Origin of the sequence: Enterobacter cloacae complex sp. P6RS (assembly GCF_014982245.1) — a bacterium.
GTDB lineage: Bacteria > Pseudomonadota > Gammaproteobacteria > Enterobacterales > Enterobacteriaceae > Enterobacter > Enterobacter bugandensis.
The window spans coordinates 1-56,140 of the sequence record NZ_JADCLB010000022.1 but is presented as its reverse complement, the minus strand read 5'-3'; the positions used below and the strand labels follow the sequence as shown (position 1 = coordinate 56,140).

Annotated in this window: 55 protein-coding genes and 3 pseudogenes (1 of these 58 cut by a window edge); 23 read left to right on the top strand and 35 right to left on the bottom strand. The window is 55.7% G+C overall.

The features are described from left to right. On the bottom strand, positions 1–128 hold the 5' portion of the coding sequence (gene nhoA, locus INF73_RS16480; RefSeq protein WP_193542378.1) for an N-hydroxyarylamine O-acetyltransferase. The gene continues 718 nt to the left of window position 1, outside the view; only the first 128 of its 846 coding nucleotides appear in the window; it begins with the start codon at positions 126–128; the stop codon falls past the left edge of the window. A 108-nt stretch (positions 129–236) separates the two neighbouring features. Between nhoA and INF73_RS16475 the strand changes: the two genes are divergently transcribed. The 3 genes from INF73_RS16475 (at position 237) to INF73_RS16465 (ending at position 2,327) form a co-directional block, all read left to right on the top strand. Further along, complete coding sequence (locus tag INF73_RS16475; protein ID WP_193542380.1) at positions 237–809, top strand: flavin reductase family protein; 573 nt, start codon at positions 237–239, stop codon at positions 807–809. Between the two features lie 138 nt (positions 810–947). Continuing rightward, positions 948–1,661 (top strand): hypothetical protein, encoded by a 714-nt coding sequence (locus INF73_RS16470; protein ID WP_193542382.1) that lies wholly within the window; start codon positions 948–950, stop codon positions 1,659–1,661. A 186-nt stretch (positions 1,662–1,847) separates the two neighbouring features. Next, positions 1,848–2,327, top strand: a complete 480-nt coding sequence (locus tag INF73_RS16465; RefSeq protein WP_193542431.1) for a type VI secretion system tube protein TssD — start codon at positions 1,848–1,850, stop codon at positions 2,325–2,327. Positions 2,328–2,422: 95 nt separating this feature from the next. Here INF73_RS16465 and fusA read toward each other — a convergent pair whose 3' ends face one another. Beyond that, complete coding sequence (fusA, locus tag INF73_RS16460; protein ID WP_193542384.1) at positions 2,423–4,522, bottom strand: elongation factor G; 2,100 nt, start codon at positions 4,520–4,522, stop codon at positions 2,423–2,425. 160 nt (positions 4,523–4,682) lie between these two features. Here fusA and INF73_RS16455 point away from each other — a divergent pair, with 160 nt between their 5' ends. Next, on the top strand, positions 4,683–4,997 hold the full coding sequence (locus INF73_RS16455; protein ID WP_041909805.1) for a helix-turn-helix transcriptional regulator: 315 nt from the start codon (positions 4,683–4,685) through the stop codon (positions 4,995–4,997). Positions 4,998–5,022: 25 nt separating this feature from the next. On the opposite strand, the gene INF73_RS16450 is transcribed toward INF73_RS16455, so the two are convergent. From INF73_RS16450 to INF73_RS16395, 11 genes and pseudogenes are all read right to left on the bottom strand, one after another. Continuing rightward, positions 5,023–6,024, bottom strand: a complete 1,002-nt coding sequence (locus INF73_RS16450; RefSeq protein WP_193542385.1) for a Kdo(2)-lipid IV(A) acyltransferase — start codon at positions 6,022–6,024, stop codon at positions 5,023–5,025. Between the two features lie 192 nt (positions 6,025–6,216). Then, the gene (gene pptA / locus INF73_RS16445; RefSeq protein WP_028013275.1) at positions 6,217–6,447 is read right to left on the bottom strand and encodes a tautomerase PptA; all 231 of its coding nucleotides are present in this window, start codon (positions 6,445–6,447) and stop codon (positions 6,217–6,219) included. A 37-nt stretch (positions 6,448–6,484) separates the two neighbouring features. Then, on the bottom strand, positions 6,485–7,102 hold the full coding sequence (locus INF73_RS16440) for a glutathione S-transferase family protein (RefSeq protein ID WP_041909801.1): 618 nt from the start codon (positions 7,100–7,102) through the stop codon (positions 6,485–6,487). Positions 7,103–7,143: 41 nt separating this feature from the next. Continuing rightward, positions 7,144–8,031 (bottom strand): transporter substrate-binding domain-containing protein, encoded by an 888-nt coding sequence (locus INF73_RS16435; protein ID WP_193542387.1) that lies wholly within the window; start codon positions 8,029–8,031, stop codon positions 7,144–7,146. Between the two features lie 9 nt (positions 8,032–8,040). After that, positions 8,041–8,814, bottom strand: coding sequence for an amino acid ABC transporter ATP-binding protein (locus INF73_RS16430; RefSeq protein ID WP_045260613.1), 774 nt, complete (start codon positions 8,812–8,814; stop codon positions 8,041–8,043). After that, positions 8,798–9,724 (bottom strand): amino acid ABC transporter permease, encoded by a 927-nt coding sequence (locus INF73_RS16425; protein ID WP_063437940.1) that lies wholly within the window; start codon positions 9,722–9,724, stop codon positions 8,798–8,800. The genes INF73_RS16430 and INF73_RS16425 overlap by 17 nt, the downstream gene beginning before the upstream one ends. 9 nt (positions 9,725–9,733) lie before the next feature. Further along, positions 9,734–10,243, bottom strand: coding sequence for a GNAT family N-acetyltransferase (locus tag INF73_RS16420; protein ID WP_028013279.1), 510 nt, complete (start codon positions 10,241–10,243; stop codon positions 9,734–9,736). A gap of 9 nt (positions 10,244–10,252) precedes the next feature. Then, positions 10,253–12,516: pseudogene (locus INF73_RS22130) on the bottom strand (NtaA/DmoA family FMN-dependent monooxygenase). A 16-nt stretch (positions 12,517–12,532) separates the two neighbouring features. Next, positions 12,533–13,654 carry an amidohydrolase gene (locus INF73_RS16405; RefSeq protein WP_193542393.1) on the bottom strand — a complete coding sequence of 374 codons (1,122 nt, stop codon included), beginning with the start codon at positions 13,652–13,654 and terminating at the stop codon, positions 12,533–12,535. Further along, positions 13,651–14,652, bottom strand: coding sequence for an LLM class flavin-dependent oxidoreductase (locus tag INF73_RS16400; RefSeq protein WP_193542396.1), 1,002 nt, complete (start codon positions 14,650–14,652; stop codon positions 13,651–13,653). The genes INF73_RS16405 and INF73_RS16400 overlap by 4 nt, the downstream gene beginning before the upstream one ends. A 110-nt stretch (positions 14,653–14,762) precedes the next feature. Continuing rightward, positions 14,763–15,302, bottom strand: a complete 540-nt coding sequence (locus INF73_RS16395) for an AAA family ATPase (RefSeq protein WP_193542398.1) — start codon at positions 15,300–15,302, stop codon at positions 14,763–14,765. 417 nt (positions 15,303–15,719) lie between these two features. Here INF73_RS16395 and ansP point away from each other — a divergent pair, with 417 nt between their 5' ends. Next, on the top strand, positions 15,720–17,216 hold the full coding sequence (ansP, locus tag INF73_RS16390; RefSeq protein WP_028013287.1) for an L-asparagine permease: 1,497 nt from the start codon (positions 15,720–15,722) through the stop codon (positions 17,214–17,216). Between the two features lie 50 nt (positions 17,217–17,266). Here the strand turns inward: ansP and INF73_RS16385 are convergent, their stop codons facing one another. Next, positions 17,267–18,328 (bottom strand): YncE family protein, encoded by a 1,062-nt coding sequence (locus INF73_RS16385; RefSeq protein ID WP_193542400.1) that lies wholly within the window; start codon positions 18,326–18,328, stop codon positions 17,267–17,269. Positions 18,329–18,571: 243 nt separating this feature from the next. On the opposite strand from INF73_RS16385, the gene pqqU reads away from it, so the two are divergent. Beyond that, entirely contained in the window at positions 18,572–20,686 is a 2,115-nt protein-coding gene (gene pqqU / locus INF73_RS16380) for a TonB-dependent receptor PqqU (protein WP_193542402.1), read from the top strand. A gap of 119 nt (positions 20,687–20,805) precedes the next feature. Here the strand turns inward: pqqU and INF73_RS16375 are convergent, their stop codons facing one another. The 3 genes from INF73_RS16375 to INF73_RS16365 all read right to left on the bottom strand — a co-directional run bounded on the left by INF73_RS16375 (position 20,806) and on the right by INF73_RS16365 (position 23,412). Then, on the bottom strand, positions 20,806–21,474 hold the full coding sequence (locus INF73_RS16375; protein ID WP_193542404.1) for a GntR family transcriptional regulator: 669 nt from the start codon (positions 21,472–21,474) through the stop codon (positions 20,806–20,808). 256 nt (positions 21,475–21,730) lie between these two features. Next, positions 21,731–22,771 carry an NADP-dependent oxidoreductase gene (locus tag INF73_RS16370; protein ID WP_193542406.1) on the bottom strand — a complete coding sequence of 347 codons (1,041 nt, stop codon included), beginning with the start codon at positions 22,769–22,771 and terminating at the stop codon, positions 21,731–21,733. A 65-nt stretch (positions 22,772–22,836) separates the two neighbouring features. After that, complete coding sequence (locus tag INF73_RS16365) at positions 22,837–23,412, bottom strand: XRE family transcriptional regulator (RefSeq protein WP_028013292.1); 576 nt, start codon at positions 23,410–23,412, stop codon at positions 22,837–22,839. A gap of 135 nt (positions 23,413–23,547) precedes the next feature. On the opposite strand from INF73_RS16365, the gene INF73_RS16360 reads away from it, so the two are divergent. Then, entirely contained in the window at positions 23,548–24,066 is a 519-nt protein-coding gene (locus INF73_RS16360; protein WP_193542408.1) for a GNAT family N-acetyltransferase, read from the top strand. Beyond that, positions 24,063–24,512 carry a DMT family transporter gene (locus INF73_RS16355; RefSeq protein WP_028013294.1) on the top strand — a complete coding sequence of 150 codons (450 nt, stop codon included), beginning with the start codon at positions 24,063–24,065 and terminating at the stop codon, positions 24,510–24,512. Before INF73_RS16360 ends, INF73_RS16355 begins: the two co-directional genes overlap by 4 nt. Here the strand turns inward: INF73_RS16355 and INF73_RS16350 are convergent, their stop codons facing one another. Together INF73_RS16350 and INF73_RS16345 are read right to left on the bottom strand one after the other, a co-directional pair. Further along, the gene (locus INF73_RS16350) at positions 24,513–24,746 is read right to left on the bottom strand and encodes a YdcY family protein (protein WP_049136473.1); all 234 of its coding nucleotides are present in this window, start codon (positions 24,744–24,746) and stop codon (positions 24,513–24,515) included. It abuts the gene before it with no gap. 55 nt (positions 24,747–24,801) lie between these two features. Next, complete coding sequence (locus tag INF73_RS16345) at positions 24,802–26,400, bottom strand: ABC transporter substrate-binding protein (RefSeq protein ID WP_028013296.1); 1,599 nt, start codon at positions 26,398–26,400, stop codon at positions 24,802–24,804. Positions 26,401–26,683: 283 nt separating this feature from the next. Between INF73_RS16345 and INF73_RS16340 the strand changes: the two genes are divergently transcribed. Genes INF73_RS16340 through INF73_RS16330 form a run of 3 tightly spaced genes read left to right on the top strand, consistent with a single transcriptional unit; the run spans position 26,684 to position 33,181 of the window. Further along, the gene (locus INF73_RS16340) at positions 26,684–28,024 is read left to right on the top strand and encodes an SrfA family protein (protein WP_193542409.1); all 1,341 of its coding nucleotides are present in this window, start codon (positions 26,684–26,686) and stop codon (positions 28,022–28,024) included. 4 nt (positions 28,025–28,028) lie between these two features. Beyond that, positions 28,029–31,010: a virulence factor SrfB gene (locus tag INF73_RS16335; RefSeq protein WP_193542411.1), complete on the top strand. Its 2,982-nt coding sequence runs from the start codon at positions 28,029–28,031 to the stop codon at positions 31,008–31,010. After that, the gene (locus INF73_RS16330; protein ID WP_049136479.1) at positions 31,007–33,181 is read left to right on the top strand and encodes a virulence factor SrfC family protein; all 2,175 of its coding nucleotides are present in this window, start codon (positions 31,007–31,009) and stop codon (positions 33,179–33,181) included. The genes INF73_RS16335 and INF73_RS16330 overlap by 4 nt, the downstream gene beginning before the upstream one ends. Before the next feature lie 56 nt (positions 33,182–33,237). On the opposite strand, the gene INF73_RS16325 is transcribed toward INF73_RS16330, so the two are convergent. Together INF73_RS16325 and INF73_RS16320 are read right to left on the bottom strand one after the other, a co-directional pair. Next, positions 33,238–33,993 (bottom strand): alpha/beta fold hydrolase, encoded by a 756-nt coding sequence (locus INF73_RS16325; RefSeq protein WP_193542413.1) that lies wholly within the window; start codon positions 33,991–33,993, stop codon positions 33,238–33,240. 85 nt (positions 33,994–34,078) lie between these two features. Then, positions 34,079–34,252, bottom strand: coding sequence for a GhoT/OrtT family toxin (locus INF73_RS16320; RefSeq protein WP_014883956.1), 174 nt, complete (start codon positions 34,250–34,252; stop codon positions 34,079–34,081). Positions 34,253–34,496: 244 nt separating this feature from the next. Here INF73_RS16320 and INF73_RS16315 point away from each other — a divergent pair, with 244 nt between their 5' ends. The 3 genes from INF73_RS16315 to INF73_RS16305 are packed head-to-tail and all read left to right on the top strand — an operon-like array spanning position 34,497 to position 35,391. Then, on the top strand, positions 34,497–34,823 hold the full coding sequence (locus INF73_RS16315) for a DUF1971 domain-containing protein (protein WP_193542415.1): 327 nt from the start codon (positions 34,497–34,499) through the stop codon (positions 34,821–34,823). A gap of 27 nt (positions 34,824–34,850) precedes the next feature. Continuing rightward, entirely contained in the window at positions 34,851–35,204 is a 354-nt protein-coding gene (locus tag INF73_RS16310) for a DUF1971 domain-containing protein (RefSeq protein WP_059354363.1), read from the top strand. Between the two features lie 4 nt (positions 35,205–35,208). After that, positions 35,209–35,391 carry a DUF1869 domain-containing protein gene (locus tag INF73_RS16305; protein WP_003856955.1) on the top strand — a complete coding sequence of 61 codons (183 nt, stop codon included), beginning with the start codon at positions 35,209–35,211 and terminating at the stop codon, positions 35,389–35,391. Between the two features lie 39 nt (positions 35,392–35,430). Here INF73_RS16305 and patD read toward each other — a convergent pair whose 3' ends face one another. The 7 genes from patD to INF73_RS16270 all read right to left on the bottom strand — a co-directional run bounded on the left by patD (position 35,431) and on the right by INF73_RS16270 (position 42,748). After that, entirely contained in the window at positions 35,431–36,855 is a 1,425-nt protein-coding gene (gene patD / locus INF73_RS16300) for an aminobutyraldehyde dehydrogenase (RefSeq protein WP_193542417.1), read from the bottom strand. Between the two features lie 24 nt (positions 36,856–36,879). Next, positions 36,880–37,686 (bottom strand): ABC transporter permease, encoded by an 807-nt coding sequence (locus tag INF73_RS16295; protein WP_028013304.1) that lies wholly within the window; start codon positions 37,684–37,686, stop codon positions 36,880–36,882. Further along, entirely contained in the window at positions 37,676–38,620 is a 945-nt protein-coding gene (locus tag INF73_RS16290; protein ID WP_041909766.1) for an ABC transporter permease, read from the bottom strand. The genes INF73_RS16295 and INF73_RS16290 overlap by 11 nt, the downstream gene beginning before the upstream one ends. A 1-nt stretch (position 38,621) precedes the next feature. Beyond that, positions 38,622–39,635 carry an ABC transporter ATP-binding protein gene (locus INF73_RS16285; RefSeq protein ID WP_193542420.1) on the bottom strand — a complete coding sequence of 338 codons (1,014 nt, stop codon included), beginning with the start codon at positions 39,633–39,635 and terminating at the stop codon, positions 38,622–38,624. A 17-nt stretch (positions 39,636–39,652) separates the two neighbouring features. After that, positions 39,653–40,798, bottom strand: coding sequence for a putative ABC transporter substrate-binding protein YdcS (ydcS, locus tag INF73_RS16280; protein WP_193542422.1), 1,146 nt, complete (start codon positions 40,796–40,798; stop codon positions 39,653–39,655). 270 nt (positions 40,799–41,068) lie between these two features. Further along, positions 41,069–42,478: a PLP-dependent aminotransferase family protein gene (locus tag INF73_RS16275; protein ID WP_193542424.1), complete on the bottom strand. Its 1,410-nt coding sequence runs from the start codon at positions 42,476–42,478 to the stop codon at positions 41,069–41,071. A gap of 81 nt (positions 42,479–42,559) precedes the next feature. Then, complete coding sequence (locus INF73_RS16270) at positions 42,560–42,748, bottom strand: cold-shock protein (protein ID WP_193542426.1); 189 nt, start codon at positions 42,746–42,748, stop codon at positions 42,560–42,562. 393 nt (positions 42,749–43,141) lie between these two features. Here INF73_RS16270 and INF73_RS16265 point away from each other — a divergent pair, with 393 nt between their 5' ends. From INF73_RS16265 to hslJ, 4 genes are all read left to right on the top strand, one after another. Next, entirely contained in the window at positions 43,142–44,542 is a 1,401-nt protein-coding gene (locus tag INF73_RS16265) for a cytochrome ubiquinol oxidase subunit I (RefSeq protein ID WP_047365011.1), read from the top strand. Continuing rightward, the gene (gene cydB, locus INF73_RS16260) at positions 44,542–45,552 is read left to right on the top strand and encodes a cytochrome d ubiquinol oxidase subunit II (RefSeq protein ID WP_193542427.1); all 1,011 of its coding nucleotides are present in this window, start codon (positions 44,542–44,544) and stop codon (positions 45,550–45,552) included. The genes INF73_RS16265 and cydB overlap by 1 nt, the downstream gene beginning before the upstream one ends. Then, entirely contained in the window at positions 45,552–45,680 is a 129-nt protein-coding gene (locus INF73_RS16255; RefSeq protein WP_008501283.1) for a DUF2474 domain-containing protein, read from the top strand. Before cydB ends, INF73_RS16255 begins: the two co-directional genes overlap by 1 nt. Before the next feature lie 125 nt (positions 45,681–45,805). Next, positions 45,806–46,243, top strand: coding sequence for a heat shock protein HslJ (gene hslJ, locus INF73_RS16250; protein WP_193051539.1), 438 nt, complete (start codon positions 45,806–45,808; stop codon positions 46,241–46,243). Here the strand turns inward: hslJ and INF73_RS16245 are convergent, their stop codons facing one another. Then, positions 46,244–46,510, bottom strand: coding sequence for a DUF333 domain-containing protein (locus tag INF73_RS16245; RefSeq protein WP_028013313.1), 267 nt, complete (start codon positions 46,508–46,510; stop codon positions 46,244–46,246). Between the two features lie 271 nt (positions 46,511–46,781). Here INF73_RS16245 and nifJ point away from each other — a divergent pair, with 271 nt between their 5' ends. Both nifJ and ompC read left to right on the top strand, forming a co-directional pair. Next, entirely contained in the window at positions 46,782–50,306 is a 3,525-nt protein-coding gene (gene nifJ, locus INF73_RS16240) for a pyruvate:ferredoxin (flavodoxin) oxidoreductase (protein ID WP_193542429.1), read from the top strand. A gap of 389 nt (positions 50,307–50,695) precedes the next feature. Next, on the top strand, positions 50,696–51,835 hold the full coding sequence (gene ompC / locus INF73_RS16235) for a porin OmpC (protein WP_028013315.1): 1,140 nt from the start codon (positions 50,696–50,698) through the stop codon (positions 51,833–51,835). 332 nt (positions 51,836–52,167) lie between these two features. Here ompC and INF73_RS22125 read toward each other — a convergent pair whose 3' ends face one another. The 6 genes and pseudogenes from INF73_RS22125 to INF73_RS22120 all read right to left on the bottom strand — a co-directional run. Continuing rightward, positions 52,168–52,245, bottom strand: a complete 78-nt coding sequence (locus INF73_RS22125; RefSeq protein ID WP_223239581.1) for a hypothetical protein — start codon at positions 52,243–52,245, stop codon at positions 52,168–52,170. Between the two features lie 68 nt (positions 52,246–52,313). Further along, positions 52,314–52,736: a GFA family protein gene (locus INF73_RS16230; protein ID WP_041909734.1), complete on the bottom strand. Its 423-nt coding sequence runs from the start codon at positions 52,734–52,736 to the stop codon at positions 52,314–52,316. Between the two features lie 3 nt (positions 52,737–52,739). Then, positions 52,740–52,937, bottom strand: coding sequence for a hypothetical protein (locus INF73_RS16225; protein WP_028013317.1), 198 nt, complete (start codon positions 52,935–52,937; stop codon positions 52,740–52,742). A 61-nt stretch (positions 52,938–52,998) separates the two neighbouring features. Beyond that, positions 52,999–53,430, bottom strand: a complete 432-nt coding sequence (locus INF73_RS16220) for a VOC family protein (RefSeq protein WP_193542930.1) — start codon at positions 53,428–53,430, stop codon at positions 52,999–53,001. 95 nt (positions 53,431–53,525) lie between these two features. After that, a complete protein-coding gene (locus tag INF73_RS16215; RefSeq protein ID WP_028013319.1) occupies positions 53,526–53,870 on the bottom strand; it encodes a DUF1294 domain-containing protein in 345 nt (114 codons plus the stop codon). A gap of 128 nt (positions 53,871–53,998) precedes the next feature. Beyond that, a pseudogene (locus tag INF73_RS22120) lies at positions 53,999–54,088 on the bottom strand (ABC transporter); the annotation flags it as partial. On the opposite strand from INF73_RS22120, the pseudogene INF73_RS22115 reads away from it, so the two are divergent. The 3 genes and pseudogenes from INF73_RS22115 to INF73_RS16205 form a co-directional block, all read left to right on the top strand. Beyond that, a pseudogene (locus INF73_RS22115) lies at positions 54,085–54,258 on the top strand (site-specific integrase); the annotation flags it as partial. The pseudogenes INF73_RS22120 and INF73_RS22115 overlap by 4 nt on opposite strands. Positions 54,259–54,556: 298 nt before the next feature. Beyond that, positions 54,557–55,228: an SOS response-associated peptidase gene (locus tag INF73_RS16210; protein WP_063944166.1), complete on the top strand. Its 672-nt coding sequence runs from the start codon at positions 54,557–54,559 to the stop codon at positions 55,226–55,228. A 154-nt stretch (positions 55,229–55,382) separates the two neighbouring features. Next, the coding region (locus INF73_RS16205) for a hypothetical protein (protein WP_193547307.1) at positions 55,383–56,140 on the top strand (758 nt) is incomplete at its 3' end.

Here is a 56,140-nt window from a genome sequence, read left to right as displayed (position 1 = left end):
ACATCAATATTTTCGAACGGGATCGCACAGTTGTGGTGTAAATGCAGCGCGCGCAGGGTATCGATATCCACCCGCGTCGGTTGCGCCCAGCCGATGCGGGCATAATAGTCAGTCAGAAAGGGGGACATACATCATTTTCCTTTGATTGTGATGTTCTGTTTATAAACTAATTTTACGCGCTCACTTTGATTTACGTGCTTTTTCGTCATACTCATCGTTACAGATGAGGAGATCCTATGAGCCACTTTCGCCCTGTTGAATTACGTCATGCCAGCCGCCTGTTGAACCACGGCCCTACCGTGCTTATTACCAGTCGGGATGAAACCCTGGACAGACGTAACGTGATGGCCGCCGCATGGTCAATGCCCGTTGAGTTTGAACCGCCGCGCATCGCGATTGTGGTGGATAAAAGCGCCTGGTCACGCGAGCTTATCGAGCGCAGCGGAAAGTTTGGCATCGTCATCCCCGGCGTGGCGGCAGCTAACTGGACATTCGCTGTCGGAAGCGTCAGCGGGCGCGACGAGGACAAATTCAACTGCTACGGGATCCCGGTGGTGAACGGCCCTGAGCTCGGGCTGCCGGTCATTGAAGAAAAATGTCTGGCGTGGATGGAGTGCCGATTACTTCCCGTCACACCCGCGGCAGAGAAATACGACACGCTGTTTGGAGAAGTGGTTTCTGCGGCAGCCGATGAGCGCGCGTTTGTCGCCGGGCGCTGGCAGTTTGACGGGGATAAACTTAATACACTGCATCATCTCGGCGCGGGGACATTTGTGGCGAGCGGGAAAATGGTGAAGGCGCTGGATTGACAAGATCAATCATATATTATTGAAATATTATGATTTTATATAACATTTAATGCTTACCCGCTGTCAGAAAAAAAGAGGAAACTCGCTATGTTTTAGAACTAATGACGTAAATATAAAGCTTACAAAGGGCCTTACATCATGACAGCATCTGATTATTTAAGGATAAAATTTCAGAGTGACCACCATTTGGCCCTCACTATGGAGAACGCAATTGGCGGCATTTTGCAGTCAGCAAAAGGAGTTGCATCCGACATATATTCCGGTATTGAGCGAGTCAGTTGGTATTCTTCATGTTTTATTCCCAGGTACAATGATATCTGTCAGGAGTTACAAGCTGAAGAAATCAGAACGCTTTACTCAATAGAGTCGATATTCAAACACGCCGATGTTATTGCTCACGTATTTTATCTGTACCTGAAAACCGTATGTGATGACGTAAAGGATGGCAACCCAGAAGGTTCAGCCCGTAAACTCACAAAAAGAATTGCAGAATTCAGCTCTCACATAAACGTAGCGGGAGCTACACGCTATGCGTTTGCTACTGCCGCCTCGATCATGCTTTCTCACTCCAGCCTTATGTCCAAACTTGTTGTTGAACGCCTGTCTGCCAAATTGCCACAAGGGATCTTCGTCCTTCAATTTTATGGCATTCAACAAAAATGCGCACTCGCTGCCCGCCATTTGAAAGCGATTAACTCCGATTATTACTGGATTCTGTACCAGGCGAAACTGGAGATGCTCTATTATTTTTGCGAACCCATTCTTTCAAAATTATTTGAAAGAATAAAATTGAATTCCTTTTCAAATCTGGATGAATTAGCCGATTTTATAGAAAGGGATTTAAATGTTTAAGAACCTAATCAGACTGTTATTAGAAAGCGTAGTCTTCCCTGCGCTTGTCATTGGTTTTGGCTTGCTATGGCTTCATCTTTTTCCGGAGCATTGCTTGTTATTGACATTGCTTACAATCTTCATTCTGGTTTGGTTATTCCCTCGATTAACTTCACGCATAACGAAAATGAAATAAAAGGATCTACTATGTCTAATCCAGCTTATATGTGGTTAACGGATGAAAATGGTTCACCCATGACGGGATCATCGCTGGTCTCCAGACGTTTTGGGGCTATTGAGCTAAAATCACTCACTCATAATGTCAATATTCCAGCCGATAGCAATACAGGTCGCCTGACGGGTACACGAATTCACGCACCGATTATGTTTCAGAAAGAGTTCGATCGGGTAACGCCTCTTTTATACAAAGCTTTAACAACCGGGGTCACGCTCAAATCAGCAATGATAAAAATGTACATGATTAACGAAGCAGGAGTAGAAATCGAGTATTTTAACATTCTACTTGAGAATGTTAAAATCACGTCAATAACACCTGATTTATACCCTGGCGTAGGCTCCGGCACCCACCTGGAAACAGTTCTTCTTCGATATGAAAGTATTACCTGGAAGCACTGTGAAGGTAATATCGTTTACAAAGATAGCTGGAACCATAGAGTGGTAGCATAAGCTATTGGCACTGCCTCAATGACAGCGTCCTATTTCTTCCGCCTGGTATTAAAAAGCACATGGTAGCCCACCGACTACCATGTGCAATTAATTAACTACTTCGCACGCTTCGCAATAATCTCATCCGCCACATTTCGCGGTGCCTCTGCAAAATGGTGGAACTCCATCGTATACGTCGCGCGTCCCTGGGACATCGAACGCAGCGTCGTGGCGTAGCCAAACATCTCGGCCAGCGGCACATCGGCGCGGATAATCTGGCTTCCGTACTGCTCCGCCATTCCCTGCACCATGCCGCGTCGGGAAGAGAGATCGCCCATGATGTTACCGGCGTACTCTTCCGGCGTTTCCACCTCCACGTGCATGATCGGCTCAAGGATCACCGGATCCGCCCTGCGAGCGCCCTCCTTGAAGCCGAGGATCGCCGCCATGCGGAACGCCATCTCCGAGGAGTCGACGTCGTGGTAGGAGCCAAACGTCAGCGTCGCTTTGACGTCGACCACCGGATAGCCCGCCAGCACGCCGCTGTTCATCGCTTCCCGCAGCCCTTTCTCCACGGACGGGATATACTCGCGCGGTACCACGCCGCCCTTGGTGGCATCTTCAAATACAAAGCCACTTCCGGGCTCCAGCGGCTCCAGGCTAAGGACCACATGACCGTACTGCCCTTTCCCGCCGGACTGTCGGACAAATTTCCCTTCAATATCCTTCACCGCCTTGCGCAGGGTTTCCCGGTAGGTTACCTGCGGACGACCAATGTTCGCCTCGACGCCAAACTCACGCTTCATGCGGTCGACGATAATCTCGAGGTGTAGCTCACCCATCCCGGAGATAATCGTCTGACCGGACTCCTCGTCAGTGTGCAGGCGGAAAGACGGGTCTTCCGCCGCCAGACGCTGCAGCGCAATGCCCATTTTCTCCTGATCGCCTTTGGTTTTCGGCTCAATCGCCAGCGAGATCACCGGATCCGGGAACTCCATGCGCTCAAGCGTAATGACGGCGTTCGGATCGGTGAGCGTGTCACCGGTGGTCACGTCTTTTAACCCGACACAGGCCGCGATATCCCCGGCGCGCAGTTCATCCACCTCATGGCGATCGTTGGCATGCATCAGCACGATGCGCCCGATGCGCTCTTTCTTCTCTTTCACCGGGTTATAGACCGCGTCGCCTTTGCGCAGCACGCCAGAGTAGACGCGGATAAAGGTCAGCTGCCCGACGTACGGATCGCTCATCAGCTTGAACGCCAGCGCCGAGAACGGCTCATCATCACTCGGATGACGCTCCGCGTGCTGTCCTTTTTCATCCACGCCATCAATGGCCGGCACGTCCAGCGGCGATGGCATGAGCTCGATGACCGCATCGAGCATGCGCTGTACGCCTTTATTTTTAAAGGCGCTGCCGCACAGCATCGGCTGGATTTCGCCCGAGATGGTGCGAATGCGCAGCCCCTGGATAATTTCCGCCTCCGTCAGGTCGCCCGTTTCCAGGTATTTGTCCATCAGTGCATCGCTGGCTTCCGCTGCCGCGGAGACCATTTTTTCCCGCCACTCCTGGGCGGTACTGACTAAATCGTCCGGCACGGGGGCATAGGTAAACACCATACCCTGCGTCGCATCGTCCCACAGAATGGTGCGCATCTTGATGAGATCCACCACGCCGGTGAAATGATCTTCGGCACCCACCGGGATGACAATCGGCACCGGATTGGCCTTCAGGCGCTCCTGCATCATCCGCACGACGCGGAAGAAATCGGCACCCGGACGGTCCATTTTGTTGACGAAGGCCAGACGCGGTACGTGATATTTATTGGCCTGACGCCAGACGGTTTCCGACTGCGGCTGCACGCCACCCACGGAGTCATACACCATCACCGCGCCGTCGAGCACGCGCATGGAACGCTCCACCTCAATGGTGAAGTCCACGTGCCCCGGGGTGTCGATGATGTTGATCCGGTGCGGCTCAAAGCCTCTGTCCATGCCTGGCCAGAAGCAGCTGACCGCCGCGGACGTAATGGTGATCCCGCGCTCTTGCTCCTGCGCCATCCAGTCGGTGGTTGCCGCGCCATCGTGTACTTCACCCAGCTTGTGGCTCATCCCGGTATAAAACAGGATGCGCTCAGTGGTGGTGGTTTTACCGGCATCGATATGCGCGGAGATACCGATGTTGCGATAACGTTCGAGAGGAATGGGTCGGGGCATGATATTTCCTTAGTCACTATGACGTGTTTGTGACGACCGGGATGGTCGTGCATTGGTTCGTTTGCTATAATAGTCCTATTGTACGAGTATTATCGAACTATTTTTTAAGGGTTGACCTATTGTTGATATAGCTCAATCTGACTTCACGCGCAGGAAAACGATGATCCCTAACCACCCTGAAACTGAACAAATACTGCTGGAAAATGTGCTGTTTGCCCTCGGCAACCCGCTCCGGCTATCGATTATTCGCCGGCTCGCCGACGGCAGCGAACTCAGCTGTAACGCGCTGCGCCCGGAGGACGTGGTGAAGTCCACGATGACCCACCACTGGCGCGTGTTGCGCGACAGTGGGGTCATCTGGCAGCGTCCGCAGGGACGAGAAAATATGATTTCACTGCGTCGGGAGGATCTGGATGCCCGTTTTCCCGGGCTGATGGAAATACTGCTAAAGGCCAAAAGCGCTGCCGGAAACTAGCTCCAGCAGCCTTTTGCGTGGCGTTTTAGTGCTGCATGCCCGACTGCTGCGAGAATTCATCGTCGGTTAAGCCAGCCCGAGGGGGCGCGGAGATTTTTTTACGGGCATATCTGTCCGGCACGCCATCTGGACGCGTCTTGAATCGACGGTGCAGCCACATATACTGCTCCGGCGCCATCAGCACCGCGCGCTCGATCGCCCGGTTCATCTGGGTTGCGACAGACTCTTTATCCGCACCCTGCAATGACGCGCTGATATCTTCAAGAATAATCAGCTCGTACCCTGTACCGTCCTCTCTGCGGCGCGGCACAAACGGAATAACGGCAGGCTTAGCGCTTTTGACCAGCATATAGCTGCCCGCCGTCGTGGCGGCATCCGGGACGGCGAAGAATGGCGCAAACACGCTGTTGGCTTTGCCATAGTCATGATCCGGCGCGTACCAGAGAATTTCATTCTGCTTCAGGGCGCGGATCATGCCTTTTAAATCATGACGATCCAGCATGGTTTTATTCGAACGCAGACGACCGCGCGTTTGTAGCCAGTCCAGGAGCGCATTATTGTTGGGACGATAAACCCCAATACCGGGGTTAAGCATGCCAAATATCCGCGCGCCCAGCTCAAGCGTCAGAAAATGCATGCCAACCAGCACCACGCCCTTTCCCTGCGCCCTGGCCTGCTCCATATGTTCGTAACCGCGCACGGTAAAGCATTTACGCACCCGCCATTCAGGCCAGAACCACGCCATGCCGGTTTCGATTACCCCCATTCCCACGGATTCAAAATTTCGCTGCAGCAAAGATTCACGCGCTTCTGCTTCCATCTGCGGGAAGCACAGTTCCAGATTACGGCGGGCAATCTCGACACGGCGCGGTAGAAGGCGCATGGCTAACCGGCCCAGAACGTGTCCGAGTCTGAACAACAGCGGGTAAGGCAGCAGCATGATGAGCCACAGGGCGACGATGCCTGTCCAGCTTAGCCAGTATCGCGGGTGGAAAAAAGCAGGTGAAAACCGGGGTAATTTTGTCATGAGAAAATTATCCTTTAATGTGACTGTCCTTAATTGATTCTGTTGTCGATCTTTCCTAAGGATTGATTAAATGTCGGTCGTGAACGTTAAGTGTAACGGATCAGATAAAACTTATTTTTATCGTTTTTTGCGAAAAGAAGGCGTAAGCGGCAGGAGAAACCGGGTAAGACGATGACCTCACCCGGCGAAAGATTACATTGAATACCCCGGCTTTTTAATCAACTCGTCCAGCTTCGGCCCGATTTCGGTATCCCAGACCTGTGCTTTCCAGTCTTCCGGGTTTACCTGGTTCAGCGCCACCGATACTGAACCGTCTTTGCTGTTGAAATGGCGAATTATCACCTCGGCGATATCTGCCGCCAGCGCGGTTTTTTGCTCGTCGTTAAGATCGCGGGGAAAACATTTGATATCTACGTGTGGCATATGCAGGCTTCCTGTTATGTGTGAGCAATCCACGTTATCAGATAATGTTGTTTGCCTTTAACACCTTGTGCAGTTCCGGCAGCTGACACACGGTATCCGCAATCGCCGTAAGCTTCGGCGTATTTGTCGCAAACCACTCATGGCGAGGCCCCCAGGTGCGCGCCACCGCAATATACACATCCAGCAGCGTCAGCCGTTCACCCAGCGCAAACGGCGCGGCCTTAAGCTGATTTTCAAACCACAGATAGAGGGATTTCCGGTACTCAATGCAGTTTTTCTGCAGCTGTTCCGGCGCATCAGGCACCCAGCGTTCGGGATAATCGGCATAGGTAAAGGTGGGATAGACGTTCGCCACGAACCAGATAAGCAGACGCTGAAACTGCTGACGCTCGGCCTGCCCCACGGGCGGGGCGAGATCGGGACAACGGTCGAGCACCATCAGAGCAATCGCCGCCGTTTCGGTCATGATGGCGCCATTTTCCAGCTCCAGCGTGGGCACCTGGCACAGCGGGTTGAGTTTTTGCAGCAGTTCACGCTGCGGGCCGGGCTGGTCAAACCCGTCAACGTTCACAAATTGATAAGGGATATCGGCCAGGGTCAGCATCACTTCACTGATTGCCGAGCCCCAGCCGGGTACGCCATAGAGTTTCATCATGTTGCCCCCTCAGGAGTGAAAATCCTAAGTGTAGAGCACCATTAGTAGGTTATCCCAGGCGGGTTGACCTCCGCTTGCGCCACCGCTTCGCCCTGTTCGCCCCAGCGCGCCAGCACCTTCTGGTAATCGCCGCGCTTGATCGCCCCGTCCAGTGCCGCCTGCAACGCGTACACCAGCCCATTGCCTTTTTTGGTCGTGGTGGCGACATAAGCTTTTTTCGGACCTAAACCGACCACGCGGGTTTTGCCGGTGAGCGCCGCTTTGTAAGCTGAAACCGACTGAGGGCCAAAGAACACGTCCGCCCTGCCGGACTGGATATAGAGATTGCCCGAGGCATCGTCGTGGAGATAGACCGGCAGCGCAGGCGCTCGCCCCGCCTTTTTATTCTCTTCGTTCCAGCCCAGCAGGATACGCTCCTGATTGGTGCCCGAGCCGACAATCACCTTTTTTCCGGCCAGTTCTTCCGCGCTTTTGATTGATTGAATCTCGCTGGTGGACTTCACCGAAAACGCCAACGAATCGACGCGGTAGGTCGCAAAATCAAACTTCTCTTTACGCTGTTCGGTCACCGCAATGTTCACCAGCGCCACGTCGTAGCGCCCGGAGGCGATGCCCAGCGGCCAGTCTTCCCACGCCGTTGGCACCAGCTTTAGCTTCAGCCCCAGGCTGCCCGCCAGCAGGCGGGCGATATCCGGGTCGCTGCCAATTCGCGTGCGGTTATCGCTGGCCAGCAGCGCCAGCGGCGGGGAGTTCAGCATCGAGACAGCGACCGTCAGCGTACCCGGCTCAACGAATTTATAACCGGCGGGGATCTTCGCCACGGCCTGCCGATCCACCGTCACCGGCAGCGGCTGCTCGTTGGCTTTCAGATCGATGCTGGCGTGGCTTGCCGTTGTGAAGACCAGCCCCGCCAGAAGTCCGTATTTCATCTGCGCTCCTTACAGCACTTTTGACAGGAACTGGCGCGTTCGCGCGTGCGACGGACGGTTCAATACCGCGTCGCTGCTGCCCTGCTCCACGATTTTCCCGTCGACCATAAACACCACCTGATCCGCCACCTCGCGGGCAAAGCCGATCTCGTGGGTGACCACCACCAGCGTGGTGCCGGACCGGGCGAGCTTTTTGATCACGTCCAGCACTTCGCCGACCAGCTCCGGATCCAGCGCCGAGGTAGGTTCATCAAACAGCATCACGCGGGGACGTAACGCCAGCGCGCGGGCAATCGCAATGCGCTGCTGCTGCCCGCCGGAGAGATGGCGAGACCAGGCATCGGCCTTATCCCGCAGCCCAACCACGTCCAGCAGGCTGTACGCTCGTTCCACCGCCTCTTTTTTGCTGAGCTTCTTATGCGCGATGGGCGCCTCAATCAGGTTTTCCAGCACCGTGAGGTGAGGAAAGAGATTGAAGTTCTGAAACACATAGCCCACGTTGACGCGCTGCCTGAGGATCTCTTTCTCCTTCAGCTCATAGAGCTTGTCGCCCTGACGACGGTAGCCAATGTAGTCCCCGTCGATCTGAATAAAGCCTTCGTCGACGCGCTCCAGGTGGTTAATGGTGCGCAGCAGCGTCGATTTGCCCGAGCCCGAGGGCCCGAGAATGACCGTCACGGAACCGGGCGGGATCTCAAGCGAAACGTTGTCGAGCGCCTTATGGCGACCAAAATACTTGCTGACGCCGGTAATCGAGATATGTCCTTCAGGAGAGGCTTGCATGGATAGGCTCCTGTGCTGGCGTGGTGGTGACGGAACGGGTGCGACGGGCGGCACGGTTCTGATTAACCGCAGAGCGGCGTTCGCTGCGGGCGAGTGCGCGTTCAACACCGTACTGAATGGCCGACAAAACGGTGGTAATCACCAGATACCAGGCGGCACCGACCATCAGCAACGGGATCACCTCCTGGGTACGGTTGTAGATCATCTGGATGGTATAGAACAGCTCCGGCATTGCCAGGACGTAGACCATCGCCGTTCCCTTGGCGAGGCTGATAATTTCATTGAACCCGGACGGCAGAATGGTGCGCAACGCCTGAGGCAGGATTATCCGCACCGTACGTCGCCAGGCCGGCAGGCCAAGCGCGGCGGCCGCTTCATACTGGCCGTGATCGACGCCGAGGAATCCACCGCGAATGATCTCGGCGGTATAGGCGCTCTGCACCAGCGTTAGCCCCACCACGGCGGTGGAGAACTGCCCGAGCACGTTAATGGTCTCAAAGCTGCCCCAGCTAATGCTGGTGAACGGCACGCCGAGGGAGAGCGTGTCGTAGAGATAGGAAAAGTTGTAGAGAATGATCAGCACCACGATCAGCGGCAGCGAGCGAAACAGCCAGATATAGCCCCACGCCAGGCTGCTCAGCAGCCATGACGAGGAGAGTCTCGCCAGCGCCAGCATGCCGCCCAACACCACGCTCAGCGCGGTACCGATCAGGGTAAGCAGCAGAGTCTGCCCTACGCCTTCGAGAATAACCGGGTCGAAGAACCAGCGGGCAAACACCGCCCACTCCCAGCGCGGGTTGAAAGCGACGGACTGGATCACGACCGCCAGCACAAACAGCGCCACCGCGGCGCCGACGGTCCGCAGCGGATAACGCGCCGGGACCACCTTAATGGTTTCAACGTTGCTCATCGTCGTTCCTCATGCGGTTTTACTGAACGCTTCGCGTACCAGCGTTTTAGTGAAGCGCAGCCGACCATCAAACGGCGGCTGGCTATACTCTTCCGGGTCGCGGTTCAGATCAAACTGTGGCTGGTAGCCCTGGCTGAGATAGAGCCTGACCGCCTCCGGCTGACGGAAACCGGTTGTCAGGTAGATCTGGCTGTACCCTGCCAGCACCGCCCTGCGCTCCAGCTCCTGCACCACGCGCCCGGCAAGCCCCTGCTGACGCAGGGTTTTGTCCGTCCAGATGCGCTTGATTTCCGCGGTGCGTTCGTCGAAGGGTTTGTACGCACCGGTGGCGATGATTTTTCCGTCACGCTCCAGAACGATAAACAGCCCCTGCGGCGCTAAATACCACTCGGTGAGTTCCACTTCCGCGTCTTTAGAGAAGTAGTCACCGTAGCGGGCGGCATATTCACCGAACAGCCCCTCGATAATGGGCTGAAGTTCGGCATCTTCCGGTGAAACGTCACGAAATTGTTCACGCATAGCGCCTCCTTAATCACCCAGGCCATCAGGATTCACTTCTGACTGCGGAATACGCTCAACGCCTTCCCCCCAGCGGTTCAGCACTTTGTCGTAATCGCCGTTTTTGATGACGCCGTTCAGCGCGGTCTGCACCGGCTCAACCAGCCCGCTGCCTTTCTTCAGCGTCACCGCAATGTGCGCCGCCTTCGGCCAGCCGCCGTCGACGCTGCCGACCAGTTTAGTTTTCCCGTTCAGCGCCGCTTTCCATGCGCCAATTACGTTCGGGCCAAAGTAGGCATCCGCGCGCCCGGACTGGAGCGCCAGCGTTTGCGCCGCATCGTCTTTGGTATAGATCGGGGTAAACGGTTTCAGCCCCTTCTTCAGGTTTTCAGCATTCCACGCCAGCAGGATGGCCTCCTGATTGGTCCCGGAACCAACGATAATCCGCAGCCCGGCGATGTCCTCAGCCTTCTGAAGCGATTCGATCGGGCTGGTCGATTTCACGTAGAAGCCGAGGGAGTCCTTGCGGTAGGTGGCAAAATCAAACTTCTGTTTGCGCTCTTTGGTGACGGTGATGTTGCTGATAGCGGCATCGTATTTCCCGGAGGCGACGCCCAGCGGCCAGTCTTCCCAGGAGGTGGGCACCACGTTCAGCTCCAGCCCGAGGCTGTCGGCCACCAGACGAGCTACATCCACTTCACTTCCCAGCAGCGTTTTGTTGTCATCGGAGAAGACCGTCAGCGGCGGCGAGTTAAGCGCGGCCACCGCCACGGTAAATTTCCCCGGCACGGCAAAGCGATAGTCTTTCGGCAGCTGCGCCACCGCCTCGCTATTTTTCGCGGTGTTAATCGGCGTTTTATTGGCCTCGATGCTTACGCCGGTGCCGTTAATATTCACATTCTCTGCCCAGACGGCAGGGGTAAAGGCCAGCGCGAGCGCCAGAACAAGCGATGATTTCTGCATAGCGGAGTTCTCTTTTATTGTTGTGTGAACTGGTTTTTCGGTTGGTCTAAGCCAAGGCTTTCGCGCAGCGTGGTTCCCGGGTAGTCGGTGCGGAACAGGCCGCGAGCCTGTAAAACGGGCACCACCTGGTCAACAAAGCGCGGAAAGGTATCCGGCGTACCGCCCTGGATGATGAAGCCGTCTGCGGCATAGCCTTCAAACCAGGCCTTCAGACCGTCGGCGACCTCCTCCGGCGTGCCGGAAAAGCGCGGGCGCGGCGATGCGGCCTCAAGCGCCACCTGGCGCAGGGTTAAGCTGCGCTCGCGGGCATTTCGCTTAATTTCATCGGTGGTGCTGCGGAAGCTGTTTTTGCCTAAGTCACCGATATCCGGGAACGGCTCGTCGAGCGGATACTGGCTGAAATCGTGATGTTCAAAATAACGCCCGAGGTAATTGAGGGCATCGGTAACCGACACCAGCGCCGCCGTGGTTTGATACTGGTTTTCCACGTCATCGGCGTCTTTACCCACAATCACGCTGACGCCCTGGAAGATATGTAAATCTGACGCGCGGCGGCCGTTTGTTTCCAGCTGCTGCTTCACGTCGCGGTAAAACGCTTTTGCCTCGTCGAGCGTTTCGTGATGAGTGAAAATGGCGTCGGCATGTTTTGCCGCCAGCTTTTTCCCGTCGTCCGACGCGCCCGCCTGAAAAACAATCGGACGCCCTTGCGGGGTGCGACCAATATTCAGCGGACCGGCGACCTGGAAGAAGTCACCGTGGTGATCGAGCGTATGCAGCCTGGCTGGGTCAAAAAACTGACCGCTCTCTTTGTTGCGGATAAACGCGTCGCCTTCCCAGGAGTCCCACAGCCCTTTCACCACGTCGAGATACTCATCCGCAATGCGATAGCGCAGCGCATGCTCGGGGTGTTTTTCGCGAGAGAAGTTCTTTGCCGACCCTTCCAGCGGCGAAGTCACCACGTTCCAGCCCGCACGTCCGTTGCTCAGATGATCGAGGCTGGCGAACTGGCGCGCCGTGGTAAAAGGTTCGCTGTAGGAGGTGGATAACGTTCCCACCAGCCCCAGACGCGTGGTGATGCTTGCCAGCGCGGATAATACCGTTAACGGCTCAAAGCGGTTTAAAAAATGCGGAATGGATTTCTCATTTATATAAAGACCGTCGGCAACGAATAAAAAATCGAGTTTGCCCTCCTCCGCTTTTAACGCCGTCTCTTTTACAAATTCAAAATTAATGCTGGCATCCGCGACCGCCGCCGGATGACGCCAGGCGGACATATTGCCCGATGCACCATGCAAGATGGTCCCAAGCCGCAGTTGACGATGTGCAGACATATTTACCTCTCCAGAATTAAACGTGTTGCAGGGCTTTTTCCGCCAGCTGTGCAAAATAGCGGGCTGCGGGCTCAATCAGGGCTTCGTCAGGATTAAACGCCGGGTGATGTAAACCATACGGGCTGTTGCTGCCGATGCTGACAAACGCGCCGGGAACAGACTGCAGGTAGACCGCAAAATCTTCCCCGCCCATATGCAGTTCCGCGTGCCGGGTTTCATAACCGGCCTCACGCGCGACCGAGGTGGCGAAGTCGGCCCAGCGTTCGTCATTCACCAGCGCGGTAGGCCCGGCATACCAGGTGATGTCAATCTGCGCGCTGAAGGCGCTGGCAAACCCGGCGGCAATTTCACCCACGCGGGCTTTCACATTCTGCTGCACTTCCGTGCGGTGGGTGCGAAGCGTGCCTTCCAGCTCGACGCTTTCCGGCAGCACGTTCCAGGTGTTGCCGCCTGCGATGCGCGTCACGCTCAGCACCACCGAGTCCAGCGTATTGACGTTGCGGCTGGCGACGCTTTGCAGCGCCGTCACCAGCTGGCTCGCCAGCACAATGGCGTCGTTGCCTTCGTGCGGGCGGGCCGCATGTGCGCCCTTGCCGGTGATGCGGATCACGAAGCGATCGACGTTGGCATAAAACGGTCCGCCGCGGGTGGCGAACTCACCGACCGGCAGGCCGGGCTCGTTGTGCATGCCGAAAATGGCGCTGACGTCACGTAGGGCACCGGCACGCACCATGCTCTTCGCCCCGCCAAAGTTCTCTTCGGCAGGTTGAAACAGGATACGCACCCGGCCGTTAAGCGAGGCTTCCCGCTCTTTGAGCTTTAACGCGGCGCCGAGGATCACGCTGGTGTGGATATCGTGTCCGCAGGCGTGCATCACGCCTGCATGCTGCGAGCTAAACGGCACGCCGCTGCGCTCCTCTATCGGCAGGGCATCAATGTCTGCCCGCAGCGCAATCAGCTTGCTACCGGTTCCGATTTCCGCCACCAGCCCGGTCGGCAGATCGTAAGGCTGTGGGGTGATCCCGGCATTCGTCAGCCACTGGCGCAGGCGCGCGGTCGTTTCGACCTCCTGGCCGGACAGCTCCGGGTTCTGGTGCAGCTCGCGGCGCCAGGCAATCAGCTGTTCGCCAAAACTCATACGGTGACCTCCTTGTTAAGACGCGCCTCGGCAAGCAGGCGCAGCGACGCGACGCGCGTTGCCCCCTCCGCGACCGGCGTGTCGATGATAAATTCGTCAATGCCCCATTGTTCGTGCAGCGCGTTAAGCTGTTCCAGCACCGACTCAGCTGTGCCCGCCAACAGCGACTGGGCCCGACGGGCAATACGCACCGGCTCGCTCCCCGCCTGACGGGCAAAGGCGTAGGCCTGCTCCTCGCTTGCAACGGTTACGCGCTGGCCGTTTGCCAGCTCAACGCCCCACACTTCGACCTTCTGCGCCAGCGCGTCCGCTTCGGCCTGGGTCGGCGCGACAATCGCCTGCACCGCCACTATCACGTCCCGCGCGCTGTTCTCACGCCAGGTCGATACCACCTCGCGCAGCAGGTCCGGATCGCCGTTCAGGTGCGCGGCAAAGACGAAGTGCCAGTCGAGCGATGCGGCGAGCAGCGCGCTTTCGGTGCTGGCCCCCAGCAGGAAACCTTGTGCAGGGACCGGCGGCAACGGCGTGGCGCGAACGGCCTCTTCCGCCAACTGGTTTTCAGGGCGGATCCAGCGATCGAGCTGGGTCAGCTGTTCGGCAAAGCTGCCCTTTTCCTGCTGATTCAGGCCCTGCTGAAGCGCGCGGGTTGAGAGCGGCAAACCGCCGGGGGCTTTCCCGACGCCCAGATCCACGCGACCGGGCGCCAGCGCGGCCAGAACGTTAAAATTTTCAGCGACTTTGTAGGGGCTATAGTGTTGAAGCATGACGCCGCCAGAGCCCACGCGGATGCGTTTCGTTTGCCCGAGGATCCAGGCAATCAGCAGTTCCGGCGAGGGGCTGGCGAGTTGCGGGGTATTGTGGTGTTCGGCAATCCAGAAGCGGTGATAGCCCAGATTTTCTGCCTGTTGCGCCAGCGCTAACGTCCGCGCCAGCGCATCGGCAGCCGTTTCGTTTTCAGCGATGGGGCTTTTATCCAGAATGCTGATTCGCCATGACATGTTGCGTTCTCGTTTGACTTAACATGTCGACATTATTAAAGGCGTATTTCACCACTGAGAAACAATTAATTTACATTTGGTTTGCCGGAAATCAGAAAAGCATAGCCCTGCTAACGGTGTGATTTTAGCGTTGAAATGAGCGCGTCGGCCTGCGGCCGGGAGGTAATGCGGACAAACTGAATATGGGCATACTGAGGATTTTGCATATCTGCTTCATAGCGCTCGCGGTTACTGCGCCAGGTTTTGATCGTCCAGATAATGATTGACTCCCGGCTGAAAAATGAGCGGCGGAAGCTTTCGCGGTTTCCTGTGCCGGGCCACAGCTCCTGCTGGTGCCATGCGCGTTTGAATGCACGCGTGACCGCCTGCCGGAGCGTGCGGGTGAACCCGCAGTCGACCCACACGACCATATCCACATCACGCCACTTCACCGGGCGCGTGCGGTTGTAGTTACCGTCGAGCACCCAGCCAGGCGTGGCGTCAAGGGTATTCGCCAGCGTTGCAAGTAATTCCTCATCGGGCGTTCCCTGCCAGTCGGGCCGCCAGTAAAGCCTGTCCATCTCAATGTAGGGAAGCGCCAGTTCCGCCGCGATGCGTCGGGCAAGCGTACTTTTTCCGCTCCCGCTGGTACCAATGATATTGATTTTCACCGTTCCGCCTGGACATGCTGAAGAAAACGGATTGCATCATAGCGTTTTAGTTTTGTTAATGAAACGCCAGTGAAGCGCAGCAGCCTGACGCCCTCCCCCTATGCAATTATTAAGATATTCTGATGATTAAAGCAGCACTTCAATAATTGTTTTGACTAAAAAACCACCACGATTCAGCGCGTTGTAAACCTTGTCTGCTCTGACCACACGATTTCCTTCGACGTGCATCACTTTCGGCACGGTTATATTTTGCGTCGCTTATCAATTGCAGGTAGGATGCCTCGCCATGTTTCGCCTTATCCATACGCAGAATGACTGGGAAGGCGACATGTGTTTGCGCAGAAGCAATCGTTTGTATTGCGCTCTGCCAGGCAGGACTATCACGATAATGGTTCAGACAGGCAAACAGGTAACTCAATGAAAACAAGCAATAAAAGCGCAGCCGATCATCACGCTGCGAAACGTCGCTGGTTGAACTCCCACGAAGAGGGCTACCACAAAGCGATGGGCAACCGTCAGGTTCAAATGATCGCCATCGGCGGCGCTATCGGAACGGGTCTATTTTTAGGTGCTGGCGCGCGTCTGCAGATGGCGGGTCCGGCTCTCGCCCTGGTCTATCTGGTGTGCGGGATCTTCTCTTTCTTCATTCTTCGCGCGCTGGGTGAACTGGTACTGCATCGCCCTTCCAGCGGAAGCTTCGTCTCTTACGCCCGAGAATTCCTCGGTGAAAAAGCCGCCTATGTGGCAGGCTGGATGTACTTCGTCAACTGGGCGATGACCGGTATCGTCGATATCACCGCCGTTGCGCTGTATATGCACTACTGGGGCGCGTTCGGTGATGTGCCGCAGTGGGTCTTTGCCCTTGGCGCGCTGGCGATCGTCGGCACCATGAACATGATCGGCGTGAAGTGGTTCGCCGAGATGGAATTCTGGTTTGCGCTGGTCAAAGTGCTCGCCATTGTGATTTTCCTGGTGGTCGGTACCGTCTTCCTCGGCAGCGGCAAGCCGCTGGATGGCAATGCTACCGGCTTCCACCTGATAACCGATAACGGCGGTTTCTTCCCGCACGGTCTGCTGCCTGCGCTGGTGCTGGTTCAGGGCGTGGTGTTTGCCTTTGCCTCTATTGAGCTGGTCGGTACCGCTGCGGGCGAATGTAAAGACCCACAAACGATGGTGCCAAAAGCCATTAACAGCGTGATCTGGCGTATCGGTCTGTTCTACGTCGGCTCCGTGGTGCTGCTGGTTCTGCTGCTGCCGTGGAACGCCTATCAGGCCGGCCAGAGCCCGTTCGTCACCTTCTTCTCGAAGCTCGGCGTGCCTTACGTGGGCAGTATCATGAACATCGTGGTGCTGACGGCGGCGCTCTCCAGCCTGAACTCCGGTCTTTACTCTACCGGGCGTATCCTGCGCTCCATGTCGATGGGCGGTTCAGCGCCGAAGTTCATGTCGAAGATGAGCAAGCAGCACGTGCCTTACGCGGGCATTCTTGCCACGCTGGTGGTGTACGTCTTCGGCGTATTCCTGAACTATCTGGTGCCGTCTCAGGTCTTTGAGATCGTTCTGAACGTGGCCGCACTCGGCATTATCGCTTCCTGGGCCTTTATCGTGGTCTGCCAGATGCGTCTGCGTAAAGCCATTAAAGAAGGCAAAGCCGCAGATATCAGCTTTAAGCTGCCGGGCGCGCCGGTGACCTCCTGGCTCACCCTGCTCTTCCTGTTCAGCGTGCTGGTGCTGATGGCGTTCGACTACCCGAACGGCACCTATACCATTGCCACCATCCCGCTGCTGGCCGTGCTGCTGATCGCTGGCTGGTTCGGCGTGCGTAAGCGCGTTCACGAAATTCACAGCACCGCGCCGGTTCATCCAGACGATGAAAAACACGACGCGCCGCTGGTGGAAGAGACCTCGCGTTAAGCATCACACAGGTATTAAAAAGGGAAGGCATATGCCTTCCCTTTTTTATATTACAGCGCGATACGAATCACATCGTCAGGCTGGGTCGCTTCCTGCTGGCGGGTAGATTTCTGCTTCACCGTCACGTAAAGCGTTTTGCCATCCGCAGAGAGCGCCAGGCTGTTCGGGTAAACCGGCGTATCGAACGTTTTCGTCACTTTGTAGGTCTTCGCGTCAATCACGCTCACCTTGCCGGCCTCACGGTGCGTCACGTAGGCTTCATTGCCAGCCGGATTAAACAGAACGGCCAGGGATTCAGGCGCGGCGATTTTCTCGATCACGCTGCCGTCTTTCAGGCTCACCGCCAGCACTTCCGGCTGTTTTGAATCGGTCAGGAACGCGCGCTGACCGGCGGTGTCCAGGCTCAGGTTCAGATAGAAGTGCTCTTTTCCGTCGTCCTGCACTTTTTTGCGGCTCAGGATTTTGTTGGTGGCGGTATCAATGGTGACCAACTCACCGTCTGCATTGGTGGTGTACAGGCGTTTCGCCTTTGCATCCAGCGCCAGACCGGTACTGTATGTGCCGGTGTTGGCAATGGTCTCTTTCAGCTTCAGCGTTGCGCCATCCACAACCCAAATCACGCTCTCTTTGCCGACACCGGTGATGTAAATCGTGTTGCTCGCGTCATCCGCCACCAGCTGGCGCGGCTGCAGCGGCTTGACGGTTTCACTGCGCTGGCGGCTATCAAGCACCAGTCGCCCTTTCACGTCGCCCGTTTTCGCATCAATGGCCGTCACCGCGCCGTTGATCGTATTACCCAGCCACAGGGTTTGCGTCGCGCCGTCGAGGGTGGCGCCAAACGGTTTGAGATCGCTATGAATGGCCTGCGTCACCTCCAGCGTGGCAGGATCGAGGCGATAGATGACGCCACCCTTGTCGAGTTTACGGCTTTGCGACGTCGCAACCCACAGGGCGTTCTCCTGCTGGCTGACCGCCATTTCATAGGCACCTTTACCCACCGCTTTACGCAACATCTCTTCGGCGGCATGCGCCTGGAAGGTTCCGGCAAACAGTAAAGCGGCAGACAGCAGAGACGTACTCAGGCGTGGCGAGCACAGATGGCGTAAAGACATAACAATTCCTTTTTTGAAAATTGGGGGTACTGCTGACATCGCTTCCGGCTGGCAACGTCATGGCATTGCCGTTTTGATAATGAGAATAGTAATCATTAATAAGTTAAAAGTGGAGTTTTTCTTTTCCCTATTGCCTTTCATTAACGCAATGTGCGGTTATAGTTTTCAAAACATTTACAAAACCTTTAACATGTATGGACATGTTCCATTTGGTTCGTTTATACATCACAACCGGTTTTACTCATGAAAATCATATCTGCCCGTAAGGCATCTCTCCCGCTGCTGCTGGTTCCCGTTGTTTTTGCGCCTCTAAGCGCGATGAGCGCAGAGGAACAGACCATGATCGTCAGCGCCACGCCGCAAACCGTATCAGAGCTTGATACTCCGGCGGCGGTCAGCGTCGTGAATGGCGAGGATATGCGCCACGCTGCGCCGCGCATTAATCTCTCCGAATCGCTTGGCAGCGTTCCGGGACTACAGATTCAGAACCGTCAGAACTATGCTCAGGATCTCCAGCTTTCGATGCGCGGGTTTGGTGCCCGCTCAACGTTTGGCGTGCGCGGCATTCGCATGTACGTCGACGGTATTCCAGCCACCATGCCGGACGGACAGGGCCAGACCTCCAACATCGATCTCTCCAGCATTGACAGCGTTGAGGTGCTGCGCGGTCCCTTCTCCGCCCTGTATGGCAACGCCTCTGGCGGCGTGATTAACATCAGTACGCAAACCGGGCAGCAGCCGCCGACCATCGAGGCAAACAGCTATTACGGCAGTTACGGGACATGGCGCTACGGCATGAAAGCCACCGGCGCAATGGGCGATGGCACCCATGCCGGGGACGTGGATTACACCGTATCCACCACCCGCTTCACCACTAAAGGCTACCGCGACCACAGCGGCGCGCGGAAGAATCTCGCTAATGCCAAACTAGGCGTACGCATTGACGATGCCAGCAAGTTGACGCTGATTTTTAACAGCGTGGACATGAAAGCAAACGATCCGGGCGGGCTGAGCTATCAGGAGTGGCAGAATAACCCGCGTCAGTCCCCGCGCGGCGATCAGTACAACACGCGCAAGACCATCAAGCAGACTCAGGCTGGGCTGCGCTATGACCGCCAGCTTAGCGCTCAGGACGATCTCAGCGTGATGATGTACGCCGGCGAGCGTGAAATGACCCAGTACCAGTCGATTCCCTACCAGCCGCAGCTGAGGCCTTCTCACTCCGGCGGCGTGATCGATATGCAGCGTCATTATCAGGGGGTTGATACCCGCTGGACGCACCGCGGCGAGCTGCTGGTGCCGGTCACCTTCACCACCGGTCTGAACTATGAAAACATGAGTGAAGATCGTCGCGGGTACGAGAACTTCGTGATGAACAACGGCGTACCGGACTACGGCGTGAAGGGTGATAAACGCCGGAACGAACGTAACCTGATGTGGAACGTCGACCCTTACCTGCAGACCAGCTGGCAGCTGACGCAGAAACTGTCCGTGGATGCGGGCGTGCGTTACAGCTCGGTCTGGTTTGATTCTAACGACCATTACGTTACGCCGGGCAACGGCGACGACAGCGGTGACGCGAGCTATCACAAGTGGCTCCCGGCGGGCTCCGTGAAGTATGCGGTGACGGACGCGTGGAACCTCTACGCTGCCGCAGGGCGTGGGTTCGAAACGCCAACCATCAACGAGCTTTCGTATCGCGCCGATAACCAGGGCGGCCTGAATATCGGCCTGCAGCCTTCCACGAACAACACGTATGAGGTGGGCAGCAAAACCCGCATTGGCAATGGACTGCTGACGGCAGCGCTGTTCCGCACCGATACGGATGACGAGATCGTGGTGGATGCCAGCTCTGGTGGCCGCACAAGCTATAAAAATGCCGGAAAGACCCGCCGTCAGGGAGTCGAAGTGTCTCTCGATCAGCAGTTTGCCGAGAACTGGAAGCTGAAAATGGCGTGGACCTACCTTGATGCCACCTACCGGACCAACGTCTGCGGCGACGCGGACTGTAACGGCAACCGTATGCCGGGCATTGCCCGCAATATGGGCTATGCGTCGTTTGGCTGGCAGCCTGAAGAAGGCTGGTACGCGGGCTCGGACGTGCGCTACATGAGCGATATCATGGCCGACGACGAAAACACGGCGAAAGCGCCATCGTACACGGTGGTCGGGCTGAATACCGGGTATAAATTCAACTACGGCAACTGGGGGATGGACGTCTTTGGCCGCGTAGATAACCTGTTCGACAAAGAGTACGTTGGCTCGGTTATTGTCAACGAATCCAACGGGCGTTATTACGAGCCAGCGCCTGGCCGTAACTACGGTGTAGGTCTGTCGGTGTCTTATCGATTCGAGTAACAAATAAGTAAAGTTTATTTAATACCGAAAATAACGATCCTGATGGCAAAATGCCATCAGGAGTTATTCACCAGATAAATAAGTAGACGCGGTATATAGTCGCTCTGTTAAATTATCTCTCAGTTAAAATATTGTCGCTGTAAAAGCGTATTCGCTTCATCAATCGATTTTTCAATCGCCTTCTGGCTGGCGTCGACATCCCGGCGTTCCAGGGCTGAAAGCAGTTCGTCATAGTGATACGTCGCTTCCTTAATGTCATTAAGCTCCTGGTGCAGATAGTTAATGCAAGGCCCGATGCGCACCCAAAGCTGTTCAATTAATGCATTCAGCGTGGGCATTTCCGCGTACTGATAAAGCGTAAAGCGGAAGATGCGATTTGCCTGCAATGCCTGCTGAACGTTCCCGATGCGCATGGCCTCATGAAACGCTTCCGACAATTTGCGCAACGTCTCGATCTTTTGGTCAGACATATTCTGACAGGCTGCGGCAACCGCCATGGGTTCAAGCTGCTTGCGAATAGCGTTGATTTCGTTATAACGGTCCAGCGTCACCTCCGGCACCAGAAATGCCTGTGCCGGCGTGGCATGTAATGCCCCTGCTGACACCAGACGCAGCAGCGCCTCGCGCACTGGGGTAATGCTGGTTCCTAATTTATCGGCGATCTCTTTCGTAATCAGTCGTGCACCCGGTTTAAGGGAGCCTGTAATTAACGCTCCTTTCAAACTGAGTTCAACTTGCATGGTAAGACTGATCCTTTGGGCTTTTTCTAAGTGATCCAAATCAAGCATGTTCAATTCCTGTAGCTAAAACTTAATGCTATTTTTAAACGCCAGTTTTAATAAAACGACGCTGGTCCGATATATCCTGTATCGTCATGCCTGGTGGTGGGAAGTACGTAAAACAGCAAAAAATGCAAAATGTGTTTTTTTTTATCGGTTTCGGGCTCATCCGGGATGATGGCGCGAAAAGCCATGTCCGTTAATTAAAGACAATATATCGTATCTTCACAAATAAATATGGCGGGAAACCCCGCCATAGTGCCTTTTATTTATTGTCACCCGCGACGCGAATCACGACTTTACCGAAGTTTTGTCCTTCCAGCAGGCCAATCAGTGCTTCAGGCGCGTTTTCCAGCCCGTCCGTCACCTGTTCACGATAGTGAATTTTGCCCTCCTGCACCCAGCGCCCCATCTCTTCCTGAAACTCATGAATGCGGTGGCCGTAGTCCTGGGCAATGATAAAGCCCTGCATCCGGATGCGTTTCTTCAGAATGGTCCCCATCAGAAGCGGCAAACGGTCCGGTCCGTCAGGCAGCCCCGTTGCATTGTAGCCGCTCACCAGGCCACACACCGGCACGCGCGCGGAGGTATTCAGCAGCGGCAGCACGGCGTCAAACACTTTCCCGCCGACGTTTTCATAGTAGACATCAATGCCTTTCGGGCAGGCGCGTTTCAGCTGCTCAGCGAAATCCGCCGCGTGGTGATCGAGACACACGTCAAATCCAAGAACCTCAACGGCGTGGCGGCATTTTTCTGCCCCACCGGCTACCCCGACCACGCGGCAGCCTTTGATTTTACCGATCTGCCCGACTGTCGCCCCAACCGGGCCCGTCGCGGCGGCGACCACCAGCGTTTCACCCGCTTTCGGTTGTCCGATATCCAGCAACCCCATATAGGCGGTGAAGCCCGGCATTCCAAGAATGCCCAGCGCCCAGGAGGGATGGGTGGGATTATCGCCCAGCTTGACCAGGCCGCTGCCGTCCGAAAGCGCGTACTCCTGCCAGCCGCTGTAGCTCAGCACCCATTCACCCGCTTTAAAGTCGGGGTGGTTTGACTGCTCAACGCGGCTAACCGTTCCCCCTACCATCACCGCACCAATCTCAACCGGCGGAGAATAGGATGGCGCATCGCTCATGCGGCCCCGCATGTAAGGGTCCAGCGACAGCCAGACGGTGCGAAGCAGCAGCTGCCCCGCCTGAGGGGCAGGAACGGGCTGCTCTTCCAGACGAAAATTCTCCGCAACCGGCGCGCCCTGTGGACGAGAGGCCAGCACCCAGCGGCGGTTTTGCGAAACAGATTGATTCATCGGATTCTCCTTCTGGTACAAATGTCATTACAGCCTGGCTCACGATCGGCATTATCGCCTTAACATTACGAGGCAGACTGGTTAAGCCGGACCACAAGATAGATGCAGGTTTCGTTCGTTTCGTTGATAAAACGGCAGTCGTTTGGCGGCCCCAGCTCCAGACAGTCTCCGGCCTTCATCTCGTGGCGAGTATCGCCCTCCTGGAATACCAGCTCGCCGGACTGCAGCCAGATCAGCTGCCGCGCGAGCGCGTAGGAGGACGCCGGCATCGGGACGTCGCTCCCCGCGGGTAACTCAATCTGAACGAGGTCGATAGGCAGATCGGTACGGGGAGAAACGTGGCGACGAAGGTAGTGGGTTTGCGGATCGCGCCAGACGGGCTGGTTCGCCAGGCGCAGGAGTTTTCCCTCCTGCATCTCGGCTCTGGCAATCAGGGTCGACATGCTGATCCCAAATGCGCCTGACAGGCGGGCAAGCAAGGTTGCCGTCGGGCTGCTGTCGCCGCGCTCTATCTTGTGGATCATGGCGCGAGATACGCCTGCCCGCTCGGCCAGCTCGCTAAGAGACCAGCCGCGTGATTCACGTTCGAGGCGAATTCTGGCGCTAATACGCTGATTCATTGTGTCTGTTATTGTGTTCATAACGTCATACTAAAGCGTATGAACGCCGTTTCAATTGGGCTCATAATCATTCTCACGTAGCGCTTTAACGATACAGTTGTGTAATATCATATCTATAGCGTAATACTATAGTAAACAACACACAGAGGTTTAATCATGATCGTTCGTCACGCCTGTAAAGAAGACTGCGCTGCGATAGGAGAGATCTATAACCATGCGGTGCTGCATACTGCCGCGATCTGGAACGATAAAACCGTTGATACCGATAACCGAATCGCCTGGTTCGAGGCCCGCACGCTCGCGGGTTACCCGGTTCTGGTGGCTGAGGAAAATGGTGCGGTTAGCGGGTACGCCTCTTTCGGCGACTGGCGCGCCTTCGACGGCTTTCGTCACACGGTTGAGCATTCGGTGTACGTCCATCCGGAGCATCAGGGTAAAGGCATTGGCCGCACGTTAATGAAAGCGCTGATCAACGAGGCCCGCGCCATCGGCAAACACGTGATGGTGGCCGGCATTGAAGCGCAAAATAAGGCCTCGATTCACCTCCACGAAACGCTCGGTTTTGTGACCACGGGGCAGATGCCGCAGGTGGGAACCAAGTTTGGCCGCTGGCTGGACTTAACCTTTATGCAGCTGCAGCTGGACGAGCGCAGCGACCCGGACGCAATCCCATGAATCAGTCGCTGACGCTGGCGTTCCTGGTGGCGGCGGGGATCGGTCTGGTGGTGCAAAACACCTTAATGGTGCGTATCACCCAGTCCTCCTCCACCATTCTTATCGCAATGCTGCTGAACTCCCTGGTCGGCATTGTGCTGTTTGTCAGCATTCTGCTGCTGAAGCAGGGCTTCGCCGGGTTCAGCGAGCTGGCCGCAACGGTGCGCTGGTGGACGCTGATCCCGGGGCTGCTGGGGTCGTTTTTTGTGTTTGCCAGCATCAGCGGCTACCAGAACGTGGGCGCGGCAACGACCATCGCGGTGCTGGTCGCAAGCCAGTTGATTGGCGGACTGGTCCTTGACGTGCTGAGAAGCCATGGCATTCCCCTGCGCGCGCTGATCGGCCCGGTATGCGGCGCGGTGATGCTGGTCGTCGGGGCCTGGCTGGTAGCGCGACGCCAGTTTTGATTACAGTATGGTACCGCCCTTGGTCAGCTGTTCCTGGCGCGCGTCCATCTCCTCTTTGTGCTGCTTACCGTGGTGCGAAATCGCGGTACGCAGACGCTGCTGTTGGGCGTAACGGTCTTCACGGCTGAGATCGGCATCATCGCTCAATGCAATCAGCAGTTCGTTCATGTGGGCGATGACGCTCTCTTCGATGGCGGCATCCACGCGGGCGGTAACTTCGTTTAAATGTGACATTGTCACTCCTTATTTTTGCCGGGTAGTGGCTTACGCCTCACCCGGCAATAAATGCTTAGTTCAGCTTCGCTTTAGAGAAATCGCTGCCCATCAGGCTCACGCTGTATCCGGTCACGTTGCTGCGGGTTGCAAAGAACGTTTTGCCGTTTGCCAGCGCGATCCACGGTGCCTGCTGGTAGAAAATCTCCTGCGCCTGGCCGTACAGTTTCGCACGCTCGGCCGGATCGCTGGTCAGCTTCGCTTTTTGCACCAGGGCATCATAACCCTTATCGCACCAGCGCGCGGCGTTTGACCCGGTTTTAATGCTGTTGCAGCCCAGCAGCACATCGGCGAAGTTGTCCGGGTCGCCGTTATCGGACATCCAGCCGAACAGCGCGGAGTCGTGCTCGCCTTTGCGCATCCCGGAGAGGTATTCGCCCCACTCGTAAGAGACGATTTTGGCCTTCACGCCGACTTTCGCCCAGTCGCTCTGGATCATCTCCGCGATACGACGCGAGTTAGGGTTATACGGACGCTGAACCGGCATTGACCACAGCGTGACTTCCGCGCCCTTCTCCAGCCCGGCCTGCTTCAGCAGCGCTTTTGCTTTATCAGGATCGTAGCTGTAGTCCTGCAGATCTTTATTAAAGCCCAGCATATTTGGCGGGATCGGCGATTTTGCCACCGTACCGGAGCCCATAAAGACCGCATTAACGATAGCCTTCTTGTCGGTCGCGTAGTTCAGCGCCTGACGCACCAGCACGTTATCGAACGGCTTTTTCTCGGTGTTAAACGCCAGATAGCCGACGTTCAGCGCATCGACAGAGTGCAGCGTCAGGTCTTTGTTCTTTTTAATCACGTCAAACTGAACCGGAGACGGCGCAGGAATAATCTGACACTCGTTGGTCTGCAATTTCGCCAGGCGGGTTTCCACGTTTGGCGTGATGGAGAAGATAAGATGCTTGGTCGGCACCTCGCCATCCCAGTAGTTCGGATTAGCGACGTAGCGGATCAGCGAATCCACCTTGTACTGCTGGAGCACATAGGGCCCGGTACCGATCGGCCAGGTATCTACGTTCTCAGGCGTGCCTTTTTTCAGCATCACATCGGCGTATTCGGCGGAGAGTATCGAGGCGAAATCCATTCCCCAGTCGGCCAGGAACGCGGCGTTGGGTTCACTCAGGGTGAACTGGACGTGATAATCGTCGACCTTTTTAACGTCCTGAATCAGCTTATCGAGCCCGACATCGTTGAAGTATTCGTAGTTGCCCTGGGACACATTATGGTACGGGTGTTTAGGGTCTTTCTGACGCATCACCGAGAAAATAACGTCATCGGCGTTAAAGTCACGCGTCGGCTTGAAGTATTTGTTGCTGTTGAACTTCACCCCTTTGCGCAGGGTAAAGGTATAGGTCTTGCCGTCCGGTGAAATCGTCCAGGATTCCGCCAGTGACGGTACCGGGGTATTTTTCACCGGGTCGAAATTGATCAGGCGGTTGTACAGAACCTGAGAGCTGGCCACGAACGACGGGCCGGAGCTGGCGATTTGCGGGTTGAACGACTCTGGCGATGCCTCGGAGCAGTAAATAAGGGTGTCGTTGTTTGCCGCCCATGCAGCACCGGCTGGTAAAAGAGCGCTCAGCGCAAGGGCGAGCAGCGTTTTCCCTGTAGACATAGTTATAACCCTGACAGTTTTATTATATAGGTCAGTAATAACAGCACAGCCCTTATCACCTGGCAAATAACGAAACACTATCAGGTTATTCTAAAGCCGCGTTTTTTGCCGGTTTTGCCGCCAGTGCAGAAAAAGGTGATTTGCCTTAAGTGACGTTATTCGTCAAGCACAACCGTCACGATCTATGCCGCAAGAAATCGGCGCTTTTAGCGTCTCTTCCTCCGTTTGTTTGCTTCCTCGTTTCGTTAAAGTAACGGTGTGAAGAAGTATATGGGATCAAATCGTGGCAAAAACTCTTTTACGCAGCGGTAATCTGGATGATTTTCAGGCCGTTGGCGGCGGCGGACAGGCCGTTTTTGAATCAGCGTTACAAATCCGGGAAGCGCTTCGATTGCGCAAACAGCAGGCCATAGTGGACTGTCTGGCTATTCCTCAGGTCAACGACAGCGGCGACCGCGTGGACTGGTATTCCCCCATTGAGGGAAGCGTCACCAGCTGGAAGGCGGCCAGTGAAGACGACCGCTACCGCGCCCTACGCTATCTGGAAAACACGCTTGCCAGCGTTGAGTCGTTAAGCAAGAAATGCCTCCAGTCGTCCAAAACCGCGCAGCAGCTTTTCGGCTCGCTGCTGTCGAAAGCGTTTCAGTTTCCCGGCGAGAATTTTGTTTTCCTGGTCGCAGGAAAGCCGATTATTTGCTTCTGGGGTTTTGTAAACCTGAACGAAAATGCGCGCGACGATGTGCTCGACTGCCTGCGTGAAGCGTTGATCCCCGAGCCTGCCCCCGTTGTGATTGAAGAGCCCGAGCCAGAACCCGCGCCCGAACCGTCCATCACCTTTGAAAAAGCAGACGAGCCGCTGATTGCGCCCGTCGCCGCCGTGCGTATTACGCCGGAAGAACTGTATGAGCCGGAGCCCGCGCCGGTTGTTGCGCAACCCGCTCAGGAACCTGCGCCTGTTGCCGTCACGAAAAAACGTCGCGTTCCCCTGTGGACCCTGCCGGTTGCCGCCGTGATTGTGGCAGCCGTTGCCGCGCCGCTGCTGTGGCCAAAACAGGCCCCTTCGGCAGAGCCCGCTCCGGCACCGGCTCCTGAGCCCGTGGCTATTGCACCGCAGCCGATCAAAGCAGTAGAGCCGCTGGCTATGAATCTCCCCCTGCATCAGGCTGAGGTCGTCGCCAGTAAAGAAAAAGAACCCGCTCCTGCACCTGAAGCCGCACCGGTGGTAATTGTTCCGATCCCGAAAGATGCCATGGTGATGGAAGCCGGTCAGGTGAAAGCCGGGTCGACGCGCTTCCTGAACGGTACCTGGCGCGCGGTTCTCGACGTGAAAGATCCGGTCACCGGCAAGCCGCCGTCAATGCGCTATCAAATCCAGAACAATAAAGGTTTCGCCCGCGTCGTGCACGGCGACAACATTGTCTGCCGCGCGGAGATTTTCTCCGGGCTGCACAGCAATGGCGAGCTGATGATTAAAAGTCGCGGCAATGCTCGCTGCACCGACGGTTCCCGCTACCCGATGCCGGAAATCGCCTGTAAAGCCGGGGCCAGCGATATCGCAGAATGTCGCGCTCGCTACGATGCCAACACCGTCGTCCCACTGACGTTCAAGAAAGCAGGTGCCTGATCCTATGCTGGTAAATCTTTGCGACTATAAACAAAGCGTCACGCTTATTGCCAACAGCGGCGTGCAGTTCCTGGATTTCGGCCTGACGCCGCAGGACACCGCCAGCAACGGGCGCTTCGTTCGTAAAACCGCGAACGGCCCCCTTTTGCGACTCGATTTCGACCTGGTGAACGGGCGCTATACCCTGCCGGGGACGAACGGCGGTCAGCCTGAAGTGGTTAAACCGGAAACCACCATTCCGCTGCATCAGTCCCTTGCCGTGCTGGACGGCGTCTGGCTTCCCGTGCCCTTCCTGCGCTTCAACCCGCCGCGGACCTTTGTGGAAGGACCGGATAACTGGGCGCGCGTTCAGGTACGCAAGCTCGAGAAGCCCGACACGGCAGGCAACTCGCACCGCGTCACTCTCGCGCTCGACAGCCAGATCGCGGAGCATGCCACCTCCGCCCTGTCGCCGGTTGAAAACGATATTCTGAACGGAACCCGCTTTGCGCTGGCGTGGCGCGATAGTGAGGTAGAAAGCTTCCTCGACCAGACCTGGATTGACGGCTGGCTGCGTGAGGCATTTACCCAGTATGCCGACGGCGTTGAAAACCGCTCTGAACGCGACCTGCATCAGGCGATGCGCAGTTTTGAATATCAGGCCCACTGGCTCAATGTACTGACCATGCTCGGTGAACAGCTCACCATTCCGGAAGTGAAATTTGTCACCCACACGCTCAGCACGCCTGCCATTCCGGTCGACCTGATCCTCGACGTGGGCAATACCCACACCTGCGGCGTCATTATCGAAGACCACGGTGATGCAAACGACGGGCTTCGGCAGACCGCCGAGCTGCAGGTTCGTTCGTTAAGCGAGCCGCAGTTCCTGAACGAGCCTCTCTTTACCAGCCGTCTTGAATTCTCCGAAGCGCGTTTTGGCAAACAGCACTTCTCGGTGGAAAGCGGTCGCGAAGATGCGTTTGTCTGGCCGTCGATTGTTCGCGTGGGCGATGAAGCCCGCAAGCTGGCGATGCAGCGCCTGGGAACCGAAGGTAACAGCGGCATCTCCAGCCCGCGCCGCTACCTGTGGGATGAAACGCCTGTCGTGCAGGACTGGCGCTTTAGCCAGATGAACGGCAAAACCCAGCGTGAACCGCTCGCCACGGCGTTTCCGCTGATGAACCTGATGAACGATGACGGTGAGCCGCTGTTTACGCTGCCGCAGGACGAGCGGCTGCCGGTCTTTTCGCCGCAGTACAGCCGCAGCACGCTGATGACGCACATGCTGTGCGAGTTGCTGGCGCAGGCGCTGGGCCAGATCAACAGCGTCGCCACCCGCCTGCGCCTGGGCTTCCCGGCCTCGCCGCGCCAGCTGCGCACCCTGATCCTGACCCTGCCCTCGGCCATGCCGAAGCAGGAGCGCGAGATTTTCCGTCGCCGCATGTTTGAAGCCATTGCCATCGTCTGGAAAGCGATGGGCTGGCACCCGCAGGATGAAGATTTTGCCACCCGCAAGCAGCAGGAAAAAAGCGTGGTGCCGGTTCCTGAGATCCAGATGGAGTGGGATGAAGCCAGCTGCGGTCAGCTGGTCTGGCTGTATAACGAAGCGATTTCCCGTTTTGGCGGCCAGACGGAAGCCTTTTTCGCCTCACTCGCCCGCACGGATCGTGAACCTGAGCCGGGCGTGCAGCCGGGCCGCGCATTACGCGTCGCGTCTATCGACATCGGCGGTGGCACCACGGATATGGCAATAACCCACTACCAGCTTGATGACGGCTCCGGTAATAACGTCAAAATCACCCCGCAACTGCTGTTCCGCGAAGGGTTCAAGGTGGCGGGCGACGATACCCTGCTGGACGTGATTCAGCGCTATGTCCTGCCCGCCCTGCAAACGCAGCTGCAGAAATCCGGCATTGCGGACGCCTCGCTGCTGATGGCGTCGCTGTTCGGCGACTCCGGGCGTATTGATACCCAGGCGGTACTGCGCCAGCAAACGGCGCTTCAGCTCTTTATGCCGATTGGCCACGCCATTCTTTCCGCGTGGGAAGCCAGCGATATTGACGATCCGCTGGCGGGCCTGCATGCCACCTTTGGCGAGCTCCTTGCGCAGAAACCAACCCGCAACGTGATGAACTATCTTCAGCAGGCAATCGATCATGCCCTGCCGGCGGGCTCAGAGGCGTTCGACCTGTTCGCCGTGCCGCTGCACGTGAACTTCCGCGAAATGCAGGATGCAATGCTGGCCGGTCAGTTTACGCTGACCTCGCCGCTTCACGCGGTGTGTGAAGCGATTTCCCATTACAGCTGCGATATTCTGCTCATCACCGGGCGCCCGGGCTGCCTGCCGGGCGTTCAGGCGCTGATTCGGCATCTGCAGCCGGTGCCGGTCAACCGCATCGTCTGGCTGGATAAATATCAGGTTCACGAGTGGTATCCCTTCAGCCAGCAGGGGCGCATAGGCAATCCGAAATCGACCGCCGCGGTGGGGGCCATGCTCTGCAGCCTGGCGCTCGATCTGCGTCTGCCGCGCTTTAACTTTAAGGCCGCGGACATTGGCGCCTATTCCACCGTGCGCTATCTGGGCGTGCTGGATAACACCGTCAATACCCTGCGCGAGGAAAACGTCTGGTATCAGGATATCGATCTCGATAAACCCGGCGCGAAGCTTGACGCCCGTCTGCACTTCCCGCTGCGCGGTAACGTTACCCTCGGCTTCCGCCAGCTGGCGAACGCGCGCTGGCCCGCCACGCCGCTTTATACGCTCAGCATCAACTCGGCTGAACTGGCAAAAGCGATTGCCGGCGACGGCGTGCTGAACGTGCGGCTTAAGCTCTGCGGCGGCAGCAAATCAGAGGGCCCTGAGTCCTTCGAGCTCAGCGATGCCTGGCTGCAGGACGGCACGCCGGTTGCGCCTGACGCGTTAACCTTCAAACTGAATACCCTGGCCGATCGCCGACACAGCGGTAGCCACTACTGGATCGACAGCGGGAGCGTATACCTGAAATGACAGCGACCACGACCACCACTCAGGCCTTAATCGGGTGGATTAATGAGACGCGCCTGACCGCCCCTGTGCTGGATAACGATGCTGATGCCCTGCTTGCTCGCATCAACGCGGCGCAGGCGCGGGAGCAGGCCATTGAACACGCCCTGACCCGCCGGAGCAGCATTGGGCTTTACGGCCATTCTCAGAGCGCCAAAGCGCACCTGCTGCTGTCGCTGTGCGGCAGCGGTAACGGGCGCCTGAACGTGATGCCGGGCCAGCGCACCTTTGACTATTTTTCGCATATTAACCCAGGGCATGCCCTGACCAACATGGCCGTGCGCTTCACCCGAGACACCCCGGAGGTAGCGGATGAGGCGTTTCCGCTGCGTCTGAGCCTGGTCACCGAGGCCGAACTGGTACAGCTGTTTATTGCCCGCACGACGCTGCACCCGCAGATGCGCGCGGTGGATAAGGCGGTCATTGAGACGCGTCTGGAGAAATGGCGCGGCCTTCGCCAGCCGCAGAGCGTGCCCGGCATCACGGCGCAGGATGTGGGTGCGATTTCGCGTTTCTGGCAAAGCACGGTACCCGCCGCGAGACAGCAAATTGATGACGCCCTGTGGCATGAGTTTGCCCAGCTGGTGCCATCGCTCGATCTCAGCACCCGCGCCAGCGTCTGGTCGCTGCTGTGGGGCGAGCAACAGGAGTTAACCCAGCAGTGGCTGAAGCTTGCCCACGTGCTGCATCAGACCAGCCATGCGAGCGAGCTGGCTGCGCCGCTGAGCCTGCTGGTGGACAGCTTTGGTCTGCCTGGTGAAGGGTTCCTGACGCACGGTACCTTAACCCAGCAGGAAACTCAGGAGACGCTGCTTCATCCGCTGAACAACGGTGAAATGCTCAACGCCATCAGCATCCCGGTCGACGTGCTTGCCTTCCTTACCCGCGAGCTGGTCTTGCCGGTTGAGAATGGCGCGCTGGATAACGTTGATATCATTGATATTCCGGTCTTTGAAGACGGCAGTGCCGATCCTCTAGTACAGGCTAAATGCCAGTGGCTGCTTGAACATTACCGCCAGCAGCTCCAGCCGGATGTGCTGGTTATCTGCAACGCGACAGCGCGGCACGAGCAGACGGCCCAAAAAGCAAAAGTGTTAATTAACTGGATTAAAGAGACCCAGCCTGCCGAGGAGTCTGCCCTGCCGGGGCTGGTGTGGGCGATCACCCCGCATGACGCTCGTTTCACTACCCGACAGAATCTCGATGAAGCTGTACAGCATCTGCTGGGCAAGCCAGGCCTGCGCTGGGGAACTCTGCAGGCGCTGGACAGCCACAGCATGCAGCGCGTCATTGAGTGGTTGTCTCAGGCGACGCTCCCGGCACAGCGGCAGAAGCGTCTCGGCACGCTGAAAAACCTGCTACGGCAGGAGATCGCGTCGCTGATGCAAAGCTATCTGGCGCCGCTGGTTGAGGAACCGGGTACACGACGTGCTCAGGCCGAAAACATGGTGCGCACGCTGCAAAGCAGCGCCGCCCGTCACGGCGAACTGCTTGAAGGTCTGCTGCCGCCGCTGAAAGCCTTTGAAACGCTGCTCGCCGTTCAGCAGCCGCGCGAGGAGCAGGTGAACGGGCTGTTCACGGACACCATCGATCTGTTCGCCGATAACGCCCAGGAAAGCGCAGGACGATTCCAGACAAAAGACAAAGCGCGCCTGGCGCACAGAGTATGGATAAATCATCTGCGCCAGTGGAGCCGCAATGAAGCTACCGCCGCCCGTCTTGGTCTGGAGCCCGCGGTGCTGCAGCAAATCGCGGATGTGCTGGTGGTAACCAGCTACCGGCTTAATCTGCCGCAACAGCTTCAGCGCATTGTCGACGCGGATAAAAGCAGCGCGGCGCAGCTGCATGCGGTGATAGGGAATTTCGTTGGCTGGCTGGGTTACGACCAGTCTCCTGCCGCAGAGCGCCCCGCAAGCCGCATTCGCAAAGGTCAGGCAATCTTTGTTACGCCCGTTGTCAGCAGTGCCGCACCGCGCCTGACGCGTCTGGGGGAGCAGCCTGTTCATGCGGCCACCGCGTACGTTTACGACTGGCTGGTTGCCCTCTATAGCCGGGCAATCGAAAACATTGATTATCAGCACCCGCATGATGTTCAGCCTGACGCACGTCGGGCACTGCGGGCTTTAATCCTGTAGCGGCCTTTCTTGCCGGGTAGCGCTGCGCTTACCCGGCCTGTATTCCGCGACGATAATCACGCCGCCATACACTCCGCTAACGCCTGCGCCAGTGCCGATGGGTTTTCCCACGACATGGAGTGCCCCGCCGCAGGGATGATTTTGACCTCAACGCCCTTCAGCTTCAGATTATCCACATCGTCATCCGGCAGTGAGAGCTCACCAAAAATCAACGTCACCGGGCAAGGCAGCGACAGAAATTGCGCTTCCCAGTCCGGCTCAACACCGGCGACCAGGCTTGATGCGCCGCGCCAGACGGCATAGGGTGCATTGCTTTGCAGGCACCCGGCCCAGGCGGTGGTCTCTTTACGGAGCATGGCATTATAGCCCTGTGCCACAAACTGGTGTTCGGTTTGCGCCGCAATAGCGCGGCTAAACATCCCCCCACCGGCGTGAAAATTGGGCTCCGACACCATCAGTCCCTTCACGCACGGTGCCAGCAGCCCCGCCGTTTCTATAGCAATGCTGCCGCCCATGCTGTGACCGTATAACCAGAAGGCATCCAGCTGAAGATGGTCAATCAACTCCGCCACGACGCGCGCCTGTTCAGTCGTTTTATAGCTGTAATGTTCAGGCTTATCGCTGTAACCGCTGCCGGGTAAATCGATGAGAATAGCTCTGCGCCCGCCAAACTGAGGGTCTCGGACGACGCGAGGATATTCATAGGAAGAGGCGCAGCCCAATCCGTGGATAAAGACTACGGGATCGCCAGAGCCGGGCAAATCATGCCAGCGCACGGTGCAACCCGCATGCTGCGAGTAAAAACTGTTCATAAGCACTCCTTTACGATGCACTGTGTATTTATACAGCCATCGTAACTGGAATGCTATGTTCATCTTTCGAAATTGGAAGGATGCTTCAGAAAAGAGAAATCAGCAGCGCAACGGGGAAACTCATCGGCCAGGTCGACCCGACCAGAAACGCGCTAAGCAGGCGGATGCGCTTGCGGTCTTTAGAAAGGAACCAGGTAATTAATGCACAGATGGAAGCCATCACTGCGTAAAAAACCAACATCTTTTGATACAACGTCATTCTGTATACCAGAGCCGAAAAAATAACCGCACGCAATATGCGTCATATGTTGATACAGATCAAGTTTTTTCATTACATAATAACCACTTAAATATTAAGGCTAATAACAACTGAGTATTTTGTCTTACAAACAGGGGGAGCCACCCATTATCTTTATTGATAACATGCAAGTTAAATGCACTTTTTGATAAATTCTCTCTTCCGCAAAGGCGTCTAATAAAGGCAGACATACATGGGAGGCAATATGCTACGCATTCCGCAAAGCTGTATTCATACCCGCTCTACCCCTTTCTGGAATAAAGAAACCGCCCCCGCCGGGATCTTTCAGCGTCATCTCGATACGGGTACCCGTCCGGGCGTTTATCCCCGCCTGTCCGTTATGCAGGGTGCCGTCCGTTACCTGGGTTATGCTGATGAACATGTCCCTGAGCCTGACAGCACACTGATTATCAGGGCCGGCCACTTCGGTGTTTTTCCCCCTGAGAAATGGCATCACATCGAGGTGATGAGCGACGACACGGTGTTCAATATTGAATTTTTCGTCGAACCAGAGGTGTTGAAGTCGCTTTGAGCGGCTTTTATTTACGAGGTAACCCTTATGCTACGTATCCCTGAGAATTTTGTTCATACCCGCTCCACGCCATTCTGGAACAAAGACACCGCGCCAAAAGCGCTTTTCACCCACCATAATACGAAAGCCAGCGTATATGGCCGTTTGTCGGTGATGCAGGGTGCGGTGCGCTATTTTGGTTTCCCGAACGCTGACGCGACCGAACCGGATCTGGAGCTGGTGATTGAAGCCGGATCGTTTGGCATCTCACCGCCAGAGAAATGGCACCGCATCGAGCTATTGACCGACGATACCTATTTCAATATCGACTTTTTTGCCGATCCTGCTGTTACGCTTCAGGGTGCAGGCATCGGCAAAGTGGTCAATACACATAAGGAGTAACCGCGTGGGTAAAGCAACGTACACAGTGACCGTGACCAACAACAGCAACGGCGTCTCGGTGGATTATGAAACAGAGGCCCCCATGGAGTTGCTCATCCCCGACGTCGCCGCAGACGTGGTAAAAGATCTGGTGAATACCGTCCGCGCTTACGACACGGAAAATGAGCACGAGGTGTGTGGCTGGTAAAGCAAACGCCCGGCGATGCAGACCGCCGGGCATGATTTTCTAGTGTTTAATCATCACATGCCGGACAACCGTATAATCCTCAAGCCCGTACACCGACATATCCTTTCCATAGCCAGACAATTTCATGCCGCCGTGCGGCATTTCGCTCACCAGCATAAAGTGGGTATTGACCCAGGTGCAGCCGTACTGCAGGCGCGCGCTCAGGCGATGGGCGCGGCCCACGTCTTTCGTCCAGACCGATGACGCCAGGCCGTATTGCGAATCGTTCGCCCAGGCCAGGACCTGCGCTTCATCGTCGAATTCGGTGACGCTCACCACCGGTCCAAACACTTCGCGCTGAACGATGGCATCCTCCTGTTTCGCCCCGGCCAGCAACGTTGGCTGGAAGTAGTAGCCCGCCCCCTCTTTTTTGCTCCCGCCCGTCACCACGCGGATATGGCCGAGGGCTTTCGCCTCGTCAACCGCCTGACAGACGCGTGAAAGATGGGCAGCCGAGCTGAGCGGACCGAGTTCAGTAGACTCATCCTCCGGGGCACCCATTTTGAGGCTGGCGACCGCGGCACCGAGCTTTTCCACCAGCCGGGTATAGATCCCCTTCTGGGCATAGATACGGCAGGCCGCCGTACAGTCCTGCCCGGCATTGTAGAAACCAAACGTCCGCACGCCTTCTACAACCGCATCCAGGTCGGCGTCATCGAACACGATAACCGGCGCTTTACCGCCCAGCTCCATGTGGGTGCGCTTAATGGAGGACGCCGTGTGGCCGATGATATGCTCCCCGGTGGCAATCGAACCGGTCAGCGACACCATGCGCACTTTTTCATGTCCGGTGAGCGGGTCGCCCACCGTTTTTCCACGGCCAAACAGCACGTTGAGAACGCCAGCCGGGAAGATATCTTTCGCCAGCTCCGCCAGCTTTAACGCCGTTAGCGGCGTGATTTCAGACGGCTTGATGACCACACAGTTACCGGCCGCCAGCGCAGGCGCCAGCTTCCATGCCGCCATCATCAGCGGGTAATTCCACGGCGCGATAGAGGCAACCACGCCCACCGGGTCGCGGCGGATCATCGACGTGTGGTCGTCAAGGTACTCACCCGCGGCCAGCCCGTTCAGGCAGCGGGCCGCCCCGGCAAAGAAACGGAAAACGTCGACCACTGCGGGAATTTCATCGCCCAGCGCACAGTGCAGCGGCTTGCCGCAGTTGAGGGATTCGAGCCGGGCAAACTCTTCGCCATGCGCTTCAATCGCATCCGCGAGCTTCAGCAGGCACTCGGCGCGCGTTTTCGGTGTCGTTTGTCCCCACTCAGCAAAAGCACGGTCGGCGGCCTGAACCGCTGCGTCGACCTGTGCCGCTGACGCTTCAGCAATCTCCAGCAGCACCTCTCCGGTGGCCGGGTTATAGACAGGCTGTTTCTCTCCCTCTCCGGCAACCAGTTCACCCTTTATCAGCAGATGTGTTTGCATAGCATTGTCCTGTTCAAATCAATGTTATTTCCCGCCGCCGGCGATGTTCTCGCCGTCGCGGGTTAGCCACCAGGCTCCCAGAATGGGGATGGTTGTTACCAGCATCACCAGCAGTGCAACGACGTTGGTGACCGGCACGTCGCGCGGACGGCCTAGCTGATTGAGCAACCACAGCGGTAACGTGCGTTCGTGTCCCGCCGTAAAGGTTGTGACGATAATTTCGTCAAACGACAGGGCAAACGCCAGCATTCCCCCGGCCAGCAGCGCGGAGCCCAGGTTGGGCAGCACCACATAGCGGAAGGTTTGCCATCCGTCGGCCCCGAGATCCATCGACGCTTCCACCAGACTCCAGGAGGTGCGTCTGAACCGGGCAATCACGTTATTGAAGACCACCACCACGCAGAACGTGGCATGCCCAACCACGATGGTGAAAAACCCCGGCTCAAGGTTGATTGTTTTGAACGCTGTCAGCAGCGCCAGACCGGTGATGATCCCCGGCAACGCAATCGGCAGCAGCAGCAATAGCGAGATCGCGTTCTTGCCAAAAAACTCGCTTCGCCAGAGCGCCGCTGCAGCAAGCGTGCCAAGCACAAGGGCTATCGCGGTGGATAGCGCGGCAATTTGAAGTGACAACGTCACCGATTCAATGATATCGCCGCGCCCCGCCGCCGCAGTAAACCACTTCAGCGTCAGCCCCTGAGGCGGAAAGCTGTAGGCAGCATCTTCGGTATTAAAGGCATAGACTGCGATAATCAGCAGCGGGAAGTGCAGGAAGATGACGCCTCCCCACGCTGCCACTTTCAGGAACAGCGGTGCGCGTTCAGAGTGCATCGAATGCTCCCAGACGCTTCACGAACGCCAGATAGAGTGAAATCAGCACGATGGGAACCAGCGTGAACGCGGCGGCCATGGGCATATTGCCGATCGCCCCCTGCTGGGAGTAGACCATGTTACCGATGAAAAACCCCGGCGGCCCGACCAGCTGCGGTACGATGAAATCCCCCAGCGTCAGGGAAAAGGTGAAGATTGAGCCCGCGGCAATACCCGGGATAGCCAGCGGCAGAACGACATAGCGGAAGGTCTGGCGCGGGCGCGCGCCGAGATCGGCTGAGGCCTGCAGCAGCGAAGCCGGCAGACGTTCCAGCGCCGCCTGAACGGGCAGGATCATAAACGGCAGCCAGATATAGACGAAGACCAGAAACCGCCCCAGCCCGGAGGTGGATAAGGTGTTGCCGCCTACCGCGGGTAGCGTAAGGATCGAGGTCAGGAGCGGCTCCAGCCCCAGGTGGTTGAGGAACCATTGAGCCACGCCGTCCTTCGCCAGCAGCAGCGTCCAGGCGTAGGCTTTGACGATGTAGCTCGCCCACATTGGCAGCATCACGGCGATATAGAAAAACGCTTTCCACTTGCCGCGGGTGTATCGCGCCATATACCAGGCCATCGGGAACGCCAGAATTGCGCTGGCAATCGTCACCGCAATCGCCATCGTTAACGTGCGCAGGATGATGTCGTAGTTTGCCGGATTGAAGAGCGCCAGTATGTTCGCCAGGGTCAGATCCGGCGTGACCGCCATGGTGAAATCGTCAAAGGTGTAAAAACCCTGCCACAAAAGGGTCAGCAGCGATCCTAAATAAACGATGCCAAACCACATCAGCGGTGCAAGCAGAAGCAGGAACAGTCCGAGTGACGGTTTACGCCAGAACAGTGACGTAATGCGGCTTATGCGGCCGCGCGGGGCGGGAGGGTGCGCGACACTCATAGCCATTTCACCTCTCCTCCTGCAGGCGAATCATCGCCTCGCGCGACCACGACGCCGTGACGGCCTGCCCCGGCGCAATGCCGCTTAGCGGCGAGAAATCGCTAAGATTGGCCTGGCTCACCAGCAGTTTGGCACCGTCGGCGAGCCTGAGCTCAAGGCGCGTGGCAGCCCCCTGATACTGAACGGCCTGGACGACGCCCTGCACCTGAACCTCACCCCCCTCATTCAGGCGGATATGTTCCGGACGCAGGGAATAGCTGCCCTCCATGCCGCAGATTTTATGTGCCAGGCCTGCATCGAAGACGTTAGAGGTGCCGACAAAACCGGCGACAAACGGCGTGCGCGGGCGCATGTAGAGATCGCGCGGGGTATCGACCTGCTCGATGCGCCCATTATTGAACACCGCCACCCGGTCCGACATGGAGAGGGCTTCACCCTGATCGTGGGTGACGAAAATAAAGGTGATGCCGAGTTCCTGCTGAAGTTTCTTCAGCTCGAACTGCATCTGTTCCCGCAGCTTGAGATCGAGCGCGCCTAACGGCTCGTCGAGCAGCAGGACGCGCGGTTCATTCACCAGCGCCCGCGCGATGGCCACACGCTGGCGCTGGCCTCCGGAAAGCTCCGAAGGCTTGCGGGCGACGGCAAAGCTTAAGCCCACTTTTTCCAGCGCGTCGCGAGCCTGCGCATAGCGTTTTTTCTTGTCGACGCCTTTCACCATCAGCCCGTAGGCGACGTTATCGAGGATCGACATATGCGGGAACAGCGCGTAATCCTGAAAGACGGTGTTCACGTCCCGCTCCCACGGCGGCAGCGCGCTCGCCTCTTTGCCAAAGATAGATATCGTGCCGCCTGACAGCTGCTCAAAGCCGGCAATCAGACGCAGGCAGGTGGTTTTGCCGGAGCCCGAAGGCCCCAGCATGGAGAAGAATTCTCCGTCACGAACGGCAATGGTGACCCCATCCACCGCCCGCACGTCACCGTACAGACGGGAAACGTCATTAAACTCTACCGCGTACGTCATGTTCTGCTCCCGGATGATTAACGACCACCCATGATGGCGATGTAATCCTGCGTCCAGCGGCTGTAAGGCACATATTTTCCGCCTTCTGCGATGGGGGTTTTCCAGAACATGATTTTGTCAAAATAGTTATAGCCGTTGGTTTCACAGCCCTTGTCACCCAGCAGCGTGCTGGCCTTACACCCTTCAGGCACGACGGGCAGCGAGCCAAACCATGCCGCCAGATCGCCCTGCACTTTCGGCGTGAGCGACCAGTTCATCCACTTGTAGGCGCACATCGGGTGTTTTGCCTGCGCATGCAGCATGGTGGTATCCGCCCAGCCGGTCACCCCCTCTTTCGGGAAGACGGTGGCAACGGGCTGGTTCTCGCCCTTCAGGGCATTCGCCTGATACGGCCAGGCGCTGGAGGCCACGACGCCTTCATTTTTGAAGTCGCTCATCTGGACGGTGGTGTCATGCCAGTAGCGGTGGATCAGGGCATGCTGGTCGCGAAGTACCTTGAGCACGGCGGCATACTGTTCTTCAGTGAGCTGATACGGGTCGCTAATACCCAGCTGCGGCTGCGTGGCTTTGACGAACAGCGCCGCATCGGCGATATAAATCGGGCCGTCGTATGCCTGCACGCGTCCCTGATTGGTTTTGCCGTCCGGCAGATTCTGCTTCGTAAAGACCACGCTCCAGCTGTCCGGCGGCGTCGGGAAGGTTTTGGTGTTGTACATCAGCAGGTTTGGCCCCCACTGGTACGGCGTGCCGTAGACCTTGCCGCCCACGTTAAACCACTCCCCCTTCACGATGCGCGGGTCAAGGGTTTTCCAGTTGGGGATCAGTTCCGGGTTAATCGGCTGAACGCGTTTTCCCATAATCAGGCGGAGCGAGGCATCACCTGACGCGGTGACAAGGTCGTAACCTCCCTTCGCCATCAGGCTGACCATTTCATCGGACGTGGCCGCCGTTTTAACGTTGACCGCGCAGCCGGTCTCTTTTTCAAACTGGGTAACCCAGTCATAATTTTTATCCGTCTGTCCGCGTTCGATGTACCCCGGCCAGGCGATAATATCCAGTCGGCCTTCACCGTCGCCAATGGCCTTTGGTGGTTCTGCGGCTTGCGCGGTCATGATAGTCATGCCGAGCGCGCACAGGCTGCTGCGGGCAAATTTTTTGCTCATAAGAGTTACTCCTGTCGCAATGAAATTTAGCGGCAGCCGTGCCGTAAAAATATCTCCCTTATTAAACGTAGACCGCGCAAATGCGCCGCACCGTTCGGCTTAAGGAAATTTCATCAAGGTGTGACCGAGGACGCATTCCCCGCTAACTGGATTATAGACAAGGAGTTAGCCGCGAAAGCCGGTATGCAGATTTCATATGATACGGCACCGCAAAATATTTGCCGTGCCGTCGTCAGGATAAGAAATGATTATTTAAATAAAGGGGAAAAGTTATTCCATCATTGTGCTAATTAATTTACCTAACTGAATGACCGCCTGCTCTTCCCGCTCGCCCCACGCCCAGGACGTATTAAACCGGAAGAACGGCGTCCACGCGTCAGAGGTGGAAAACATCTTTCCTGGCGCAATGCTGATATGGTGCGTTAAGGCCTTTTCGCTCAGCAGCCCCGCGTCCAGCTGCGCAGGCAGCTCCAGCCATAAAAAGTAGCCGCTTTCGCTGTGATGGATTTTGACGCCAGCGGGCATATGGCGCAGAAGCGACTGCCACGCCTGTTGTTTTCGCTCGGCGAGGGTTCGTCGCAGGCGGCGCAGATGGGCGTCGTAGCGTTTTGTCGCCAGGTAGTCCACCAGCGCCAGCTGCATGGGGGAACTGGTTGAAAGCGTGCTCATCAGCTGCAGCTGCTGAATGCGGCGCGCGTGTTTTCCTGCCGCCACCCAGCCGATGCGAAACCCCGCCACCAGGCATTTTGAAAAGGAAGAGCAGTGAAGCGTCATATCTACCCGATCCCAGGCTTTGGCCGGAAGCGGTTTTTCGCGACCAAAATAGAGCTCGCTGTAGACATCGTCCTCGATCAAAGTGACGTTGTGTTCCGTCAGGAGCGCGACCAGACGCGCTTTTTTTTCCGCACTCAGCGTAAAGCCAAGCGGGTTTTGGCCGTTGGTCATGAGCCAGCAGGCTTTTACGGGGTAGTCGTTCAGCGCCTGCTCCAGCGCATTCAGATCGATACCCTCCCGGACGTCTGTGGCGACCGACAGCGCTTTTAGCTTCAGACGCTCCAGCGCCTGCAGCGCGCCGTAAAAACACGGGTTTTCAACAATCACCCAGTCTCCTGGCTCCGTCACCGCCTGCAAACTCAGGTTGAGGGCCTCAAGGGCGCCTGCGGTAATGACGATCTCGTCCGGCGAGATGTTCATCCCCTGCTGCGCATAACGGCGCGCAATGGCGTGACGGAGTTCAGCGTTACCGGGCGGCAGGTTCTCAATCACACTCATTGCGGTAGCGGTTTTACTGACGTTTGCCAGCGAGCGGTTGAGCTGATGAAGCGGAAAAAGCCGGGGGTCGGGAAACGCGGAGGCGAAAGGAACAACGGACGGATCGCGGCTGGCCTGTAAGACCTCGAAGATATAGGTGTTGATATCTACCGCTTCATCACGCATTACCTGGGCAGGCGGCGCAGGCTGTTGTGCGGTCGGGCGCGAGGCAACGTAATAGCCCGACTGCGGCCTGGCGACAATGCGCCCCTGACTTTCCAGCATCTGATACGCGTGGCCAACGGTCATAAAGCTCATGCCGCTGCTTGCCACCTGCTCTCGCAGGGAAGGCAGCTTATCGCCTGGCAGCCAAACGCCAAGCTCAATCTGCGAGATAATTTGTTGCGCCAGACGCTGGTATTTTTTCATCAGATTCTCCTTATTGCCGACAGTGTATATCAGCAGGAGAAAAAGAGAAGATTTTGCTAACTGTTATAGTTTAAGTAAAAATTACTTACGGTACTCGGTAACGTGGCTTTGCGCCTGACGCGCAGCGGCCAGGTGATCGAGCGTGATCATTGACGATTTGCAAAAGATGCATTTCGCACCGAGCGGGTTTTTCTCAGATACATCAAAGACTGAGGTACGGTACTGCGAGCTATGACAGCATGGGCAGCGGAAATGGATATAAGAAGTCATAGAATTCTCCTGTGAACGTAAAAACGTAAATTACTCATGAGCCGATCAGGCAATAATGGTTTTAAACAAAACTAATCGGAATGTAGATAAAGACCCAAGAGAGGCTGCGGAGAGGCACAACGTGATGAGAACTGCTTTATGAAACTACGTCAGATATTTTTTTGGACTCAAAACCAGAAGACCATTAACGCACGGCGATGACGACAAAGCAAGCGGTTTAATGCCTAAAATTCATAAAAATAGTGTTTTTATTCCTCGTTGGCGAGGTATATCTGATAGCTAAAGCATGCGTTTTATGCCAACTGTTATGGTTAAAAATCACTTTTCTGCGTCTGAAAGTCCGAACGTTGCCCCTATAGCATAACAGTACACCGTTTGACATTGAGGCTGTGCATGTTTGGTTTAGATGCTTTTCACCTTGCGCGGATACAGTTTGCCTTTACCGTATCCTTTCACATTATTTTCCCGGCCATCACTATCGGCCTGGCCAGCTATCTGGCCGTGCTCGAAGGGCTGTGGCTGAAAACAAAAAATCCTGTCTGGCGCTCGCTGTACCATTTCTGGTCGAAGATTTTTGCCGTCAACTTTGGCATGGGCGTGGTCTCCGGGCTGGTGATGGCCTACCAGTTTGGCACCAACTGGAGCGGCTTTTCGCAGTTTGCAGGCAGCATTACCGGCCCGCTGCTGACCTATGAAGTGCTTACCGCCTTCTTCCTCGAAGCCGGGTTCCTCGGCGTGATGCTGTTCGGCTGGAATAAAGTGGGGCCAGGGCTGCACTTCTTCTCCACCTGCATGGTGGCGCTGGGCACCATTATCTCAACCTTCTGGATCCTCTCCTCGAACAGCTGGATGCAGACCCCGCAAGGCTACGAGATCGTCAACGGACAGGTGGTACCGGTGGACTGGTTCGCCGTGGTATTTAACCCCTCCTTCCCCTACCGCCTGCTGCATATGTCGATTGCGGCATTCCTGAGTAGCGCCCTGTTTGTCGGTGCATCCGCGGCATGGCATCTGCTGCGCGGGAATAATACCCCTGCCATTCGGGCGATGTTTTCGATGGCGCTGTGGATGACGCTGATTGTTGCCCCCATCCAGGCCCTGGTTGGCGATATGCACGGGTTGAACACCTTAAAGCATCAGCCGGCCAAGATTGCCGCTATTGAAGGCCATTGGGAAAATCCGCCGGGCGAGCCTACCCCACTGCTGCTGTTTGGCTGGCCTGACATGGAGCAGGAACGCACCCGCTTTGGAGTGGCGATCCCGGCTCTGGGTAGCCTCATACTGACGCACAGCCTGGATAAACAGGTCCCTGCGCTAAAAGAGTTTCCAAAGGAAGACCGTCCTAATTCCACCATCGTCTTCTGGTCGTTCCGCATTATGGCGGGTTTAGGGATGCTGATGCTGCTGCTTGGAGTAGTGGCGCTTTGGCTGCGTTATAAAAAGCGGGTTTATTCTTCGCGTCCGTTCCTGTGGTTTGCGCTGCTGATGGGGCCATCCGGGCTGATTGCCATTCTGGCCGGATGGGTCACCACCGAAGTCGGCCGCCAGCCGTGGGTGGTCTACGGACTCCAGCGAACGAAGGATGCGGTTTCAGCCCATGGTGACCTGCATATGAGCGTGAGCCTGCTGGCCTTCTTCGTCGTCTATACCTCGGTATTCGGCGTGGGCTACAGCTATATGGTGCGCCTCATCCGAAAAGGCCCGCAGCCGCATGAATCGTTCGCCACCGAGTCCGATGGACGCCCGGCGCGCCCGCTTTCTGCCGTCACAGCTGAACATAAGGAGCAGCCATAATGGGTATCGATCTTTCCATTATCTGGTTTGTCATCATCGTCTTTGCCACGCTGATGTATATCGTCATGGACGGGTTTGATCTGGGAATCGGTATTCTGTTCCCGGCAACACAAAACGCCGACGATCGCGACGTGATGGTCAACAGCGTCGCACCGGTCTGGGACGGCAATGAGACCTGGTTGGTGCTGGGTGGTGCCGCCCTGTTCGGTGCATTCCCACTGGCCTATGCGGTGATTATTGATGCTCTGACCATTCCGCTGACGTTAATGCTGATCGGACTTATATTCCGCGGCGTGGCGTTTGAATTTCGCTTTAAAGCCACCCCGGCCCACCGTCCTTTCTGGGATAAGGCGTTTATTGGCGGTTCCGTTCTGGCGACCTTTACCCAGGGCGTGACGGTAGGCGCCGTCATTAACGGCTTTAGCGTCGCTGGCAGAACGTATACCGGTGGACCGTTTGACTGGTTTACCGCGTTTAACCTGTTCTGCGGCGCGGGTCTGGTGGTGGCCTACGCGCTGTTAGGCTCAACCTGGCTGGTGATGAAAAGCGAAAATGCGCTGCAGCAGCGGATGCGTGAGGTGTCGAAAACGCTGTTAATCGTGCTGCTGGCGTTTATCGCAGCGATCAGCCTCTGGACGCCGCTGGCGCACCCGGCCATCGCGGCGCGCTGGTTTACGCTGCCGAATCTGTTTTATCTGCTGCCAGTCCCTGCCCTGGTCGTCATGTTTAGCTTCTACCAGTGGCGCTGCCTGAGTAATCCTGACAGCCATGCTCGGCCGTTTATTCTGACGCTGGGGCTAATATTTCTCGGCTTTAGCGGGCTTGGTATCAGCATCTGGCCGCATATCATACCGCCGTCGATCACCCTGTGGCAGGCCGCCGCGCCGACGCAAAGCCAGGGCTTTATGCTGGTGGGCGCGCTGTTGATCATTCCCGTTATTCTGGTCTACACCTTCTGGAGCTACTACGTATTTCGCGGCAAAGTTCAGCCTGGGGAGGGTTATCACTGATGCAACAACCTGTCTGGAAAAGATTGCTGTGGCTGGCCATTATCTGGGGCGGCAGCGTTCTTGCGCTGGCAGCAGTCAGCATGCTCTTTCGCATGCTGATGACGGCTGCCGGGTTTAAATCGCATTAAACTTCATTCCGGGCAGCCCTGCGCTGCCCGGCACCACCCCGCACTTTCAGATAAACCCCATTAACGCACCGCAGAGTATTGTTACACTGGTAAAAGATTCACAGAATTTATTATTTGAGAAGAAAATGAAAAAGCTCATCGCGTTAAGTGTTATCAGCCTTGTCCTCAGCGGCTGCGTTAATCCGGGCAAAGCATCCGTTCAGCCGGATCAGCTGAAGAGCCACCGTTTTGTTCTGGAAAACGTGGACGGCAAATCCGTGAAGGGCATTACAACGCAGCCTGAGATCGCTTTTAACGCGCTTCCCGACATTAGCCTCATTGATAACATTAGCGTTTCGGGCCAGATGTGTAACCGCTTCAACGGGCAGGGAAAGCTGTCCGAAGGTGAGCTGAAAGTGAAAACGCTGGCGATGACCCGCAAACTTTGTACCGAACCACAGCTTAACGAGCTGGATCAGGCCATCGGCGACATGCTGCGCAAAGGGGCGCAGGTCGACCTGACTGAAGACCAGCTGACGCTGGCGACGGCCGATAAGACGCTGATGTTTAAGCGAGCAGAATAATCAGTAGCTACCGCAGCTTCCAACGGCAAGCGACTGTTCACTGCAGCGTTTGCCGTTTGGCAAGGCGCACATCCCAATAGCCGAACCATCAAGCTGGCGGGCAACAGACAGCGAGCCGCCAATCATGGCGCAGTTGGCCTGGCCTGAACTGGACATTGCCGCTTTCATTCCCGGCGCCACATGGGCCGCCGTGGCCTGCTGCACAGGTTCACTGCTACATGCCGACAACAATAACGCGGCACACCCTACCCAAAATGCTGAACGCATGCTCTCTTCCCCGTAATTAGTGCGAAACCTAAGCATAATAGGCATCACATCCCGTGTCGTCGAGAGTGGAAGTGCGTATTTATGCGCCGCTGAAACAATTTCTCGCAATTTTTTCGCCCTAAGTTTGATCTAACCATTGATGGTGGGAATACCGAGGACACAAAAGCGAAAATCGTAAACCCCCCTGTTTGCTAGACTACACAGATAATATTCAGGGTTTGTCGCCTTATGACAGTCCCCTATTTTTTGCGCAATGTAAGGGTGTCGTCTTATGCAAACTATTGACGGTAATGGTGCAGTTGCCTCAGTCGCGTTTCGCACCAGTGAAGTTATCGCCATTTATCCGATCACGCCAAGTTCAACTATGGCCGAGCAGGCGGATGCCTGGGCGGGAAACGGGTTAAAAAACGTCTGGGGAGATGTCCCGAGAGTGGTTGAAATGCAGTCTGAAGCGGGTGCGATTGCTACGGTCCACGGTGCGCTGCAGACTGGCGCGCTTTCCACGTCGTTCACCTCCTCTCAGGGATTGCTGTTGATGATCCCAACGCTGTACAAACTCGCGGGACAACTGACCCCCTTCGTCCTGCACGTCGCGGCGCGTACCGTGGCCACCCACGCACTCTCAATTTTTGGCGATCACTCGGACGTGATGGCCGTGCGCCAGACCGGATGCGCGATGCTGTGTGCCAGCAGCGTTCAGGAAGCGCAGGACTTTGCCTTAATTTCGCATATCGCCACGCTCAAAAGTCGCGTGCCGTTTATTCACTTCTTTGATGGTTTCCGCACCTCTCACGAAATCAACAAAATCGTCCCGCTGGCTGACGAGACTATCCTGGATCTGCTGCCACAGGCGGAAATCGACGCGCATCGCGCCCGCGCCCTTAACCCGGAACATCCGGTAATTCGCGGGACATCGGCAAACCCGGATACTTATTTCCAGTCACGCGAGGCCACAAACCCGTGGTACAACGCGGTTTATGACCACGTCGAGCAGGCAATGAATGACTTTGCCGCCGCAACCGGACGCGAGTACAAGCCGTTCGAATACTACGGCCATCCGCAGGCCGAGCGCGTGATTGTGCTGATGGGATCTGCTATCGGCACCTGTGAAGAAGTCGTTGACGAGCTGCTGACCCGCGGCGAAAAGGTCGGCGTGCTTAAAGTGCGTCTTTACCGCCCGTTCTCGGCTAAACATCTGCTCTCTGCCCTGCCGGAAAGCTCGCGTACCGTGGCGGTGCTCGATCGAACCAAAGAGCCGGGCGCACACGCGGAACCGCTGTATCTTGACGTGATGACCGCTCTCGCTGAAGCCTTTAATAACGGCGAACGTGAAACGCTACCGCGCGTTATCGGCGGTCGCTATGGCCTGTCTTCCAAAGAGTTTGGCCCGGACTGCGTGCTGGCCGTGTTTAACGAGCTAAGGGAAGCGAAACCCAAGCCGCGTTTCACGGTCGGTATTTATGATGACGTAACGAATCTTTCCCTGCCTTTACCGGAAAATACCCTGCCTGCGACGGCCAAACTTGAAGCGCTGTTCTACGGCCTGGGCAGCGACGGCAGCGTCTCGGCCACCAAAAACAACATCAAGATCATCGGCAATTCAACCCCGTGGTACGCTCAGGGTTACTTCGTCTACGACTCCAAAAAAGCCGGCGGTCTGACCGTTTCTCACCTGCGCGTCAGCGAGCAGCCCATCCGCTCGGCCTACCTTATTTCTCAGGCCGACTTTGTTGGCTGCCATCAGCTGCAGTTTATCGACAAGTACCAGATGGCTGAGCGCCTGAAGCCCGGCGGTATTTTCCTCCTCAATACGCCATACAATGCGGATGAGGTCTGGGCACGCCTGCCGCAGGAAGTACAGACGGTGCTGAATCAGAAAAAAGCCCGATTCTATGTGGTTAACGCGGCGAAAATTGCCCGCGAATGTGGCCTGGCCGCGCGTATTAATACCGTCATGCAAATGGCCTTCTTCCATCTGACCAATATCCTGCCGGGCGACAGCGCGCTGGTGGAACTTCAGGGCGCCATCGGCAAAAGCTACAGCAGCAAGGGGCCGGAGCTGGTAGAGCGAAACTGGCAGGCGCTGGCGCTGGCGCGCGAGTCCCTGTTCGAGGTGCCGCTGCAGCCGGTCAATGACGCCAGCCCGAATCGCCCTCCGGTGGTCTCGGATGCCGCACCTGATTTCGTGAAGACCGTCACGGCCGCCATGCTGGCCGGGCTGGGTGACGCCCTGCCCGTCTCTGCGCTGCCGCCGGACGGAACCTGGCCGATGGGCACCACCCGCTGGGAAAAACGCAACATCGCCGAAGCGATCCCCATCTGGAAAGAAGAACTCTGTACCCAGTGTAACCACTGCGTCGCGGCCTGCCCGCACTCGGCCATTCGCGCCAAAGTGGTGTCACCGGAAGCAATGGAAGAGGCCCCGGCCAGCCTGCACTCTCTGGATGTAAAATCCCGCGACATGCGCGGCCAGAAATACGTTCTGCAGGTCGCACCGGAAGACTGCACCGGGTGTAACCTGTGCGTTGAGGTCTGCCCGGCGAAGGACAGGCAGAACCCGGACATCAAAGCCATCAATATGATGTCGCGCCTTGAACACGTTGAAGAAGAAAAAGTGAATTATGATTTCTTCCTGAACCTGCCGGAAATCGATCGCAGCAAGCTGGAACGCATTGATATTCGTACCTCGCAGCTGATCACGCCGCTGTTCGAGTACTCCGGCGCATGCTCCGGCTGCGGTGAAACGCCGTACATTAAGCTGCTTACCCAGCTGTACGGTGACAGGATGCTGATTGCCAACGCCACCGGCTGCTCGTCTATCTATGGCGGTAACCTGCCCTCCACGCCGTACACCACCGATGCGAATGGGCGCGGTCCGGCATGGGCAAACTCGTTATTCGAGGATAACGCCGAATTTGGCCTGGGCTTCCGACTCACCGTTGACCAGCACCGCGCGCGTGTGATGCGCCTGCTTGAACAATTTGCCGATAAGATCCCGGCTGAACTTAACGCGGCGCTACACGCAGAAGCCACGCCAGAGATTCGTCGCGAGCAGGTAGCTGCACTTCGCAGCGCACTCAAGGGAATTGACGGCGCTGAACAGCTTCTGACCGACGCGGACGCGCTGGTCGAAAAATCGATCTGGCTGATTGGCGGTGACGGCTGGGCTTACGACATCGGCTTTGGCGGGCTGGATCATGTATTAAGCCTGACCGAAAACGTCAACATTCTGGTTCTGGATACGCAATGTTATTCCAATACCGGTGGGCAGGCATCGAAAGCCACGCCGCTGGGCGCCGTCACGAAATTTGGTGAACACGGTAAACGCAAGGCACGTAAGGATCTCGGCGTGAGCATGATGATGTACGGCCACGTTTACGTCGCGCAAATCTCGCTGGGGGCGCAGCTTAACCAGACGGTGAAAGCCATTCAGGAGGCTGAAGCGTATCCGGGGCCGTCGCTGATCATTGCCTACAGCCCGTGCGAAGAGCATGGCTACGACCTGGCCCTAAGCCACGATCAGATGCGTCAGCTGACGGCCACCGGCTTCTGGCCGCTCTACCGGTTCGATCCGCGCCGTGCGGACGAGGGCAAATTACCGCTGGCGCTAGATTCACGTCCGCCGTCAGATGCCCTGGCAGAGACGCTGATGCAGGAACAGCGCTTCCGCCGTCTGAATGCGCAACAGCCTGAGGTGGCAGAACAGCTCTGGAAAGACGCCGCCGAAGATCTGCAAAAACGGTATGACTTCCTGGCACAAATGGCGGGTAAAGCCGAAAAATCAACCAGCGACTAACTCCACTGCCCGGCTTGTCCGGGCATTTTTTTGCCATAAAAAAAGCCCGATGTCTTCACACCGGGCTAATCCAGATAATTAATGAATCTCTCTTTAGTTTCCCAAATGACATTCACGATAATTATGGATAAATAATCTTAAAGGCATATAACGCCGCAGAGATTACCTGATTTAATCACCAATTAATAATTTTTATTTAATATGAATCATTTTCAATCATTCACCACAACAATGATCATTTCCGCGGATTTATTCTTTTGAGATTTTACTCAATTAGTAACAATTATATTTTATTACTCTTTCGCAGGAGTGATTTAGCATGGGACAACTTTCGGTTTCAGAAAGTTCAACAGGTAATCAAATAAAAACAACTGCAAAGGAATATCACGATGCAAAGAAAAGTACTGGCTCTGATGATTCCAGCTCTGTTAATGGCTGGCGCCGCGCATGCGGCAGAAATTTATAATAAAGACGGCAACAAATTAGATCTGTACGGAAAAGTTGATGGTCTGCACTATTTCTCCGACGATGCCTCTAAAGACGGCGATCAAACCTACATGCGTCTGGGTTTCAAAGGTGAAACGCAGATTAACGACATGATGACCGGCTACGCGCAGTGGGAATATAACATTCAGGCGAATAACACCGAAGGATCTGATAATCAGTCCTGGACGCGTCTGGCCTTCGCGGGTGTCAAAGTGGGTGACTACGGTTCCTTCGATTATGGTCGTAACTATGGCGTGCTGTACGACGTGGAAGGCTGGACCGATATGCTGCCTGAGTTCGGTGGCGACTCTTACACCTATGCGGATAACTTTATGACCGGCCGCGCCAACGGCGTGGCAACCTACCGCAACACTGACTTCTATGGTCTGGTGCAGGGTCTGAACTTCGCGCTGCAGTATCAGGGCAACAATGAAGATGCCAGCAACAATCAGGAAGGCACCAACAACGGCCGCGACATGCGTTATGAGAATGGTGACGGCTTCGGTATTTCAACCACCTATGATTTCGGCATGGGGTTCAGTGCCGGTGCCGCCTACGCCTCATCTGACCGTACAAATGACCAGGTAAGCGCAGGTACTGGCGCTGCATCTCAATATGCGGGTGGTGATAAAGCGGATGCCTGGACTGCTGGCCTCAAATATGACGCAAATAATATCTACCTGGCGGCGATGTATTCTGAAACCCGTAATATGACGCCGTACGGTTCTGGTGATAGTAAATCAGGCGGCGGTATTGCCAACAAAACTCAGAACTTCGAAGTGACCGCACAGTACCAGTTCGATTTCGGTCTGCGTCCGGCCATTTCTTACCTGCAGTCTAAAGGGAAAGACCTGGGCAACGGTCAGGGCGATCAGGACCTGGTTAAATATGCGGACGTAGGCGCGACCTACTATTTCAACAAGAACATGTCTACCTACGTTGATTATAAAATCAACCTGCTGGATGAAGATGACAGCTTCTACAAAAACAACGGTATCAGCACCGACGATGTCGTTGCATTAGGCCTGGTTTACCAGTTCTGATGGTCAGAGCCCGCAGCGTCATGCGGGCTCTCCTTTTTTTGATGTTTGTCTCACAACAGCGCTTTATCGCGATATTGTTGAGGATAAGTTGAAAGAAAGCGGGTTAGACTGCGCCGATATCCCCCTCTTCATTAAGGATACCTGCGTTGTTTGGTCGTATATCCGTTACCATTCTGACACTTTTAGCATGCTTGTGGATGGCGTTAATCTTTGATTTTCGAGATATTGTCGGGCATCTCGGCACGCTGCTAAACCATCTGGATCACCATTAACAGTGATTCCCAGAAAAAAGCCACCAGCAATGCCGGTGGCGGTCATACGCATTTCGAGCGTTATTTTTTCACGGGTTGAGGTTTTTTATCCCCTGATTCCGGGGCCTCACGCGGATCGTCTTTTTCTACACAGAGCATAATTTCTCCTGTTTTAGAAACCCACTTCCCACTATAGCCAGGCTGATAAAAAAAAGGCCAGGCGGTAATTAATCTTGATTGGTCTCTTTTTTGCGAAACGAGAGATAGCCAAAAACGCCGCTTTCGCCGTCGCTCGGATGGTTTACGCCATCCATCACCGTCACTTCTGGGAAATCAAACGGCGACACATTTTTAAAACAGGCCACATTGACGCCGTATTCATTTGGGTTAGAGCGACGCTGATGGAACGTGTAAATCCCGCAGACCGAGCAGAAGAAATGCCGCGCCGTCCCCGTGTTGAACCGGTACTCCGTCAGCTTATCCTCACCTCTGGTGACGGTGATACCCGACAGCGGTGCAGAGACCACAACCGCGCCCCGCATACGGCAAAAAGAGCAGCTGCAGCGCCGCGCGGTATTCAAGCCGTCAGTCAGTTCGACGGTAAAAGCCACCGCACCACAGTGGCACTGTGCATGACGAATGTCAGCCATTGGCTATACCCCTTTTCTTACCAGTTCGGCAGCTTTGAGAAATACCTCATCTTCCACACCATCGCCTTTCTGCCTGCCCAGCCTGACAAGTTCGTTGACAATGCTGTCACGATCGATCGTTTTTTGCGATGAAACCAGCCCTATAACGGCAGCCCCAATCGCCAGCCCCACTAATCCTGTTTGTTCGTCTTTGTTCTTCATACTCATGCTCCTGATACAACAAACAAGCGTAGCAGGATTTTTCAGACCGTTTTCAGGCGTTTTACTCTTTCGCCTGGATCGCTGTTATTCCGACACGCTGGCCGTATGAAAGCTCTAAGGTATTACCGTCAGGATCGGAAAAAAATACATAATAGCCGACGGGGTCACCCAGATCTTCCGGCGCTTTCCTCAACACCCCTTCTTTAGCGGCCATCGCAGTTTTTCTGTCAATTTCTTCGCGCGTGGCGCAGGCAATCCCAAGGTGGCCAAAATGCCCCAGCGGCGTATCGGTCACGGTGTCCGCCTGCACCAGAACCAGCGCAAAAGGACGCGTATGGTCAGTTAGCCACGCCACTTTACGGGCAGTTGGAAGATCGGGCTCACGCGAATGGATGACGTCCATCCCGGCATATCGGCGATAGAAAGCAAGGCTCTTCTCCAGATCCCTGACCATAAACGCAACATGAGTGAATCCTACATCAATGTCTTTCATTTTAAGATGTTACTCCTGTATCAACATGTCGTAGCCATCTTAAAAGTTCAAGTTAACTTGAGGTCAACGGTGAATTTGTGCGGTCCTGATGATGTTCAAAAAAGAATAAAGGGACAGAAATGATAAAGCGCCGCCGTGGCTGAAATATTCACGACGATGCTCAGCAAAAACCAGGTTTTGAAGGGCTGCTTCTGCGTTTTATGGCGAAAGAGCTGTTGGCCCAATATGGCGCCTGGCCACCCTCCCACAGTACCAAACGTCAGTAAAGTGACTTCCGGTATCCTGCGCATCGCTTTACGTGCCGCCGTTTTGTCGACACCATAAATCGCTATCGTCAGCATATTAATCAGCAGAAACCACATGGCAAAAGGATACGAGGAAAAAAAGCTGCCGATCGCAGCGAGGATCAGCAGAACAAAACAAAAGCGATTCAATGTCATAGGGTCAGTCACGGAATATGTAGGCGTATGTCGGGAAAGCATTATACGCTATCTTACGCATGTATCCGGTCAGGTGCTATCAGCCCGCTTTTGCATGCGGGCCTCAAAATGAATGACCTCTTCGACGCACCGAATTGCATTTTGTGAAGCTTCGCATACGCGCCGTCATGAGCAAGCAGTACCTTATGGCTTCCACGTTCAACGATAACGCCAGTTTGTTTTGGTCCCCCCTCTCCCGGATGGCGAACAGAAAGCCGACTACGCTTTATTAGCTATTGCGCAGAGTGTAAAACGTGCTGGCATTCGCCGCCGGAATCCGTACCATACGCGGCATACTTTTGCCTGCTGGCTATTATCTGCCGGCGCTAACCCGTCTTTCGCCGCTACTGGCTCCGAAGGTAGTAATAAATGCAAGAAAATCAACAAAATACAAAGAAAGAACAATACAACCTGAATAAGCTACGCTGATTAAGTCAACTCATTGATAGTATTTGTTTTATCAATTTATTCAAGTAGTTATAGCATAGCAGCTCCTCCCTAAAGCTACCCAGAACTACATTTTTGATGCCCTTTTTTTGCCCCTATTCCGCAGTTTTGCCCCTAAATTTGCCCTTAACTTTATCCAGTGCGCACCTCTTTTTCTCCCTGTCCTATACTTTCAGTCTGACATCTAGCTTGAGGTTTCCATGTGTGGACGTTTTGCACAAGCTCAAACGCGTGAAGAATATCTGGCTTACCTGGCCGATGAAGCCGATCGCGACATCGCATACGACCCTGAACCTATCGGCCGGTACAACGTGGCACCAGGCACTAAGGTTTTGCTGCTGAGCGAACGCGACGAGAAACTGCACCTTGATCCTGTTTTCTGGGGTTACGCGCCCGGGTGGTGGGATAAAGCACCATTGATAAACGCGCGAGTCGAGACAGCGGCTACCAGCAGAATGTTTAAACCGTTGTGGCAGCATGGCCGGGCAATCTGCTTTGCTGATGGATGGTTCGAATGGAAGAAGGAAGGCGACAAGAAGCAGCCATATTTCATTCACCGGGCAGACGGTCAGCCCATCTTTATGGCGGCGATCGGCAGCACGCCGTTCGAGCGTGGAGATGAAGCAGAAGGTTTTCTCATCGTGACGTCCGCAGCTGATAAAGGTCTGGTTGATATTCATGACCGCCGGCCACTGGTTCTGTCGCCTGAAGCTGCACGGGAGTGGATGCGCCAGGATATAGGCGGGAAAGAAGCTGAGGTGATAGCCGCCGACGGTGCTGTGCCAGCCGACAAGTTTAACTGGCATGCCGTGACGCGTGCCGTGGGGAATGTAAAAAATCAAGGCCCGGAGTTAATCGAGGTACCCCGTTGAGGTGCCCAAAGAGAATCATCACATCCCCTTTGCGCGTACAATGAATGTTTAGAGAAAGTTGGTCTTTTTTGCTTAAGGCGACTTTATTTCAATTTAATATATGATAACCTAAATTTTGTTTTTCTAGACTTAGTGTATTAAAAAAGGATTAATAATGTTAGAAACTACTAAAGAAAAGTGGACTGAGGATGCTCACAATGTCATTCAAAAAGAACTTTTACATGCTTTTCGTAATCAACACCAGGATTCTTGGAGTGAAAACCACATCACAACTCAAATGTTACTAGCACTATTGAATATTGGCAAGGACATTAAATGGAATGCGCAATCACAGAGGGTTGTGTGGGATTCATTTAAATTAAAAGGCACAAATGAAACTGAATTTGGTGACATAGCTCTTTTTGCAAAGGTTATGTTAACATCCGACCTCCATTTAGAAGGTGTTGTTTTTTATGAAGCTAAACGCCAATATTATGACAAAAAATTTCATGCAATAGGGTTTAATTCAATTAAACCAAAGCAACTAAAGAGAATTCAGAAACTTACAAGTGCAAGCAATGTGCTTTTATATGATGTAAATGTAACAAATAAAACTTTAGGAGCTTTTTGCCTGCCTACAATTTTTGTTGAGAAGTTGATGAATAAAGCTCCATCCGCTGTACTCCCACATACGCTGCCTCACTATTCTACACTTTGGGTAAGTTCATTAGCTGAAAACTTTTCCGGCTATGGACTCGATTACTCACCCGAAGCCGTAAAGAAAATAAAAGAACTTTTAGAAACCTCAGAACCGCCATCACATATTATTAATGCATGTTTCAGCATGCCGAAGTCGGTCCAACCTAAGTTAGACAATAGTTTTATCCCATTGGATAAATATGAAAACTTGGTTCCTACCCCTACCCCTACCCC

What these genes read in the sequence shown, in the direction of transcription:
- INF73_RS16435 (WP_193542387.1), bottom strand. Translation starts at nt 8,031, where the DNA reads ATGAAATACGGACTTCTGGCGGGGCTGGTCTTCACAACGGCAAGCCAC.
- INF73_RS16265 (WP_047365011.1), top strand. Translation starts at nt 43,142, where the DNA reads ATGTTTGGTTTAGATGCTTTTCACCTTGCGCGGATACAGTTTGCCTTT.
- INF73_RS16230 (WP_041909734.1), bottom strand. Translation starts at nt 52,736, where the DNA reads ATGGCTGACATTCGTCATGCACAGTGCCACTGTGGTGCGGTGGCTTTT.
- ompC (WP_028013315.1), top strand. Translation starts at nt 50,696, where the DNA reads ATGCAAAGAAAAGTACTGGCTCTGATGATTCCAGCTCTGTTAATGGCT.
- INF73_RS16425 (WP_063437940.1), bottom strand. Translation starts at nt 9,724, where the DNA reads ATGAGCAACGTTGAAACCATTAAGGTGGTCCCGGCGCGTTATCCGCTG.
- INF73_RS16405 (WP_193542393.1), bottom strand. Translation starts at nt 13,654, where the DNA reads ATGAGTTTTGGCGAACAGCTGATTGCCTGGCGCCGCGAGCTGCACCAG.
- pptA (WP_028013275.1), bottom strand. Translation starts at nt 6,447, where the DNA reads ATGCCACACGTAGATATCAAATGTTTTCCCCGCGATCTTAACGACGAG.
- INF73_RS16350 (WP_049136473.1), bottom strand. Translation starts at nt 24,746, where the DNA reads ATGTCACATTTAAACGAAGTTACCGCCCGCGTGGATGCCGCCATCGAA.
- INF73_RS16365 (WP_028013292.1), bottom strand. Translation starts at nt 23,412, where the DNA reads ATGAACACAATAACAGACACAATGAATCAGCGTATTAGCGCCAGAATT.
- cydB (WP_193542427.1), top strand. Translation starts at nt 44,542, where the DNA reads ATGGGTATCGATCTTTCCATTATCTGGTTTGTCATCATCGTCTTTGCC.
- INF73_RS16225 (WP_028013317.1), bottom strand. Translation starts at nt 52,937, where the DNA reads ATGAAGAACAAAGACGAACAAACAGGATTAGTGGGGCTGGCGATTGGG.
- INF73_RS16220 (WP_193542930.1), bottom strand. Translation starts at nt 53,430, where the DNA reads ATGAAAGACATTGATGTAGGATTCACTCATGTTGCGTTTATGGTCAGG.
- INF73_RS16320 (WP_014883956.1), bottom strand. Translation starts at nt 34,252, where the DNA reads ATGACGTTGTATCAAAAGATGTTGGTTTTTTACGCAGTGATGGCTTCC.
- INF73_RS16355 (WP_028013294.1), top strand. Translation starts at nt 24,063, where the DNA reads ATGAATCAGTCGCTGACGCTGGCGTTCCTGGTGGCGGCGGGGATCGGT.
- INF73_RS16325 (WP_193542413.1), bottom strand. Translation starts at nt 33,993, where the DNA reads ATGAACAGTTTTTACTCGCAGCATGCGGGTTGCACCGTGCGCTGGCAT.
- INF73_RS16370 (WP_193542406.1), bottom strand. Translation starts at nt 22,771, where the DNA reads ATGAATCAATCTGTTTCGCAAAACCGCCGCTGGGTGCTGGCCTCTCGT.
- INF73_RS16285 (WP_193542420.1), bottom strand. Translation starts at nt 39,635, where the DNA reads ATGACGTACGCGGTAGAGTTTAATGACGTTTCCCGTCTGTACGGTGAC.
- INF73_RS16310 (WP_059354363.1), top strand. Translation starts at nt 34,851, where the DNA reads ATGCTACGTATCCCTGAGAATTTTGTTCATACCCGCTCCACGCCATTC.
- INF73_RS16470 (WP_193542382.1), top strand. Translation starts at nt 948, where the DNA reads ATGACAGCATCTGATTATTTAAGGATAAAATTTCAGAGTGACCACCAT.
- INF73_RS16360 (WP_193542408.1), top strand. Translation starts at nt 23,548, where the DNA reads ATGATCGTTCGTCACGCCTGTAAAGAAGACTGCGCTGCGATAGGAGAG.
- INF73_RS16440 (WP_041909801.1), bottom strand. Translation starts at nt 7,102, where the DNA reads ATGATGAAACTCTATGGCGTACCCGGCTGGGGCTCGGCAATCAGTGAA.
- INF73_RS16315 (WP_193542415.1), top strand. Translation starts at nt 34,497, where the DNA reads ATGCTACGCATTCCGCAAAGCTGTATTCATACCCGCTCTACCCCTTTC.
- ansP (WP_028013287.1), top strand. Translation starts at nt 15,720, where the DNA reads ATGAAAACAAGCAATAAAAGCGCAGCCGATCATCACGCTGCGAAACGT.
- INF73_RS16295 (WP_028013304.1), bottom strand. Translation starts at nt 37,686, where the DNA reads ATGCACTCTGAACGCGCACCGCTGTTCCTGAAAGTGGCAGCGTGGGGA.
- INF73_RS16215 (WP_028013319.1), bottom strand. Translation starts at nt 53,870, where the DNA reads ATGACATTGAATCGCTTTTGTTTTGTTCTGCTGATCCTCGCTGCGATC.
- INF73_RS16270 (WP_193542426.1), bottom strand. Translation starts at nt 42,748, where the DNA reads ATGACTTCTTATATCCATTTCCGCTGCCCATGCTGTCATAGCTCGCAG.
- INF73_RS16385 (WP_193542400.1), bottom strand. Translation starts at nt 18,328, where the DNA reads ATGTCTTTACGCCATCTGTGCTCGCCACGCCTGAGTACGTCTCTGCTG.
- hslJ (WP_193051539.1), top strand. Translation starts at nt 45,806, where the DNA reads ATGAAAAAGCTCATCGCGTTAAGTGTTATCAGCCTTGTCCTCAGCGGC.
- INF73_RS16210 (WP_063944166.1), top strand. Translation starts at nt 54,557, where the DNA reads ATGTGTGGACGTTTTGCACAAGCTCAAACGCGTGAAGAATATCTGGCT.
- INF73_RS22125 (WP_223239581.1), bottom strand. Translation starts at nt 52,245, where the DNA reads ATGCTCTGTGTAGAAAAAGACGATCCGCGTGAGGCCCCGGAATCAGGG.
- INF73_RS16475 (WP_193542380.1), top strand. Translation starts at nt 237, where the DNA reads ATGAGCCACTTTCGCCCTGTTGAATTACGTCATGCCAGCCGCCTGTTG.
- INF73_RS16450 (WP_193542385.1), bottom strand. Translation starts at nt 6,024, where the DNA reads ATGACAAAATTACCCCGGTTTTCACCTGCTTTTTTCCACCCGCGATAC.
- INF73_RS16375 (WP_193542404.1), bottom strand. Translation starts at nt 21,474, where the DNA reads ATGCTTGATTTGGATCACTTAGAAAAAGCCCAAAGGATCAGTCTTACC.
- patD (WP_193542417.1), bottom strand. Translation starts at nt 36,855, where the DNA reads ATGCAAACACATCTGCTGATAAAGGGTGAACTGGTTGCCGGAGAGGGA.
- INF73_RS16465 (WP_193542431.1), top strand. Translation starts at nt 1,848, where the DNA reads ATGTCTAATCCAGCTTATATGTGGTTAACGGATGAAAATGGTTCACCC.
- INF73_RS16275 (WP_193542424.1), bottom strand. Translation starts at nt 42,478, where the DNA reads ATGAAAAAATACCAGCGTCTGGCGCAACAAATTATCTCGCAGATTGAG.
- INF73_RS16330 (WP_049136479.1), top strand. Translation starts at nt 31,007, where the DNA reads ATGACAGCGACCACGACCACCACTCAGGCCTTAATCGGGTGGATTAAT.
- INF73_RS16245 (WP_028013313.1), bottom strand. Translation starts at nt 46,510, where the DNA reads ATGCGTTCAGCATTTTGGGTAGGGTGTGCCGCGTTATTGTTGTCGGCA.
- fusA (WP_193542384.1), bottom strand. Translation starts at nt 4,522, where the DNA reads ATGCCCCGACCCATTCCTCTCGAACGTTATCGCAACATCGGTATCTCC.
- INF73_RS16335 (WP_193542411.1), top strand. Translation starts at nt 28,029, where the DNA reads ATGCTGGTAAATCTTTGCGACTATAAACAAAGCGTCACGCTTATTGCC.
- INF73_RS16255 (WP_008501283.1), top strand. Translation starts at nt 45,552, where the DNA reads ATGCAACAACCTGTCTGGAAAAGATTGCTGTGGCTGGCCATTATCTGG.
- INF73_RS16290 (WP_041909766.1), bottom strand. Translation starts at nt 38,620, where the DNA reads ATGGCTATGAGTGTCGCGCACCCTCCCGCCCCGCGCGGCCGCATAAGC.
- INF73_RS16400 (WP_193542396.1), bottom strand. Translation starts at nt 14,652, where the DNA reads ATGTCATGGCGAATCAGCATTCTGGATAAAAGCCCCATCGCTGAAAAC.
- INF73_RS16430 (WP_045260613.1), bottom strand. Translation starts at nt 8,814, where the DNA reads ATGCAAGCCTCTCCTGAAGGACATATCTCGATTACCGGCGTCAGCAAG.
- INF73_RS16420 (WP_028013279.1), bottom strand. Translation starts at nt 10,243, where the DNA reads ATGCGTGAACAATTTCGTGACGTTTCACCGGAAGATGCCGAACTTCAG.
- INF73_RS16345 (WP_028013296.1), bottom strand. Translation starts at nt 26,400, where the DNA reads ATGTCTACAGGGAAAACGCTGCTCGCCCTTGCGCTGAGCGCTCTTTTA.
- ydcS (WP_193542422.1), bottom strand. Translation starts at nt 40,798, where the DNA reads ATGAGCAAAAAATTTGCCCGCAGCAGCCTGTGCGCGCTCGGCATGACT.
- INF73_RS16455 (WP_041909805.1), top strand. Translation starts at nt 4,683, where the DNA reads ATGATCCCTAACCACCCTGAAACTGAACAAATACTGCTGGAAAATGTG.
- nifJ (WP_193542429.1), top strand. Translation starts at nt 46,782, where the DNA reads ATGCAAACTATTGACGGTAATGGTGCAGTTGCCTCAGTCGCGTTTCGC.
- pqqU (WP_193542402.1), top strand. Translation starts at nt 18,572, where the DNA reads ATGAAAATCATATCTGCCCGTAAGGCATCTCTCCCGCTGCTGCTGGTT.